We start from the raw sequence: 57671 nt of genomic DNA on the forward strand, positions 1-57671 counted from the left end.
CCGATTGCCCGAATAGTAACTTTAAAGCTTGTTTTACAGGCGGAAATTTTCGCCTGCTCTTGACATGCTCGAATCGACACTGTTATATATAAAGCAAGGGCTGAATGCTCATTTGAGAGCCTTCAGCCCAATCATTATCATAGAAGATTACATTTACAGAGTTTTATTCACACACTCTGGATGAATGGCTTCTATTGAAACCAACGGAATCAGAGCAAAGAGATATATTCGAGCTACTCCATCGTAGACGCAAGAAATCTTCAACGATTTTCTGTTCCCAGTATGAGTTCGAGGAGTGGTACGATCAACTGGGTGGTGATGCCAGTCCTCTGGCAGATGCAATCATTGACCGTATTGCTCATGACAGTTATCGCATTAACATTACAAGTATTGATGCTGAACATGACATCTCAATGCGTGAGGTTTATGGATTAGCCAAGACATTACGCGAGTAAACTCGCATAAGCGGTTCCCACCAGCCCGGACAGACGGTTTCCCGTCTGCCGGACTGGCGGTGTTACCGCACAAGAATATTCACATTTACAGAGTTTTATTCACACACTCTTGTGCCACCAGTGTTGTCACAATTTCATTATTGTATCATGAAAAATATAAATACACAAAAACAGGAAACGACTATAATCGCAATCACTCAAGTAAGAGACAAAAAACACTTTTACCATGATTGGTAAAAATATTTTTATTTTAGTGACACAATTTTAAAATTTTTATTAATTTGTGGCACTAACTTACACTAATATTTACTTTTCCCAATAGAAAATCAACAATATTTATATGAGAAATTCCATCTCTAGAATAATCGAATCTATCTAATGAAAATACATACTTAGGAGCTGCATCGCTTATAGGCTTAAATGCTCCAAACTCTCGTTCAATCGTTTCTCTGCTTCCAAGATAATATGCAACTTGAATAAAACATTTTTTACGACCATCAATAACAACAAAATCAATTTCACCCTTGTATGTTTTTCCTGTAAATACCTCATAATCCCTTGAAACCAGTTCATTATAAATGATATTCTCTAAGAAAAAAGTATCTTCAAAATTTACCAAATTTGTATTTATCATACGAAAACCTGTATCAACAGCGTACTGTTTTTCAATATATGACATTGCTTGCTTTCCCACAATATTGAATCTTTTCACTCGATCTATCAGGCACGCTTTGTCCATCTTGTCAAGATATCTGTATATTGTTTTACGGTCTAGACTTTCTCCATTTTGATTTTCAAAATAGTTTTCTATATTTTTACTTGAAAATTCTTTTCCAGCATTTGCCATAATATACCCTGCTATCTTTTCAAAATTCTGCCTATTTATTTTTGATCTATCAGTTATGATATCTTTATCAAGGATGCCAAAATATGTTTGTTCAAGATATCTCTTAATATCACTTTCTTTAGAAAATGAAAATCTCAATGGGAATCCACCCCAATTGATATAATCAATAATAAATTCATCGGGTGTCTGATTTTTTCCAATTATTTTAATATATTCATAACTTTCCGCAAAAGAAAATGGCATTATCCTAAATTCAACACACCGCCCCACCAAAAGTGTTGCCATCTTTCCTGACAACAGTTTAGAATTACTGCCTGTAATAAAAATATCACAATTAATTGTAGCCCTCAAAGAAGCCAATACCTTTTCAAAACTTCTCACATGCTGAATTTCATCAAGGAATATTAAATATTTATCTTTATCCTTGATTTGTTTTATTATATAGTTATTCAGTTTTTCAGATGTACGGATTTTTTCAAACTGTAAATCTTCAAAATTAATCCGTATAATATGTGTCTTATCAAAACCATTTGAAACAAACTCTTCTTCAATCTGCTCAAGCAGAATAGATTTACCACAACGTCTTACGCCTGTTAAAACTTTTATCAGATCAACATCGTAATACGGACGAATTTTTTGTAAATATCTTTCACGTTTAATATACATACGCATTTACTCCTAAAATAGATTGCTATTATTATGCCACAAATTTAAAATTTTTCAAGATTTGTGGCACATATTTATTTAATCATAAATTCCATCCCTTCCATACATCAGGCTGATATCCAAGTGTAGATTGCTTTCCATTTATTTCTTACTACTAGTGTTTTAATTATCTGTAGACTCTCAAGTACCTTTTCAAGCTTATCTTCATCTGTAATATACTTAATAAGAGCAAGTAAATCCTTGTCTTTCCCATCCCAGTTAATCATATTCTCTAATCCACCATTTTCCTGAGCTACTGAATTAAATTCCCCTTGCTCATGCCTTTTTCTTTCATATCAATAAACTGATACTTTATGCCACGCTCCTTGAAGAAACGTTCTGCTTTCTTTGTATCGTTGCATTTCTTTGTTCCAAATATCTGTATATTCATTTCAATTTTCCTCTCTATACTACCTGTAGAATGGTCCTTAAAACTTACTTGCCTACCATCAAAAGATTTCGCTACCTAAATCTCCACAGTCTATATTATTCCTTATCTATTTGCCCATATACCTTCCTTAAATACCACCCATTTCAGAATAATAATTCTTCAAATCTTCTTGAAGTTGTATTTTTACTTTGTCCCAATCTTCTTTTCCCATCTGACTATACAAAGCATGATTCATCGCAATCACACTTAAATCCTTCGAATAATAGAGAAATCTTTTTCGCTCAAATTTTTCAAATGGATTGGTAAGCATATTCCTGCAAATTGCTTTTCGATCCTTAAGCATTTTTTCATTATACGGGCAGGTACTTCGATCTACCTGAAGCCCCCGCCTTATTCTATCCTGATAAAATGCAATATAATCATCTAAAACATCATCTATTTTTGCATCTCCGATAGAATTAATATATTTAATAACCGCCAGCATAAACGGCATCTTATAGGACAGGGAATAATCTCTTTCCTCTAAAAAATCAAAAAAATCTTGTTTAATAGTGCTGTCATTATGCTCTTTTATATCCAACTCTTTCCGATACTTCTCTACGTCCTCCGGACTAAATAGATACAATGATTTACTTCCGAATCTATATTCTACAGTAGGCACCATCTTCTTCTTTTTGATCCAACTGGTTATAGTACCTGTACTGACAAAATATTCTCTGGCTACCTGTTCCTGACTTAAATAGCTGCCATACTTGTCCTCAAATGAATTGACATCGACCTCTGTAATACGCTCAATCTTTTCTTCTATTCCATCAATAACAATCATATCTCCGAGTGTATAATCCGTTCTTGTAATATCTCCAAAAGGAACATAATACGGATTAGCAAATATGGAATGCATATTACAAGCCTTTATCATCGCACCGTACTCATCAACGACATCAATTATAATGACATTTTTCTTTACGTCGGTTTTTCGCAGCCCCCTTCCTATCTGCTGCAAATAAAGTACCTTTGACAATGTAGGTCTGGCCATAACCAAGATTCCCAGTTCCGGATAATCCCATCCTTCTGAAATCATATTGCAAGTGCATAAAAACCTGATTTTCTTCTGTTTAAATCTCTCCATCAGTCCTATCGGATTCTTTGTCTGTCCGGTATAACTGGCAGATGTAATTCCAGCACTGTTAAGCAATTTCGCCATCTCATTGGCATGATTAACATTCACGCAAAAAATAACACCTTGTCGTAACCCCGCTTCTCCTGATGTAAAATACTCTTCAAGGACATTGACTATTAATTCATTTCTTGATGTAACTCTTATTCTCTTTTCAAGATCAGCATTCACATAATCCTTACCATTAAATCGAACTTGTGAGAGATCAATATTAGTTTCTATTCTGTATACATTTGCTTTTGCAACTATTTCCTTCTCCATTGCTTCCTTTAAAGATAAAGAAGTAGAATACGTACCAAAAACTGTCTCCAATTTTTTCTTATCAGGTCGTTGATCCGTAGCCGTAAGCCCAATGGTAAATCCTGTGTTAAAATATTGAATAACCCGCTTTAATACAGGGGCTACTGCATGATGTGCTTCATCTACTACAAGATAATCATAATAATCTGGCTGTACATCAGTATAATGCCTCATCATATATGCATATGTCTTTATCTCAATTTTATCTTTTAACTCCGGTAAGGATTTTTTTATTCTTTCTTCCCAGTCCAAAAGAATATTAACCCCCGGCACCAGAATCAAACCTTTAAAATTTTGTTTCTTTCCTGCATATTCTCGTAAGTCTTCCTCCACTATTTTTGATTTACCAGCCGCAGTAGGCAATACAATTAAAAAGGCTTTTATTCCAGCCTCTCTTCGTTTTCTGATTTCTTGCAAGCTTACAGTTTGATGTTCGTATAGCGCAACTTTTCTATCTATTTTTATTCCATCATTCACAAACTCGGAAGTGTCATTTCCAAAGTATTGCTTAATATCATCTTCAATACGGTTCTCAAAAGCACAATCTTCTGTAGAAAATCGAAACAGCTTTATTCCCCACAATGTACAAGTATTCTGCTTTTTTAACTGATTTCTATATTTTTCTTCTCCAATGATTTGTGGATGATGATAGGTAACTCCATTTTCTTCAACGGCATATTTTCCATTTCTGGTTCTTACTAAATAATCAAGAAAATAATTCTTTCCACATTCATCACAAATACTATATTCTCGTGATAAATATTTTAAAGCATTCATTCCATATGCATTTGAAAAATTTTTCTCAAAATGAAGTTCCAACGGTGAAACATCTAACTGTTCTCCCCTATCACCAACAGTAACCAGATAATCCCCTGATAGTGCAATTTCTTCTTTTGAAAGATATTGCTCAACTTCAGCATGTGTATAACCTAAAAAACGGAAAACTCTTTTAAACTGATGCATATAATTGTTCTGCTTATCCGTAATTAACATGTACGAGAAAATCGGTTTTTCCGGATCATGCATACAAATATCTTCATCAATAATAACCATATCTGTACCATTATCATAAAACCTCGACTGCCCACCATTCGGATATTTCACCTGTTCTCTCAAAGAAAAATCCGGATATTGAACTAAAAAGCTATCTTTCGTAGAATTAAATTTAGCCACTTTTCATCTTCCCTTCCCGGTCTTACATCTCCAGTAATCCAGTATTCCTCTATCGCCATTTCCTTCACATCTTTTACAAAGTCAGTGAACTCATCTATCGTAAAATCAGTGAAAAATCTTCCGTTTCTTTCTCCCTCAAAATTTCCATATTTGAATGATGTATATATAATTCCATCTGATTTTAAAGCCCTACTCATCTTATTCATTACTATTCTTAATTCATCTTTCGGTAGATGAAGAATAGACGAACAAGCCCATATTCCATCATAGTAATCTACATCATCTAAATCTTGAAACAACATCTGCTTTACCTTAATCCCTGTATATTCACTTGCATATTTACAAAGTTCTCCCGATCCATCTGTTGCTGTAACATCAAATCCAGACTTTAGGAAATACAGAGTGTCTCTTCCGGATCCGCAACCAAAATCAAGAATCTTTTTTCCAGATAACAGCTGAAGAAACTTATCCTGTACTTCTTTAAAATTTACCGTAACTGTTCCTTCAATAAATGAATCTGCATTTTGGTTGTAATAATTTAACGTCTTATTTACCATAATTACCTCCGGATATCTCTACCAGAATGTCAATAATCAATTAAAGTGTATCATAATACTCTAATTTCAGCTATACTTTCAACAACCTTGCACACACTCCACCCATCAACAATAAATATAGCTTTTCCTTTTACCTTTACCTGTACTTTATCCATAGTAATTCCTCCCGCTTTACCAATCTTCTTCATCTTCATCCATTGCATCATCTACGCCATCTGCATAATCACAATCTCTTTCATATCTGTCATAGTCATAATCACCATCCATATAGATATCATCATAGCCATCATCATAAGAACTATATGTGCTCTTCTTTGTTGTAGTCCCTTTCTTGGTATCACTGCTATAAGAAGTTTTATCGTTTGTATACGATTTGCTGTTGTAGTTACTGCTGCTTGAACCCCAGTTGCTTGTACTGCTCTGTGAAGTACTGCCTGATGATGCTTTATCGCTATATGATGAACTGCTGCTTGACGTAGATGTAACACTGCTACTTCCCGTATACGGTTTATGCAAATAACAATAACTGCTTCCATTTGCCTGTTTATTATCGCATCCTGCCTCAATGCACTTAGGTTCTCTTGACACTCCTATTGAACCAATCACATACAAAATACCTGCTACTACAAAGAATATTGCCAGTCCCTGTCCCAATGAATTCTTCTTCATATGAATCAACCTCCTTAAAAAATTAAAAAACAGTAAGAGTTTATCTCTTAGTTCCTCCTAAGCTCCTCCTCAGGTCTCACACCCCTATTATACACGCACTATATGTCCAATAAAAAGGACTTCCATAGATTTCAGGCAAAAAACAAGAAACGCCTATAATCGCAAACGTGATTGCGTTTATAGTCGTTTCTTGTTTTTATCTCTCTAAATCTCTATATTCTTTTTATGATATCTCTTACTGCTCTTTTGTCAGCAGCAGCATAATATCATTGGAACGTGCAATGAACTTCGTCATAGCTTCCGGTGAAAGCGGTGCATTCTGCAGCACTGCCAGATCGTAAAGCTGTTCACACATCAGCATGACATTCTCGCCATCCTTATGCTCCATGATATACTGTACCAGCGGATGATTTGCATTCAGTACAAGTGTTGCACCGTCTTCGGAACCAAAGCCAGGCATCATGCCACCGCCGTACATCTTCATCATATCCTGCATACGTCTTGTTTCTTCGGAAATCGTAAGCATGGAGGCAACCTTCTTGTTTTTCAGCTTATCCAGCTTAACTGTCAGGTTTTCTCTCTTGAGTGCCTTCTTCATTGCCTTTTCGATCTCTTCTGCAGCTTCATCCAGTTCCTTCTGTGCCTTCTTGGAAGTCTTAGCCTTGAAGGAATCTGTCAGGTCTGCATCGATTCTCTTGAATTTCACATTCGGATTCTTGCTTTCCAGCTGTGATACAAACGGCTGATCAATGCTGTGTGTCAAAATGACTGCATCCATCTTTGCCTGTTTGAACATATTGATGTACTGGCTCTGCTGCTGTTCATCCGTTACATAGTAGATGATCTTCTCTTTCGGTTCTTCATCCTCTGTCTTTTCAGCATCTGCGTCTGCGTCTGCATCTACGACTTCAGCTTCTACCTGATTGCCATTCTCATCCGTTGCCTTTTCTTCTTCGCTGTCAATCGGCTTTGTCTCTAAGCATTCCGGTAATGTCTCATAATTGCCGTCCAAATTCTTGAACAGGATATAATCGTTCATCTTTTCACAGAACTTGTCATCCTTTAAGCAGCCGAATTTAATGAATGGGCTGATATCGTCCCAGTATTTCTCGTACTCTTCTTTATCGGTCTTGCACATACCGGAAAGCTTGTCTGCCACCTTCTTGGCAATGTACTCTGAGATTTTCTTGACAAATCCGTCATTCTGCAGTGCGGAACGGGATACGTTCAGCGGCAGATCCGGACAGTCGATAACACCCTTCAAGAGCATCAGAAATTCCGGAATGACTTCCTTGATATTATCTGCGATAAATACCTGATTATTGTACAGTTTGATCGTTCCCTCGATTGATTCATATTCCATGTTGATCTTCGGGAAGTATAAAATACCTTTCAGGTTAAACGGATAATCCATATTCAGATGGATCCAGAATAATGGCTCCTTATAATCCTTGAATACCTTGCGGTAGAAGTCAATATATTCTTCTCTGGTGCATTCATTTGGATGCTTTGTCCAAAGTGGATGTGTATCATTCATCAGTTCCGGACGTTTTTTGATACGGAGCTTTTTCACCTTTTCTGTCTTTTCAGGCTCGCCGTCCTTTGCCGGTGTCTTTACTTCATCTTCAAACTCTTCTACAACTTCATCAGTGTCCAGTTTTTCTTCCGGTTTGATGATCTGTACTTCTGTTTCTTCTGCCTTGCTGACATAAATTTCTGTTGGCATGAAAGAACAGTATTTCTTAATGACTTCTTTTGCCTTGTATTCATTACAGAATTCCAGGCAGTCCTCATTCAGATACAGTGTGATCTTTGTACCGACCTGATCCCAGTCGCCGTCTTCCATATCGAATTCGCTGCCACCGTCACATTCCCAGTGAACCGGCTTTGCATCTTTCTTATAAGACAGTGTATCGATCGTTACCTTATCGGATACCATAAATGCGGAATAGAAACCAAGTCCGAAATGACCGATGATCTGATCCTCATTTGTCTTGTCTTTATACTTTTCTATGAAATCAGTCGCACCGGAAAAGGCAATCTGGTTGATGTATTCATCTACCTCATCTTCTGTCATACCAAGACCGTTATCAATGATCTGGATCGTTTTTGCCTTTGGATCGAGTACAACCTTGATCTGATCCTTATATCCTTCCGGAAGCTCGTACTCTCCCATCATTTCCAGCTTTTTCAGTTTTGTGATCGCATCACAACCGTTTGAAATGAGCTCACGATAAAAAATATCATGATCGGAATAAAGCCATTTCTTAATAATAGGAAAAATATTATCACTGTTGATAGACAGTGAACCATGTGTCTGTGCCATAACTATCACATTCCTTTCTTACTTCAGTTTTCCCTGTTATCCAGTGTAGTCCTCCCTCATTTAAAAGTCAAGAAAAAATTAGCACTCATTTTAAATGAGTGCTAATAATCTGCTGTAATACTGATTATATGGGCATTTGCGCATTTCTAAAACTTTTATAAACTGCCCAGTTTTTCATTATAGACATCAAAAAATGTCTTGGTTGTCACTGCCTCATCATGGATAAAGGAGATATTCTTCCAGAGCTTTTCATTCAGATTCCGGATCTGTGTCTGCAGAAATTCATCATAAATCTGCGAGAACGCTTCTTCCTTTCTCTTTTCCATGATCTTCTGCTTATTGGCATCTGTCTGCTCTCTGTCAAGTGTCGAAATACATTTCAGGATATAATATCCGTCATCTGTTTCGATCAGGGAACTGATCTCTCCGTTTCCCAGATCAAAGGCTGCATCTTCAAGTGCCTTGGGCTTTTCGCCTTTTCCAAAAGAAACCGTGATCGAACTTTCTTCATTGTAGGTCTGCGCCAGTGTATCAAAATCTTCCCCGCTCTGCAGCTTACGCAGGATGTTTTCCGCACGCTGCTTTGCGAGTGCCTTACTTGCATCTGTATAAGGCGTTCTGTTACCGTCGCCATCCTGAGAATAGGTCTTGATCATGATCTGCTCCAGTGTCACTGTTCTTGCTTCATCATCGCTGATCTCCGGATTGGTATCCTGAATGATCAGATCATAAATCTTATTGGCAAGCGCATATTCCCGGTACATATCCTGTGTTTTTTTCTCAGTCAGCCCGAGCTTTTCCACTTCTGTATCATTCAGGGAAGAAAAATATGTCTCTGCCGCGGAAAGCACCGCTGCCTCTTCTTCCTCGGAGAGCGTTACCTGCCTGCTCTCTGCCAGAAGATTCATGGTCTTGATCTGTGCCAGACGTGCCAGCACTACATTTTTGACCTTATCCTCCAGTGTCTCGCCGTCTATACTACGGCTCCAGATCTGATCGCCGTATACCGCCTCATACTGGTTCTGCATATTCGTCAGATATACCATGACCTCTGACCTGTCACAACTGCTGCTCCCGATCTTAAAAACCTCATTTTCGGAAAAGCCCGTTGTCAGTACAATTTTTGTCTTGCCGTCTCCCTGCTTCTTTCCGCAGGCAGTCAGCAGGAACAAAAGAACAAGCACCAGTAAAAGCCATGGTTTACGACATCGATTGCTTTTCTGCATATTAGTTTTCATCCATCTTGCGCAGGATACTTCTTGCTACGCTGATACCGTTTGCGGAAGCCTGCTGCAGGCCACGCGTTACACCCGCACCGTCTCCGATGGCACGCAGTCCTGCCACACTTGTTTCAAAATCTTTATTGACAACTACCTTATTGGAATAGAATTTTACTTCTACGCCGTACAGCAGTGTTTCATCTGCCGCAATACCCGGTGTGACCTTGTCAAGTGCCATGATCATTTCCTCGATATCCACCATGATACGATGTGGGAATACAAGGGAAAGATCGCCCGGAACCGCATCCTTTAAAGTCGGCATCAGATTACGTCTGCAAAGACGTTCTTCTGTTGTTCTTCTGCCGCGCTTGAAATCGCCGAAGGTCTGTACTAAGATTTTGCCGCCGCACAGCATATTGGAAAGCTGTGCAATATGCTTACCGTATTCGATCGGTGTCTTAAACGGTTTTGTAAAGTTCTTGGATACCAGAATCGCAAAGTTTGTATTGTTTGTTTTATACTCTTTTGATTTATAAGCATGACCGTTTACTACGGCAAGTCCGTTTTCATAATATTCCGTTGCAACCTCGCCGGATGGATTGGTACAGAAAGTACGTACCTTATCATCAAAAGTAGGCGTATGGTAGATCAGCTTTGCTTCATACAGGTTCTCATTTAAAAACTGCATGACTTCATCACGAACCTCAACACGGACACCGATATCGACTGTACCCGGTGTTGTCTCGATGCCAACCTCTTCACATTTATCTTTAAACCAGTCAGCACCTTCTCTGCCGACTGCAGATACGATCTCATCTGCCAGATAGGTCTCGCCCTTATCTGTTGTCACGCCGACAGCTCTGCCATCTTCCACGATGATCTTTTCTACCATCGTATTGAATAACAGTTCTACGCCGCAGTCCTCTAAATGCTTCTGCAGCTTACCGTAGATCTTGTAGCCTTCTTCCGTTCCCAGATGGCGGATCGGACATTCTACCAGCTTTAAGTTGGCATTGATCGCTTTCCGGCGGATCTCGCGGATCTCCTTTTCCTTGTCGATACCATATACATTTTTGTCCGCTCCAAACTTCAGATAAATATTATCTGATTCATGGATCAGCTTGACTGTCTCATCATAGCCTAAAATCTCAGGCAGGTTACCGCCTACATCAGGAGAAAGCGAAAGCTTACCGTCTGAGAATGCCCCTGCTCCCGCAAAGCCTGTTGTAATAGAGCATGGCTTACAGCCTACACACTGCTTTGTCACACGCTTCGGGCATGTTCTCTTTTCAATGCTGCGTCCTTTTTCTATCATCAAAACCTTTAAATCCGGTTTCTTTTCCATCAGTTCATAAGCGCAGAAAATACCACCCGGTCCTGCACCGATAATGATCACGTCATACTTTTTTGCCATATTCATCTCTCCATTCTGTTTTATTACTAACCCCTGGACTTCTATTTTACTGTATTTTCCATGGATTGACAATAGATATCGATCTATCCGCACAGTAAAACAACTACTTAAGACGAATCTTAAGTAGTTGTCCTATGTAGCAGGGGAAGAGGGAATCGAACCCCCGTTAACGGTTTTGGAGACCGCCGCACTACCGCTGTACTATTCCCCTATATGTAGTTTCTTTTCGGCGGTCTATTTCAACCGCCGAAAATGATTATACCATACTACTATTTCAAAATGCAAGCATAATTTTACAAAACTTTACACAAGTGCAAGGACTCTGTCAATTGCCAGCAGATAGCCTGCAAATCCTTTGCCGTAAATCTGATCGTCACATGCCGGTTTTGTCACGGAAACAGCCCGGAAGCCCTCTCTTTTGGTGATATCCGAAATGTGGATCTCCACCTTTGGCATCGTTGTGATCGACTGCAATGCATCATGGATCGCATAACTGTAATGGGTAAATGCGCCCGGATTGATCACGATGCCCTGTGTCCCGTCGCTGTACGCTGCCTGGATCCTGTCAATGATCGCGCCTTCATGATTGCTCTGGAATACCTCGATCTCACAATTTACTTCTTCTGCCTTTTTCTGGATCATGGCAACAAGATCCGCATAGGTTTCCGTTCCGTATACTTCCGGTTCTCTGATGCCAAGAAAGTTCAGATTCGGTCCGTTAATGACTAATAGTTTCATCTGTTTTCTCCTTAATTTCTTTTATGATCTGTTCAAAGCTCTTATTATCCACATCCACGACATAAGCCGCCGCTTCTTCATAAACCGGTGCCCGCTGCAAAAGCATCTGACTGATCTTCTCCTTTGGGTCCGCGCACTGCAGAAGCGGTCTTGTCGTATCAGTTTTCAATCTTTCATAAATCGTTTCCGGCTTTGCCCGCAGATATATAACGGTTCCGAGCTTTTTCAAAAGAGCTCTGTTCTGGCTGCGCAGCGGAAGTCCGCCGCCGACCGCGATCACATGCTCCTGCTTCTGTGCAAACAGGCTTTTGATGCATGCTGTTTCCATTTCCCGGAACGCCTCTTCTCCCTGCTCACTGAAGATCGTACTGATCGTCTTCTTTTCTTTTGTCTCGATCAGCTTGTCCGTATCCACATACGGCTTTCTGACAGCATAGGATAACTTTTTCCCGATCGTGCTCTTCCCACAGCCCATATAGCCGATCAAAATAATATTACTCATGGATTCCCAACTCTTCCTTCATCTTTTGTAAAATGTGGGCAGCGGTTTCTTCCGACACCTCACATTTGTTCCACAGCTCATAAGCAATGATCCCCTGATACAACAGCATTTTCAGACCGTTCATCGTCTTTCCGCCATGTGCTTTTACCTTCTTCATGAACATCGTTTCATACGGTCTGTAAATGAGATCCACGCCTGTATGGATCTTCTCATACAATGCATCCTCCTGCACGATCACATCATCCACGTTCGGATACAGCCCAACACTTGTACACTGGATCGCCAGATAACTTCCGGTAAGCTGCAAAAGTTCTTCTTTGGAGATCACCCGGATACAGCTTCTGCCAAATGCAGCCTCAGCTTCTTTTGCCACGCGCTCTGCTTTCTCCATAGTTCTGTTATACAAAAGGATCTCCTTTGCGCCTTCACTCATACAGAGAAATGCTACCGCTCTCGCTGCACCGCCTGCACCAAGCAGAAGAACGCTCTGCTCCTTCACTGTGATACCTTCTGACTGCATGGCACGCAGAAGCCCCGGCATATCGGTATTATAGCCCTTAAAGCCGCCCTCCTGTCTGACCAGTGTATTGACTGCACCGATCTTTTCTGCCAGCGGATCGATATCCACCAGATAAGGGATGACAGCACTTTTATGCGGTACGGTCACATTCAGTCCCGTAAGAGACAGGGCATACGCCCCTTCCACTGCCTTTTGGACATGTTCAGCTTCTACCCGCAGCGGAACATACACAAGGTCATCGCCGCGCGTCTGTGCCAGTGTATTATGGATCACCGGCGATAATGTATGGGCGACCGGATCTCCGATCAGCCCGCAGGTCTTCGTTTTTCCATCTATCTGCATCCGTTTTCTTCCTTTCGTACCTTCTTCTGATAAAAATACAGGATCGGTTTTTCCAGATATCGTTTCAATACGATCTGTATTTCTTCCTTTTTATCGATCGGCTTTACCAGGATCGAATAGATCCCCGCCTTTTTGGCGCCCCAGATATCTGTAAAGATCTGATCGCCGATGAAAACTGTATTTTTTCGGTTGCTGCCCATTCTGACCATGGCAGCTTCATAATTTTTCGGATTCGGTTTTCCTGCTTTATATATATAACTGACGTGCACCTGATCGTTAAAGCTCTTGACACGCGGCTCCTTGTTGTTAGAAAGGAGCATAATGGAAAAGCCGAGTCCTTTCAGCCTTTCGATCAATGCCATACTTCTCTCATCTGCCGGTGCACCGTGGCATACAAGCGTATTGTCAATATCATAAATGATCGCTTCATAGCCCTGCATCCGCAGTTTTTCATAATCAATGGAATAGGCGGAATCCTGATAGGAATCCGGGTAAAAACATTGCAGCATAAATTCTCCCTAAAAAAGACACCCTTGAAAGGTGTCTTTTATTTATATTTGCATTTATTTTTGGATCACGGTGCCATCTGCATCCGAAAGCAGTACATCCTTCGGTTTTACAAAATACTGATACTGCTCTAAAACCTTATCCTTCTGCATATCGGAAATTGCACTCATCATATCCAGATTTTCAAGGCTTGCATCCTTACCGATGTAGTCATATGTATCATTCTTGCGGAATGTCAGCGAAATGTTTTCCAGATCCGCGCTGCGGCTCCTTGTGTCCTCCTGCTGTCTGTATTCCTGCTGCAGTGTGGAGATGTCTTCCTGCGCAGCCTGCATCTGCTGTTTATCCTGCTGCTTGACTTCATCGACGGAAACCTGTTTGATCTCGGGTCGGTAATTCTGATAATAACTGCCGTACTGATAAGCACTGTCAATCGTCATCTGTCCACACCTGCCTTTCCTTCTCATTCATCCATGAGATTTCTTCTACCCTATATATCGGCATAAACTGCTGTATATTTAGCTTATTTAAGCACCTTTTTCAGTTCATCCATAAAGGTATTGATGTCTTTAAATTCACGGTAAACAGAAGCGAAACGCACATAGGCAACTGCCTCTAAATTTTTCAGCTTATCCATGACCAGTTCTCCGATCACAGCACTTGGCACTTCCTTTTCTTCACGGTTGAAGATCTCTGTTTCCACTTCATCCACAAGCTGTGTGATCTGCGCCGCACTGATTGGTCTTTTATGGCAGGCACGCAAAACACCTGCTTCGATCTTGGAACGATCATAGGTTTCTCTGTTATTGTCCTTTTTAATGATGATCAGCGGGATCGTTTCTACCTTCTCATACGTTGTGAAACGCTTCTCACACTCATCACAGACTCTTCTTCTGCGAATGGAATTATTTTCATCCGCCGGTCTTGAATCGATAACTCTCGTATTTTCGTGTCCGCAAAATGGGCATTTCATAAGCTGCCTCCCCCTTTTCTTTCAGTATACTGGCATAAAAATTTTATGTCAACTTATTTGTTACAGATCCACCAGAATAATATCGGATCCGATCTGTTTGATCTTGGAATACGGAACAGTCGTCTCTTCCCCGCAGCACAAAAAGCCGAGAAGCCCGCTGTGTTCTCTTACGATCAGCTTACAGATACAGCCGGAGCATGCATCAAACTCAAGATCATATACGTTGCCCAGCTTCCTGCAGTCACGCACGCTGATCACTTCTTTCTCACATAATTCACAAAACCGCACAGGCATCCCTCTTTTTCTCTTTCTTATAGCCTATGCTTTTTTGCCGTTTCTGTGCATCTGGCTGCCGGCATCAGCCGCGCGGATGCGCCTTGGCATATACCTCGCGGATCCGGTTATGGTTCATATTGGCATAGATCTGCGTTGTGGAAATATCGGAATGTCCCAGCATTTCCTGTACGCTCTTTAAATCAGCGCCGTTTTCTACCAGATGCGCCGCAAAGGAATGGCGGAGCGTGTGCGGCGTGATATCGGCCGTAATACCTGCTTTCTTGGCATAAAACTTGATCAGCTTCCAGAAGCCCTGTCTGCTCATCGGCTTTCCGGAGCAGTTGGCAAATAAGATCTCGGAAGACTTGTCCTCCACCATCTCATCCCTGACGCCGCCCAGATAACGCGCCAGTGCATCATGCGCCTGCGTCCCGAATGGGATCATGCGTTCCTTATGCGGATCGCGGCACATAATAAAATGCATCGGCAGATTCACATCGGAAACCTTCAAAGAAATCAGCTCTGTCACACGGATGCCTGTCGCATACAAAAGCTCCAGCATTGCCTTATCCCGGATTTCCTTCGGGCTGTCCCCGTCTGCCTGGTCAAGAAGTGCCGTTACCTCACCCATGGTCAGGATCTCCGGCATTTTTTTCTCTATCTTAGGTGCTTTTAAACAAAGTGCTACATCATTCCGGATTTTTCCTTCGGAGAGCATGTACAAAAAGAAAGCCTTAATAGAAGCAATATTTCTGGAAACGGTTGCAGCCGCAAGCTTCTGTTCCTCCAGCGCATGGATATATGCCTTCAGATCCTGCTCTTTTACTGCTGCGACACTGGTAATCCCTCTTTCCTGCATAAAATGACATACTTTTAAGAGATCTCTTTTATAAGACATCTCCGTGTTGTTTGAAGTATGCTTTACATTATGTAAATACGAAATATACTCCTGAACTTCCCTCTCCATAAGAAATGTAACCCTTCCTGTATACATAGTTATGTAATCTTAAGCCTGTTAAATCTCATTATAATTGCAAATTCCGAGAAAAGCAAACACTATTTTGTGCGTTATTTTGCCAAAAAGCGGCGAAAAATAAGCAAATCGCAACATGTGGATTTTAGTGTTTTACAAGCCTACCACATCTAGTAAAATTTTTTCTAAAAGATTTTTAAAACAGTTTTGACCAGTAATGGATTTACATAACATTCTGCCAGGATCCCTATTATGGTCACCCCCAACACCGTAACAATCTTTTTGACCCGGTTTCTCTTTTTCTCTCCCGTATGATACACCTGCAGTCTGTCACTCTTCTGCCCGCCGCAAGCTGCCAGCAGGCTGATCCCCATACTGCCCGCCGGCACATAAAACAGATCCTGTGGCAGACAAAAGCTCAGGCTCAGCAAAATGCCCTTCCAGCCATAGCGCAGGATCATAACCGACAGCATACCGCCGATGCTCATCCCAAAATACATCACAACGCCGGCAAGAAACAACTGTCCTGCGGCTGTCATGCCGACCAGCGCAATGCCGATCCCCAGCAAGCCCCTTCGTTTCAGCAGATACCAAAAGTAGTCCCGATAACCGATCTCCAGAAACGAGATCTGCATCAGGCTCTGGATACCCAGAAAATCCGTTTCCTGACAGCCGATCATATAAATATATAAAACGCCCAGTACAAAGCCTGCCAGAAACAGTATGACCTGTTTCTGCACCTTTCCGATATTCAATACGCAGACACCCCTCCCTTGCCATGCAGGTTATTATCCAAAAGCTTGTTCCTGCTTTCATGGATTCTATGCATTATATGCAGAGAGCAAAAAAAATAGAAACAGAAGCTTGTTCTTCTGTTTCTATTTGATGTTATGCCTGATATTTTACTTTATATGCCAGCAGGGATGAGATCGTCTTGGCATCCTGCATCTTTCCGCTGTAGATCATTTCCAGAAGCTCATCGATCGTAAAAGCCTCCACGTCAATAAATTCATCTTCATCCAGATGCTGATGGCTTGGCTTTAGATCCTTTGCCACAAATACATCGATCCGTTCATCACAAAATGCCACTGTTGTCCGAAGTGAGATCAGAAATTCCAGATTTTCCTTTTCCGTTTTATAGCCGGTCTCCTCTTCCAGTTCTCTTGCCGCGCAGTCTATATACGGCTCATCTACACCGTCTCTGCCGCCTGCAGGTATCTCCAGTGTTTCCCGGTCCAGTGCATTTCTGTACTGGTGTACCATCAGGATCTTGCCGTCCGCAGTTACGGGAACAACCGCCGCTGCACCCTTATGCCCGATAAAATCCCATTTTGCTACATTACCGTTGGGAATTGCAACCGTATCTTCATATAGATCTATGATCTTCCCTTTATGGACAAGTTTTCTATCCAGTCTTTTATAGATATCCATTTTGGCTCCTACTTTTCTTCCAGTAATTTTTCAACACTGACCAGTTTCACACAGAGCGCGAACAGCTTTGCTGCAAGCTTCATTTCATCTACTGTCGGGAAGGATGGTGCAATACGGATGTTATTGTCTTCCGGATCCTTCTTATATGGATAGGTAGCACCCGCACCTGTCAGTGTCACACCTGCATCCTTACACATAGCAGCTACTTTCTTGGCACAGCCCGGTAATGTATAGAAGGAAATGAAATAACCACCCTTCGGGTCTGTCCATTTACCGATCTCCAGTCCGCCAAGCTCTGCTTCCAGCACTTCATGTACTGCCTCAAATTTCGGACGGAGGCTGTCTGCCATTTTTACCATATGTGCTTTCATGCCTTCGATATCGCCGAAATATTTCACATGTCTGAGCTGATTGATCTTATCATAACCGATCGTCTGGATCGTCATTGTCTTTTTAAACCATTCACGGTTTTTCTCGGATGTTGCAACTGCTGCAACGCCGGAACCTGAGAATGTTACCTTAGAAGTTGAGCAGAATTCAAATACCAGATCAGGATGTCCTGCCTTTTCGCATTCCTCGATGATATCCAGAATTTCAACAGGCTGATCCGGATATAAATGATGCATGGCATATGCATTATCCCAGTAAATACGGAAGTCCTCTGCAGCCGGTTTCAGGGCAGCAAATCTTCTGACAACCTCATCGGAATAGCAGACACCTTCCGGATTGGAGTATTTCGGTACACACCAGATGCCCTTTACACTGCTGTCATTTTCTACATATTTTTCTACCAGATCCATATCCGGTCCATCCTCATGCATCGGAATATTGATCATTTCAATGCCAAACTGCTCTGTGATCGCAAAGTGTCTGTCATATCCCGGAACCGGGCAAAGGAACTTCACATGCTCCTGCTTGCACCATGGCTCACTGCCACAGACACCAAATGCATAAGAACGTGCAACTGTATCATACATAATCGGAAGACTTGCATTACCACATACGATCATATTCTCGCTCTTTGTGCCTACCATACCTGCCATAAGTCTTTTTGCTTCCGGAATACCATCCAGAACACCGTAGTTGCGGCAGTCTGTGCCATCCTCAGAAACAAGCTCAGAAGAAGAATTCAGGACATCCATAATGCCCATGGAAAATCCCAACTGCTCAGGAGACGGTTTTCCTCTTGCCATATTCAGGCTCAGTCCTTTACTCTTCGCATCTGCGTACTCTTTATTGAGAGCACCCTGTAATTCCAATAACTCATCACGACTTAATTCTTTGTACGATTTCATAGTGATAAAGCTCCTTCCTTTGAATCCATGCATAATTGTATACAATTCTGTCTACGGTTATCCATTTTACTACAGATCCATTCGTATGACAAGAATAATTTCTCAAAAAGGCAAAAAAATTACCAAAACTTGATATCAAGTTTTGGTAATTTTGTCTTTAATCTTCAATATCTTCGTTTGCTGCCACTGCGGATACTACCGAACTGACAACTGCTACGATCACTGCAATAATAATAACCAGTAAACCACCTGCTAATAGGATAAACATCGTATCACTCCATATCAATCAAATTTATTGCTTACGCTGTTTGTAGTATACCACAGCTTTGTCCAAATGAAAAGACTTAGATCTGCAGCTTATGCAAAAAAGACAGCCGATCTTACGATCGACTGCCTTCCATTTTCATTTGTTATTTCGCATAATCTGTTACACGAGACTCTCTGATCACATTTACCTTGATCTGACCCGGATACTCAAGCTCTTCTTCAATCTGCTTTGAAATATTCCTTGCCAGAAGTACCATATCTGTATCAGATACCTGTTCCGGAACTACCATTACACGAATCTCTCTACCTGCCTGAATAGCAAAAGATTTGTCTACACCTTTGAAATTGTTGGTTATTTCTTCTAATTGTTTTAATCTGGTCGTATACGTCTCCAAAGTCTCTCTACGTGCCCCAGGTCTTGCTGCGGATATCGTATCAGCTGCCTGAACGATACATGCAATCAAGGACTGCGGTTCTACATCACCATGATGAGACTCAACAGCATTTATAACAATCGGAGACTCTTTGTATTTTCTACATAATTCTGCACCCAGCTGGATATGAGAGCCTTCTCTTTCATGATCGACGGCTTTACCGATATCATGCAGAAGTCCCGCTCTCTTTGCCATGCGGATATCTAAGCCCATCTCAGCGGCAAGCAGTCCTGATAACTGTGCTACCTCGATAGAATGTTTTAAGGCGTTCTGACCATAACTGGTTCTGAACTTCATCTTTCCAAGTAATCTGACAAGTTCCGGATGAATACCATGCACACCAACTTCCAGTGTAGCGGCTTCTCCTTCTTCCTTGATCATTACTTCGACTTCTTTCTGTGCCTTTTCAACCATTTCCTCAATTCTGGCCGGATGGATTCTACCATCAACGATCAGTTTCTCAAGGGCGATCCTTGCAACTTCACGTCTGATTGGATCAAAACCGGATAATACAACAGCTTCCGGTGTGTCATCGATGATCAGATCAACGCCTGTTAATGTCTCGAGGGTTCTGATATTTCTACCCTCACGACCTATGATGCGTCCTTTCATTTCATCGCTAGGCAACTGTACAACCGATACAGTTGTCTCTGATACATGATCTGCAGCACATTTCTGGATTGCATTTACCACATACTCTTTGGCCTTCTTGTCAGCCTCTTCCTTGGCTCTGCTCTCCATTTCTTTGATCATGACAGCAGTTTCATGTTTCACTTCATCTTCAACAATCTTCAACAAATATTCTTTTGCCTGTTCAGAGGTCAATCCTGAGATTCGTTCCAGTTCCCGTACTCTTTGCTCGTTCAAGCTGGCAATTTCTTTTTTCTGCTTTGCCAGTTCCTCTTCTCTTGCGATAATGCTTGCTTCCTTCTTCTCGATCGCATCGGATTTCTTATCGATGTTCTCTTCCTTCTGCTGGATGCGGCGTTCATAACGCTGTACCTCAGCTCTGCGGTCTTTGATCTCTTTGTCCAGCTCGTTCTTTGTACGAATGGATTCTTCCTTTACTTCCAGAAGACTTTCACGCTTCTTGGCTTCCGCAGTCTTTAACGCATCATCAATGATCTGACGCGCCTTTTCATCTGCATTTCCAAGCTTGCTCTCTACGTCCTTCTGATATTTGGAAGTCGCGATCTTCGCAGTGACCGGAATAGCAATGGCAAGAGCAACAATTACTGCTATAACTGCAATTGCGATTGGCGGCATGTACAGGAGCACCTCCTTATTCATTTTTCATTGTACTTATATTATCTATAGAATGTATGTAGACGACATCCTAATATCTAATTTTACAACACTTCAATTTTAAACTGTATTAGATGTTATGTCAAGTATTAGTGGTTTTTTAACTTTCTATTTGTATAAATCTTCCAATAAATCTGCCGATAATGCATCTTTTATCAAAGACATGGCATACCCCTTCCGAAGCAGATACTGTATGACCTTTGCCGATTCCCGCGGATCCGCAGGAAACTGTCCATGATTCTTTTTTTGTGCAAGTTGCTGAATCTGGCGGATCTGCAGCTCCCGCACCGCTTCTTCATCCTGCTCTTCCAGACAGGCATTTATGATATCACCGTCAATGCCCTTCTCCATCAGCTTCTGCCGGATCCTGAGAGGACTCTCCGATGCCATATGATAGGAAATATAATCCCTTGCATAGGCTTCATCATCAATGTAGCCATATGATTTGACATAGGCAAGTGCAACATCTATGATTTCTTCCGGGTATTTCCCCTCCGCAAGCTTCTGCCTTAGCTTTTTCTCCGTATAGGGGCGTTTTGTCAGAAGGTTCATGGCACGCAGTTTTGCCCTTTTTGGCAAAATCTCCTGCACAAGCTCCTGATAAGCAGTCTGTGCAAGAGGCTTTCCAACTGCGATCTTATATTTTCGGATCTCGCCTTTGTATAATACAAAGGCGAATTCTTCATCCAGATATACCTGATATCTTTTTTTATCCAGTTCCACAAGTCCCGTAACAACCTGTTCCATACTTCTTATTCTTTCGCTTTGGCTTTTGTCTCAGGCTTTGCATCTGTATCTGCTTTAGCCGGATCTGCTTCCAGTCCGAACAGCTCACGTACCTGTGCTTCTATCTTGGCGCACACTTCCGGATTGTCACGCAAAAACTGCTTTGCATTTTCACGTCCCTGTCCGATCTTATTGCCATCGTAGGCATACCATGCACCGCTCTTGTTGACGATACCGTTCTCCGCTGCCAGATCCAGGATATCGCCCTCTTTTGAAATACCGGTACCGAACATGATATCGAACTCAGCCTCTTTAAACGGCGGTGCGATCTTATTCTTGACAACCTTGATCCTTGTACGGTTACCGATCGTCTCACCGCTCTGCTTCAACTGCTCGATTCTTCTGACATCCAGACGGACAGAAGAATAGAACTTCAGCGCGCGTCCACCTGTCGTCGTCTCCGGGTTACCGAACATAACACCGACCTTTTCACGCAGCTGGTTGATAAAAATAACGGTACAGTTAGACTTGCTGATCACGGCTGTCAGCTTACGCAGCGCCTGCGACATCAGACGTGCCTGCAGACCGACATGGGAATCGCCCATATCACCATCAATCTCTGCCTTTGGTGTCAGTGCTGCAACAGAGTCCACAACAATAATATCGATCGCGCCGGAACGCACCATTGTCTCCGTGATTTCCAGTGCCTGCTCACCGCTGTCCGGCTGTGAAATATATAAGTTATCAATATCTACCCCGATATTCTTGGCATAGACAGGATCCAGTGCATGCTCTGCATCAATGAAGCCTGCGATACCGCCACGCTTCTGTACCTCTGCGATCATATGCAGTGTTACCGTTGTCTTACCACTGGACTCAGGTCCGTAAATCTCTACGATACGTCCCTTCGGAATACCGCCAAGTCCCAGCGCGATATCCAGACTCAATGAGCCTGTAGGTACAGTTTCCACATTCATTCTTGCTGTATTGTCACCCAGCTTCATAACAGCGCCCTTTCCATACTGGCGTTCAATCTGTGACAGAGCTGCGTCAAGTGCTTTCAGTTTATCTTCTCTTTCCATTTTTCTCTCCTTATAGGAACATCTGTTCGTTCTGCTATCAGAATAAAACAAACGTTCGATTTTGTCAATAGACTATCTTCTTTTATTTTTGAGTATATCATTTCTTTTGCCTGCAGGCAATTTATGTTCTTATTATACACGGATAAAGTACGTTATAAGTCCCTCAATAAGCATTCACCCCTTCTTTTTTTATTTTTTTCTGTGAAATCTCCGGTGAATGACCGGATTGACTGGCATGAGCCATTAGAAAACAGGTCTTTCAGATAAGACCTGTTTAGACAATATCATATTCTTCCTTTTCCCGCAAGGAAAAAAATCCGCACCATACAGAAACCAAAAATCTGTTCCATACAGAGACGAGATTCCCACTGCGAATCCCGCTCTGATGAACGGTCGTCAAATGCAATGCATAAATGCATCTGCTTCATTCAGTTGTTTTAAAATACAGTCCCGTAATAAGACGAGCGCACTTTCTACCGTTGCCTGTCTGATCTCACTTCTGCTGCCGGAAAAATGACATTCCTGTACCGTCACCTTTCCCTGTACAAAACAGCCGATATAGACAAGACCTACCGGTTTTTCTTTTGTGCCGCCGTCCGGCCCCGCTATGCCTGTTACCGAAATTGCCGCATCAGCCTTTGCAGCCGCAGCCGCGCCTTTTGCCATCTGCTTTGCCGTCTGCCGGCTGACCGCACCGTGCTTTCTCAGTGTCTTATTCTTCACGCCGAGCAGCTTATGCTTTGCCTCATTCGCATAGGTGATATAGCCTTGCTTGTAAGCTGCGGAAATGCCAGCCGCATTAATCAGTCTGCCCGCAACAAGCCCTCCCGTGCAGGATTCGGCTGTTGTCACAGTCATATGATTTTGGATCAGAAGCTCTGCGATCTCCTGTTCTATCTCTTTTGCCACGTTACTTCCCCTTTTCCATGCATCATCCGTTTCCGGATTTTATCGATTCGCATCTGCTGACGTTCAGCCCTTATCTTCTTCCTTCATAACATCTTTATTTTTCACAAGATAATCGATCAGGGAAACAACTGTCAGGATCACTGCAAGCCAGAGTAAAACTGTTGTTACCGTCATAAAGCCCTGATAGGCTCCACCAAAGCCCTTATCATTGACTAAAAGAAGCAGAATTGCCAGAGTCACCATCGTAACAGAAGTTTTCCATTTGCCCCACCAACTTGCTGCGATCACTCTGCCCTGCTCTGCCGCGATCAGTCTGAAGCCGCTGATGATGAATTCACGGCTGATGATCACTACGGTCATCCATGCAGGAATAAAACCAAGCGCCGTCAGGCAGACAAGTGCTGCACTGACCAGAAGTTTATCCGCAAGTGGATCCATAAATTTACCGAAATTGGTAATCATATGATATTTTCTGGCAATATATCCATCCAAGAGATCTGTCAGGGATGCTACAACAAAAAGAGCAAATGCGACCCATTTAAAATCCGCATGAGACGGCGTCAGAAGTAAAAATGCTACAAAAAACGGTACCATGATCACTCTGAGCGTTGTCAGTTTATTCGGTAAGTTCATTCTCATCCTTTATTTCTCCAATCAAATCGTATTCATAAGAGCCTGTAATATGTACAGGCACAAAATCACCGGTCATCAGTTCTCTGTCCGTATTCACAAAAACAAGACCGTCTACATTCGGTGCATCCTTATAAGTACGCCCCACATAGGCATTTTCATCCGCCACTTTGCCTTCGATCATAACAAGCACATCCTGTCCTGTCATACCTTCGGCTTTTTCAAAGGCAATCTCCTGCTGCAGCTCCATGATATCGGCCTGTCTGTCCTTTTTGACTTCTTCCTCGATCTGATCTGGGAAGCCAGCCGCAGGTGTATCCTCTTCTGCGGAATAGGTGAACACACCAAGTCTGTCAAATTCCATCTCGTCTACAAACGCCATGGACTGCTCATGATCCTCCTGCGTTTCTCCCGGGAAACCGGTGATCAGTGTTGTACGCAGACACATATCCGGTATTTTACTGCGGATCATCGCAATCTTATCCTTCAACTGCTGCTGGTTGGTACGTCTGCCCATACGCTTTAAGATCGTATCGGATGCATGCTGAATCGGAATATCCAGATAATGGCATACCTTCGGCAGTTCTGCGATCGTATCGATCAGATCTTCCGTGATTTCTTCCGGATAACAGTATAAAATACGGATCCAGTAAAGCCCTCTGATCTCGGAAAGCTTCCGTAAGAGCTCCGGCAAAGACTTCTTTCCGTATAAATCTGTTCCATACAAGGTTGTTTCCTGTGCTACAAGGATCAGTTCTTTCACGCCCTGCTCTACAAGCGTAGCTGCTTCCTTTAACAGTGTTTCCATCGGAATACTGCGGTAGCTGCCCCTTACCTTCGGGATAATGCAGTAGCTGCAGCGTTTATCACAGCCCTCTGCGATCTTCATATATGCATAATGACCGCCGGTCGTAACGACACGCTTCTTGCCGCTGACAGGCGTCTTATCGATATCTTCCACAAATGTGGTATACTGCTTTGTCTGATATTCTTCTACCGCTTCCACAATCTTGTCGATCGCCATCGTTCCAATGATCACGTCGACCTCCGGAATCTGCTCCCGGATTTCCTTCTGATAACGCTGTGCCAGACAGCCTGCTGCGATCAACATTTTCACATTGGCAGTTTCTTTCAGCTGTCCGATCTCGATCAGTGTATTGATACTTTCTTCCTTGGCATCGCCGATAAAGCAGCAGGTATTTACGACTACAATTTCCGCTTCCCACTCATCATCCGTAAACTGATAGCCCTTTTCCGCCAGCATACCAAGCATCATTTCGGTATCTACCAGATTTTTATCACAGCCAAGTGATATAAACATAATCTTCATAATAAGTCTCTAACAGGAAAAAGAGAAAGATTATTCTTCCTCTTTTTCATCTCCCATAATCTTGATTTTGCCCTGATTGAGTTCGTCAACCGCAATGGATAATGGTTTTCTTCCTTTTGCAGGGACAAGTGGTTCTTCTCCTGCAATGATCTGTCTTGCTCTTTTGGAAGTTGCCATTACAATGGAATAACGGCTGTTGACTACAGGAACTTCTCCTGGTTCAACCTCGCTGTTTACGACCTTCATAAGCTCTGTGTAAGATGGATGTATCATTTTTCTCTTCCTTTCCTTTATCTGCTTCCAAGGAACTCTTTGAGTTCTTTTCTGATTTCACTGATAAACTCTATATTTTTGGACGGCGTATGACGCGCCGCATTTACAATCGTATTGATCTGTGCAATACAATCTTCTAACTTATCATTTACCACAATATAGTCGTATGTGTCAATACCTTCCGACTCTTCTACCGCACGCAGCATTCTCTGGCGGATCACTTCTTCCGTCTCCGTTGCCCGCCCTGTCAGTCTGTTATGCAGTTCTTTTGCACTCGGCGGCATAACAAATAACAGAACTGCATCCGGGTATTGCGCTCTTACCTTATGTGCTCCCTGGATCTCTATCTCCAGAATCACATCTTTTCCTTCTTCCAAATTTTTCTCCACGAAATCCTTCGGTGTTCCGTAATAATGCCCGCAGTATCCGGCGTATTCGATCATTCCGTCATTTGCGATCCTGTTTTCAAATTCTTCATCCGTTACAAAGAAATAATCTCTGCCGTCTACTTCACCTGCTCTCGGCTGTCTTGTTGTCATTGATATGCTGAGCGCATAATTAGGATAGTCCGTGATCAGCTTTTTCATGAGTGTTCCTTTTCCGGCTCCCGAAAAGCCGGAAACTACAACTAGTATTCCCTTCTGGTTCATTCTTCTTCTCCCGTTAATGTCTCTGCTCTTTGTGCTATCGTCTCAGGTTTTAAAGCCGATAAGATAATACGGTTATCTTCCATCAAAAGAACCGCCTTTGTCTTTCTGCCCTGCGTGGCATCCACAACGATCCCCTGCTCTTTGCCGTGCTGCACGATCCGCTTGACCGGTGCAGAATCCGGCTGCAGAACTGCGATCATCTTATCCGAATTTACCATATTGCCAAAACCGATATGTGTAAGTGTTTTCATATGAGCATTTCCTTATTCGATATTCTGAATCTGTTCTCTGACCTTTTCGATCTCTGTCTTCAGCTCTATTGCATGATTGGAAATATCCAGATTGTTTGCTTTGGAAAGCGTTGTATTGGCTTCCCGGTTCATTTCCTGTGCGATAAAATCAAGCTTACGTCCGATACTGCCACCTTCCAGCAGTGTCTGCTTTGTCGTCTCGATGTGACTGCGCAGACGAACCATTTCTTCATCGACACAGATCTTATCCGCAAACAGAGTCACTTCCATTAAAATTCTGTTATCCTCAGCCTGCGCATCTGTCAGAAGTTCTTTTACCTTTTCGTAAATCTTCTGCTTATATTCTTCAACAATTTCCGGAGAACGCTTTTCAATATAATCCACATGTACAAGCATGCCATCCAGCTTGCCGATCAGGTCATCACGCAGATTCTCACCTTCCACAACACGGGACTGTACAAACTGCTCTGCTGCACCGCGGATCGTCTCCTCTAAAAGCTTCCAGATTTCTTCTTCATCAGCAGCAATCTCTTCCATAGTAAATACTTCCGGATATCTGGAAAGTCCGGATACCTTGATGTCATTTTCCAGTCCGAAATCATCTGCCATCTGGTTCAGATACTGCATATATTCTGCTGCAATTTCTTTATTATATTTGACAGCCACCGTGCTTTCGGAATAATCCTCATAGGTAATAAAGACATCAATCTTACCTCTCTGCATATATTCCTTGAGCAGATTCCGGATGGATGCTTCAAAGAAATTCAGCTTCTTTGGCATCTTGATCGTCACATCCATATATCTGTGATTGACTGATTTGATCTCTACCGTAAACTTACGGTCGTTTCTTGCGAGCTCGCACCGGCCAAAACCGGTCATACTTTTAATCATTTCGGTTCCCCTTATCTGTTACTATTCTAGCTTATTTTATTTTCACTTTCTTCGTTTTCGTCCACTTACCACCGACAATTTTTCCATTATCTTTCACATAATAACGCATCTTATAATAATATGTCTTATGGCGCTTGATCCCATAATCGTAATAATACGATGTATCTTTTAACGTTTTGATTTTCTTAAACCCTGATCTCGGACTGGTGGATCTGTAAACTTCATATCCTGCATAGCTGCCGGTATTCTTCCATGAAAGAGAAGCATATGCGCCCGATCCATAATATCTGCGATATCCCTGTACCTTGAAAGAGGATGGCGCTTTCTTCTTGATCGTCTTTTTGGAACTTGTCAGTGCAACCTTATAGGTAGCATTTCCATCATTGCCATCAATTTTCAGATAATATGTATGATTTTTTGAAAGGTTCAACCAGATTGTTGTCTGTTCTCCACCGGATAAATAATAATTATTTACCTTAGAATTGGCAGAAGCAATATCATTTCTTGTATATAAAGTAAAATGTTCCGTAATCGTAGATGTATTTTTCAAATCCAACTGATAAGCCGTTGTCTTTTTTGCAGTCTTAAACCGATAAAAATCCACATCTCCTTCTATTTCGATTGTCCCGTTCTTATATTTACCGTCAGTAAGTTTAACTGCCCCTGCAAAATCATCGGATGCATCATCCGGAATTTTCGATACCTTTACTTTATAGCGGGTTGCATCTCCCCAATAATTACCTGACATACATATATAGTAGGTATGATTCTTTTCGAGCTTATACGCCATCGTCCTGCTGGAACCGGAAAAAATTGACATGTCCTGATGTGCATAAGAAGAGTCTGGTCCCTCATATAATTTCAGTTCGGCAGATTCGCTTCCTGTACCGTATCCCGCAATTTCATAGTAGGAATTAGAATTATCTGTTGTAAAACGGAAAAAATCAGTTTCATTTAATCCGGATACTTCGATCTGTCCTTCTACCATCTGTCCAAATGCGATTGGTGTTGCTTCAGCAAATGTATTACCATAATCATCCGCAATCTTATTGAGATATACAAAACCTGTTGTACCCGAATATGATGTCACCTCCAGATAATAGGTTGTATTTGGATCCAGATACTTGGTATATGTGTTATTTCTGTTACTCCAGACAGAACTGTTTAATATCTTTGTATAATCAGTTCCCGGTCCATTATAAAGTTTAATATCCAGATCATGCCCTCCGTTATTATGACAGGTAATAGAATAATAACATCTGCTGCTATCTGTTGTAATCTGATAAAATGCAGAGTTTCCTTCCTCCAGGACAAACGATTTCTGTGTCCCGTTTGCTGTCAACGGAATTGCATTTGTGATCTGCGCTGCTTTTACTGTTATGGCAGTCAGAACAAATGCTGCAGCCAACAGTATTGTTCCCATAAACTGTTTTAAGTGTTTCTTCATCTTTTTCCTCCCACATAATAGTACATTTCTGATTATTTATGCCTCATACATAATTCTATTTAGTATAGCATACTGCCTATCAATGCGCAACCGACCATATGTGACATTCCACATCATTCCGCCTGTCGTATCTTTGAAATATCCGGATCGATCACCATGGAATAATTGGTGTAGTACACCACAAAGCCCGGTTTTGCGCCGCCCGGCTTTTTCACATGCTTGCGCTGTACATAGTCCACTTCAATGCTGTTCCGCCCTTTGGCACTGGAATAATGGGCAGCCAGTCTGCCGGCTTCCTCAAATGTCCGGTCCGGCAGTTCTTTTCCGTTCGTTTTGACGATCACGTGAGAACCTGGCATTCCTTTTGCATGGAACCACCAGTCACCGCCCTGTGCCATCTGGAATGTGATCTCCTCATTCTGGAAATTGTTTTTGCCGACATACATATCAAAGCCGTCACTGCTGATGAAATGCAGCGGTCTGGAAACGATCTTTTCTTTCTTTTTGCTGCCTTTATGACGGATATAGCCACTCTGCACAAGCTCCTCCCGGATCTGGGAAAGATCCGCTTCGTCCTGTGCCAGATCCAGTGCATTGACAACAGACTTCAGATGCTCTACCTCTTCACCCGTTTCCTGCACATATTCTGTCAGCGCTTCATAGGTACGTTTCAGTTTACCGTAGCGGTCAAAGTATTTCTTTGCATTTTCCATCGGTGTCAGCTGATCGTCCAGCGGGATCTCGATCTCTTCTCCCGTGTAATAATTGGGAACGGTCGCCTTTTTCGCTCCCGGCTCGATCTGATAGCCGTATGTATGGAGCAGTTCTCCGTATACTTTGTATTTTTCTCTCTTTTCCGTATCTGCCAGCTGTTTTACCTGCAGATCGTATTTTTTCACATTTCGCTCTAATGCAGTTGTGACGATCTTTCTCAGATCCGTGGACTTTTGCCGGATCCTGGTCACCGCGCTCTTTTCCGAATAATAACTCCACAAAAGCTCGGAAATACTGTCATATACCTTCTTTTCTTTCTCTTCATAAAGGGTAAACGGAAGTGCCCCGAATTCCACCGGTTCTCCGTTATCATAATAGACTGCCGGTTCAAAAATACCCAGCTTTACCGCATCTATATAAGAAGCAAACGCCTGATACAGCCTCTCTTCCATGACAGGATCCAGTACACTTGTCGGCAGATCTGCATCTACACCGGCTCTGTAGCAGATCTCCTGTGCAACGATCGGCGATACACCCGTATAGCGGGAATAGATCCCTTTGTAAACTGCTACGGAATTCTCTTTCAGATCTGCCAGAAACGTCTCCTTATTGACCGTATCGGTCAGTGCATCTTTTTTATGCTCCGTCTGTGGTATAAAATAGGTTCTGCCCGGAAGCACCTCACGCACGCTGGAAACCAGTCCCGAAATATGCTTGATACTGTCCAAGATCTTGTTTTCTTCATCATAGAATATGATATTACTGTGCTTTCCCATCAATTCCATGGCAAGTGTCTTTCTGCGCAGGTCACCCATTTCATCCAGATGCTCGATCTCAAACCGCACCACACGTTCCAGACCGGGCTGGTCAATCTTTACAATCCTGCCATTCTGGATATGCTTTCTGAGCAGCATACAGAAATTCGGAGCCGTCATCGGGCTCTTTTTATTTTCCTGCGTCAGATAAATAAGCGGCAGCGATGCATCTGCGCTCATAGAGAGCCGGTACTGTGTTCCGCCTGCCTTGATCGTCAGCAGGATCTCATCTTTTTCCGGCTGTGCAATCTTATAGACTCTTCCATCCAGTAATTTTTCATTCAGTTCCTGCACAACGCAGGCCATTGTAATTCCATCAAATGCCATTTTCTTCCTCGCCTGTGCTTGTTTTTCCCAATCTGTCCCGACAAGAAACAAGACCGGAGCTACCGGTCTTGTTTCTGTATGATCCATTCATAAAATTCTTATCTTAGCCGATCAGCCAGTCATACATTTCCTGATACTTCGCTGCGGATACGCCCCAGGAGAAGTCAGCCGCCATAGCGCGATCCACCATCTTATTCCATTCACGCTTGCGCTGATAGAATACATATTTTGCGTAACGGATCGTTGCCAGCATTTCATATGCATTGTAATTTGCAAAGCTGAAGCCTGTTCCTGTGCTTTCGTATTCATTGTACGGCTCTACCGTATCCTTCAGACCACCTGTTTCCCTGACGATCGGAAGTGTTCCGTAATGCAGTGCCATAAGCTGTGAAAGACCGCACGGCTCAAATAAGGATGGCATCAGGAACGCATCCGATGCAGCATAGATCTTATGGGATAATGCATCGGAATAATAAATATTTGCCGATACTTTATTATTGTATTTCCAGTCAAAATGACGGAACATATTTTCATATTTTTCTTCGCCTGTACCAAGTACAACGATCTGGACATCTTCCTGACAAAGCTCATCCATGACATAAGCAATCAGGTCAAAGCCCTTCTGATCTGTCAGTCTGGAAACGATACCGATCATAAACTTCTTATCATCCTGCTCCAGACCAAGCTCCTGCTGCAGGGCACGTTTGTTTTTGATCTTTTCCTTTCGGAAGTTTGCTGCATTGTACGGTGCTACGATATTCTTATCCTTTTCCGGATTGAACTCTTCATAATCGATACCATTGACGATACCGCGTAGTGCGCCGGATCTTGCACGCAGCAGACCGTCCAGTCCTTCTCCGTAAAACTGTGTCTTGATCTCTTCCGCATAGGTGTCGGAAACGGTTGTTACCGCATCCGCATAAACGATACCGCCCTTTAACAGGTTTGCATCCTTGTATGCTTCCAGTTTATCGGATGTAAAGAAATAGTCAGGCAGTCCTGTGATGTCTTTGACATCCTTGACATTCCAGCGTCCCTGGAATTTCAGATTATGTATTGTCATAACTGTCTTAATGCCACGGAAGAACTCTCCGCCCGCAAAGCGTTCCTTTAAATATACCGGGATCAGACCTGTCTGCCAGTCATGGCAATGGATCAGATCCGGTCTGAAGCCTGTCAGAGGCAGAGCAGATAATGCTGCCTTACAGAAGAAACTGAACTTACGGATCTCATCGAGTACATTGTCGCTGTAGATCTTAAAACCGCTGAAGTAAGATTCGTTGTCGATAAAGTAATAGGTAATGCCGTCTACCTTTGCTTCCAGCACACCAACATATTCACTCTTCCAGTTGAAGTCCATATAAAAGTGTGTCTTATACTTCATCTTGTCCTTTAATTCCTGCTTGATACAGGTATACTTCGGAAGCATGACACGCACATCAAAGTACTTCTTGTCAATGTTCTTCGGAAGAGATCCGACAACGTCTGCAAGTCCTCCTGTCTTAATAAAAGGAACTCCCTCAGATGCAATAAACAGTATGTTCTTCATTCTTTATAATCCTCCAATATTTGTTTTCACCTGCTACCCGGACAGGTAAATACCTTGGAACAATTATACACCAATCACGTGCATTTTGAAAGAACTAATTTGCGCGATATAAAAGCCTGATCTTATCTGCGATCAGTGCGATAAATTCCGAGTTTGTGGGCTTTCCTTTCCCTGTATTGATCGTGTAGCCGAACAGCGCATCCAGTGTTTCCATCTTGCCACGGCTCCACGCCACCTCGATCGCATGCCGGATCGCACGTTCCACCCTGCTTGCCGTCGTCTGGTATTTCTTAGCGATCGTCGGGTACAGGATTTTGGTAATGGAATTAAGCATGTCAATATCTTCTACCGCCATCATGATTGCTTCCCGCAGATACTGATAGCCTTTGATGTGGGCAGGGACACCAAGCTCATGAATCATGTCCGTTACATCTTTTTCAAGATCCCGGACAGGCTTTTCTTTCTGCGGTGCTGCCTGCGGATGCGTTTCCTGTCTGTTTTTGGAAGGGACGGAAATCACAATTTGAAATTCTTTGTCCTGGTGGATCAGATCGGTCAGTATTTTAAACATTCTGTCGTTATCCTGTGTAGTTACAACATTCAACTGCTGCATGGAAAAATCCCTCCTTACTTCTTGTTCCTTGTGTAGCATATTATAACAATGTGTCATTTTGTGTTGCAAGCTACAGTCATCGCATAAAAACGACGTTTTCGGCAAAAATACCACGGCACTTTTGAAATATAACTGTTTTTGACAGCATTATTACACTTATTTAGGGAGATCATGCGATTTATTTTCCATCTTTATACAATCTCTCCTCACCCTCGACATTCTCCTCCCGTTTCGCTATAATAGAAAAAAAGAGACAGGAGGTATCATATGAAATCTACCGATGAACTGATCAATGATCTGAAAAAACAGGATCAGACCTCTTTTCTGAAAAATGAAACAGACTATGCCCAGTCCGGCGGTGCTTATTTATCCATGCTGTTAAAGGAACATCACCTGCAGCCCGGCAATCTGATCCGGGATCTGGAGCTGGAACGCTCCTATGCCTATCAGATTCTGCGCGGCAGCCGCAATCCTACCAGAATCCTTCTGCTGCGTATCGGTTTTTATCTGCAGCTGTCACTGGCGGAATTCCAGCGCATGCTGTCCATCTGCCAGCGTGCCATCCTGTATCCGCGGAACCGGTTTGATGCGGCGATCATCTATGCACTGGAGCACAATATGACAATCGAAGATCTGAATAATCTTTTAGAAGAAATAGGAGAACCACCGCTGCGATGAGCGGTGGTTCTTTTACTCTACAGAGATCACAAAGGTCGGATCTCCCAACTGCTCTATTTTTTCTTTCTGGCTGCTGTCTGCCCCAACCTCCTGCAGGCTCTGGCAGGAAAACAGCGGTGTAAACTCCTCGATCGGAACACCCTGCAGACGCACGACCTGTAATCTCGGCAGCTTTGCCAGTGGCGAAATGTCTGTTGCATTTGTACCGTCCATACAAAGCACTTCCAGTCTTTGCAGATGTTCAATTCCGGCTAGAGAGTTGACACGCCCCTCATTTACAAACAGATTCTGTAAATTTTCCAGACCACTGACGATCTGAAGATCTGTACCGAAATAACCGCCCCATAAAGATAACATGCGCAGTTCCGTCAGATTCGGAATCTCTTCATAAAAATTTTTCTGCTCCGCTCCGGTATACAGCTCTGTCAGACTCTGCATGGTGGAAAGCACTCCAAAAGACTCATCTTCCACGTAAATTCCCATTGCATACAGATTGCAGATGCTGCTGTCTTCCAGAAAATCAAGTGTTTCATAATTATTTCCGCAAAGTGCAAGTCTGGTCAACTTCGTGCAGCCTGACAGCTGCGGCACTTTCCTGACCGGATTGTCTACCAGATACAGTGTTGTCAGCTCCTGCATTTTCTCAACAGGCGAAAAATCCTCGATCTGATTCCCACACACATACAGTCCTTCTATCGAAAGTTCCTGTAAAGGACTGATATCTGTAATTTTCTGGTTGCATAAAAATACTTCTTTCAGGTTCGGCAGATTTGTCAATACCGACAGATCCGTGATTCCTCCGTTGACCATTCTGTCATTGAATCCATCCTGATATACAAGATTCTCCAGATCTTCCACCGGTGTTTCCTCCGTATAGATCTGATCTCCGATCACAGCGATCCTCGTAATGTCGGAAAGCATGCCTTTTGTCACCTCATCGCTTCCCGCAGTTTCCCGGATTGCCTGCAGCAGAAGCGGATCGCCCTCGAGTGTAACGATCTCATCGGGATCTGCCTGAGCCGACGGATCCTCTGCAGTCTCATCCTGCTGTACTGCCTGTCCTTCCGCTAAGGCGGTCACGTAGTCTTCCGCTTTCGTATTTTCCGTTTTCTGAAATCCCGTCCGGAAGAATAATGCGCCTGCCAGAACGAGCAAAAGCACAATGCTCTCGATCGCCAGAGCAGCTTTCAGCCATTTGTTCTCTCCCCGTTCGGTCTGTCTTCTTGCACTTCGGAATGCCAGTAAAAGCGCCTGCACATTCTGATAACGGTCGGCAGGATCAAATGCGGTCGCCTTTTTGATGATGCGCTGCAGTCGCTTCTCCGTCAGCGGATCATATCCCACCTGATATTCTTCATAAAGATATTCTGCGATCTTGCCGATCCCGAACACATCTGTCCGCACATCGGTCTGTGCATAACCGTATTGCTCCGGTGCAGCAGAACCTTCTGTTCCGAAAAAGACCGTATCCTTCTTTTTTGTCCCATCATATTCCCGTGCGGTTTCAAAATCGATCAGATGCACATGCCCTCCGGCATCAAGGATCAGATTCTGTGGTTTCATATCCCGGTGCAGGATCACCGGATCCATGGCATGCAGCCTTGCAACAGCCTGGCAGATCTCCTCTAAGATCTCCAGTTGTCTTTCCGGTTTCAGATACGGATCTTCCGCCACATATTCTTCCAGATTCTTTCCTTCCATATAAGCACGCAGCAGATAGACATAGCCGTCCGCCTTATGCAAAGTTGCCCGCTGATACAGATTCGGATAGCGTTCCGCCAGCCGCCCCAGCTCTTCATACTCTTTCTGCAGACTGTCTCTGTCTTCTCTTTCTTTTCTGCATTTTACGATATACTTTTCCTGTGTTTCTTTTTTCTGCAGCAAATAGCAGCTTTTCTCCTCCTGTGCATAATAACAGGAAAGCACAGAATACCCGTCCTGTAAAAAGACGGGCAGTTTCTGTGCTGCCTGCTCTGTATAATTTTGCAAAAATTCATCTGCTATTTGGCTGTTTTGAATTTGGCGTTCGCCGGTATTCCTTTCTTTTTCAGCCATTTCTTATAATCCTTTGCTTTATTCTTTGGCATCTTCACGGTTACTTTTGCTTTCACACCCTTAAATGCATTCTTTCCAACCTTGGAAGCCTTCAGTTTTGTTGTCTTAAAGGTAATACTTGACAGCTTTTTGCAACCATAAAATGCGTTTTTGCCAATCTTCTCAATATTTTTGCCGATCGTTACTTTCGTGATTTTCTTATTTCCTTTGAAAGCGTTGGCTGCGATCGATGTTACCTTATAGGTTACCCCGTCGATCGTGACTGTCGCAGGGATCGTAACGCTGCCCTTCACATTTTTCTTTGCCTTTGTATAAGCAACACAGCCTTCTTTTGCACCGGATTTTGTTACCTGATAAGTCACACCGCTCTTTGTCAGCTTTGTACCCTTCTTCTGTGGAGTCGGTGTTGGCTTCGCAGATGGTGTTGGCTGCGCAGACGGTGACGGCGTAGGTGCAGGTGTTGGCTGCGTGGATGGCGTAGGCGCCGGTGTCTCTGCTTTTTCTTCCATGACTGCGATCGCATAAGTAGAATACTTGTCAGAGCTTGCATATAATCTGCCGTTCTCATAGCTGACCGGGATCTCATCCGCCTGCTCTCCATGGTATCGGAACAGCTTTAATTTCAGTTTACCAGTACCAAGCTGTTTTTGTAAAGCTTCATCTACCGGAATAGAGAAGGAAACCGCCTGCTTTGTTTCTTCTACTTTACGTTCCTTCTGCTTGCCGATCTGCAAAAGCAGATTCAGATCCAGTGGGATCAGATCCTTTACCGTTCCGCTCTTTTCTGCCAGTTCCCTGAGCTTATTGATCTCATTTTTGATCTGTGCATTTGCTTTTGTGGCATCAATCTGATCTACGGTAAGCTTCAGATTCGCATTTTCCCCACGGATATAAGCCTTTTCTTCTTCCTCTGTCAGATCCGGCAGAAGGTCAGACACATTGCTGTCCTCTGCGATCTTCAGCTCCGGTTTTTTGCCGCCTGCCGTATAACCGCCCGCAACAGACGCTTCCGTCTTTGCCAGTACACAATTTACAGTCATAGAGACTTCCTGCGATTCATCCCAGCAGGAATGATCTTCTTCGTTGTAGTATCTTACCAGATGATAAACAGAAACATCCTTCTCTCCTATGCTGTCTGCATCAAAACTCTCTTTTTCCTGATAAAAATATCTTACAACCTTATACAGATCCCAGAAATTTTCCTCCTGCATCAGGGCTGTATCCAGTTTTACCTCTTCGCCGTCTTCCACTCTTGTTGCATAACAGTAAAGTGTCATAATAGATACTTTGTTTTCCGAATTCGGATAGAAACCGATCTGCAGATTCGGCTCCTCATCCTGCCAGTCGCCGGTAATTTTCAGATTGGTCTTTGCATCTACATAAATCTGTGGCATAGCGTAAGAAGTACGGGATGGCATTTCCATTGTATAGATCGGATCCGGTTCTGTAGGATCAAAGCCTCTGTCATTTACCAGTTTACCGGTTATGTAGTATTTATCGTCTTCTGTATCCTTTTCCACATAAGTCCAGCCGTTTTCTGTCCAGGCAATCAGGACGGATTCTGTGTTATCCTCAGTATCTTCCTGATCATCCAGATAATCCGTTTTTCGTAAACTTGCTATTTTGATATCATATGACTGCTCAGTTCCCCTTTTATAACAGATTTCCGCATCCATACCGGAGTCCATGCAAATGCCTTTGATGCTGTCCGGTGTTTTTACATACTGTGCGGTCTCTGCATTTTCCGCATAGGCATCTATGTAGCTCATGGTCATATAGATATACCCGGTATTCTTTACCTGATATTGCTTACCGGCCCATTCCACCAACTTGCCGTCTGCCGCAAGCAGTTCTTCCATAACGCCCTGCATGGTATCTGCGTGTACCCAGTATTCAAAGCCGCTCGGGAACTTCTCAGTCTCCTCTTCCATAAAATAAGGAGAACCTGCTTCATAGGAAGCCTTTGTCACAAAACAGCCTGTAAATCCGGTTCTTGCTTTTCCGTCTTCCACCACAACAGCTTCCGCCGGGCTCAGATTCAGAAAACTTTCCTGTCTCCATGCATTTTCCCCTGCATTACAGCGCACGGATGCTTCCAGTGAAAAATATGCATCACAGTCTTCCGAAATTGTCAGCTGATAACTGCCGTTTTCAAGCTTCTCACAGCTGACATAATCACATTCGCCGTTCAGGACGTTCATAACCGTCTTTTCTGTTTCCTGATTTTCATTTTCCCCCCATTCACTTGCTTCCAGCTTCAGATCGGAAACTGTCATATCTTCATCCTGTCTTTTCTGCACATGCAGATACAGCGTGCTGTTATCAGTCTCTCCGACTGCCAGGGTACCACCGTACTGAAATTCTCCTGTCAGAATACTGTCTTCTGCCGGCTCCGGTGTCGTATAGAATCCGACCATCGGATATCCTACATAGATCGTTACCGGCTCTGTATCTGTATCAACCTTTTCTTTTAAAGCAACCTGATAGGTCCCGGTTTTTGTAAAGCTTGCATCTGTGATCTCTGCGTTTTTCTCATTTTCCTGCAGCGTACCGATTCCTTCCGTTTCCAGGGAACCATCGTCCTTTACATAGGAAAGTACCAGATCGGATGCCTTTACGTTTTCCGTTCCGCTATTCTTTGCGAAATAAAAAGACATACCCGGAAGATCTGCCTGATGCTCCTTACTCCACTGTTCATCACTGTCCGGATTTTGTGACGGTACACCATCATCATTCCAGAGTAAATCAGTCTTGGCAGCAAGTCCTTCATATTCTGCCACTGCCACATCGTCCCAACTGACCGGCAATCCATTTTCTATATCTTCATAATGATCTTCTTCCAGTACCTGTCCTTTTACATAGATGGAAAAACATTTCCCCACACAGCTTTTCGGAATGGTGATCTGCCAGATCGTATTTCCGTTTCCATCTGTCTCCGGTTTACCGACTGTAAAATATGCATCATGTTCTGTCATTTTTTCATCGTCCTGATCCAGATAGAAAGCAACATCCTTCACATCCCTGTCTGTGATCATATAGAACATGCGTCGTTCATCCTGCGGATCTTCCTCTGATTTTCCATAGATGCATTCTGTCATAAAACTGTCTGCACTCCTGGTTTTATCTCTGAAAAACGCAAATGACGGATAACTTACCGTGATCGTGACATAATTATTTTCTTCTCCGCAAGTTAGCTCAGAACAACTCACACGATAAGTGCCAATCTCAGGAAATGTAATATGTACCAGTTCTTCTTCTACACCGGCAGCTTCAAAAATCGGATCATCATCCAATGCGGGGATCTGCACCCATTTCGGTTGATCACTTTCTTCATTCCATCTGTAAAGCTGCAGCTTATCAGCAGTTATTATCTCCTGCTTCTGTCCGTCTGCATCAAAGCTTTTGAACTGATAGGTACCTTGCAGATCTCCCCACCAGACTTCTTTTTCAAACGCCGCGCCGTCATTTACCGCAGGTTCTTCTCCGTCCCAGTTCATATCCCAGGCGATCCCAAGACCGCTGACCGTATCCTGCTGCGGTTCCTGCTCTTCTTCATTTTCATCTGTCGTTTCTGCATAAGCAGCTACCTGATAAAGCGGCAACGATGTCACCATCATACATACCGTCAGAAAACAGGACAGCCACTTTGCCAGTTTTTTCGTCATACGCAATTCCTCCCTTTCTTTTGCTGCATTTCTGCAGCTTTCTATTGCCATCGTACCATAACCAATATATGTTAAAAAGTGGACAAAAATGCCCACTTCCACTTATTTTACACTTGCGCCACGCAAAAAAGAGACCTTATCCAACCGGATAAGACCTCTTTTTCTTCTATATGGACTTTTATTTGTTCATCAAAAGATCGTCAAAGTAGGCGATCGTCTTTTTCAGACCTTCCTCCAGATTCACTGTCGGCTCCCAGGAAAGCTCCTTCTTTGCCAGATCGATCACAGGACGTCTCTGCATCGGATCATCCTGTGGCAGCGGTTCAAAGACGATCTTGGAACTGCTTCCCGTCAGATCGATGATCTTCTGCGCCAGCTCCAGCATCGTAAATTCGCCCGGATTACCGATATTCACAGGGCCTGTAAAACCGTCCCTGCTGTTCATCATACGGATCATGCCTTCGATCAGGTCATCGACATAACAGAAGCTTCTCGTCTGCTCGCCGCTTCCGTAAATCGTAATGTTTTCATTTTTCAGTGCCTGCACAATGAAGTTGGATACCACTCTGCCGTCATGTGTGTTCATTCTCGGCCCGTATGTATTGAAGATACGGATCACCTTGATGTCTACCTGATGCTGGCGGTGATAGTCAAAGAACAGTGTTTCCGCCATACGTTTTCCTTCATCATAACAGGACCGGATACCGATCGGATTGACACAGCCTCTGTAGCTTTCCGGCTGTGGATGGATCTCCGGATCTCCGTACACTTCACTTGTACTTGCCTGCAGAATCCTTGCATGGACACGCTTTGCCAGTCCCAGTGTATGCAGTGCGCCAAGCACACTTGTCTTGCCTGTTTTGATCGGATCATACTGGTAATGGATCGGACTTGCCGGGCACGCCAGATTGTAGATCTGGTCTACCTCTACATAGATCGGCTCTGTCACATCATGTCTGATAAATTCAAAATACGGATTTCCCATCAGATGTCTGATATTATCCTTTGAACCTGTAAATAAATTGTCAATGCAGATAACGTCGTTCCCCTGTTCGATCAGTCTGTCACACAAATGCGACCCTAAAAAACCTGCTCCCCCTGTTACAAGAATACGTTTTTTCATGTTCCTAAAATCCTTTCCCATCTCCTGCTATTCTACCGTTACGCTCTTGGCAAGATTACGCGGTTTATCTACATCAAGTCCTTTTGCTGCTGAAATATAATATCCGATCAGCTGAAGCGGAATGACCGCCAGACTGCCGATAAAATGATGATCTACCTTCGGAATATAAGTGACAAAATCCGCCGTATCTTCCATTTCGTAATGTCCGTACGTTGTAATACCCATCAGATATGCCCCTCTGGACTTACATTCTACCATATTGGAAAGTGTTTTTTCATAAAGCTCATCCTGTGTCAGAATACCGATCACCAGTGTACCGTTTTCGATCAGACTGATCGTTCCATGCTTCAGTTCCCCAGCAGCATACGCTTCGGAATGGATATAAGAGATCTCTTTCATTTTCAAAGAGCCCTCTAAGCTGATTGCGTAATCGATTCCACGTCCCACAAAGAATACATCATGTGCATTGGCGAATTTTGCCGCAAACCACTGCAGACGTTCTTTATTTTCCATGATCTGCTCGATCTTATCCGGAATTGTCTCAAGCTCATCCAGATATGCTTTGCAGTCTGCATCCGTCACTTCTCCTCTTACCACACCAAACTTGATCGCAAGCAGGTATGATACAATAAGCTGTGCTGTATATGCCTTTGTTGTGGCAACGGAAATCTCAGGACCGGCCATTGTATAGCAGACATAATCCGCTTCTCTTGCGATGGAAGAACCGACCACATTGACAATCGCCAGTGTTTTCAGCCCTTTCTTCTTGGCCTCTCTGAGTGCTGCCAGCGTATCTGCCGTTTCACCGGACTGTGAGATCAGGATGACAAGTCCGTTCGGATCCAAGATCATATTCCGGTAACGGAATTCGGATGCCAGTTCTACACGGACAGGCAGTTTTGCCAGATCTTCTATGACATATTGTGCTGCCATTCCCACATGCCATGCAGATCCGCATGCCACAATATAAATCTGGGAAAACTGGCGGATCTCTTCATCCGTCAGTCCGACTGTGGAAAGATCGATCTCATCCTCTTTTCTGAGAGAATGCAGTGTATCCTTGACAACCTTTGGCTGCTCATGGATCTCTTTCATCATAAAATGCTCATAACCGCCCTTTTCCGCAGCCTGTGCATCATAAGTGATCTCTACAACTTCCTTTTCGATCACATCGCCGTTCAGATCATAGAAGGTTGCACCTTCCGCAGTGATCCTTGCCATTTCATCGTTTCCGATATAGCAGACTTTTCTTGTATGGTTCAGGATCGCAGGAACATCGGATGCAACAAAAGTCTCACCTTCTCCGATACCGACAACCATCGGACTATCTTTTCTTGCCACATAGATCTCATCCGGGTAATCTTTGAACATCACCTCAAGTGCGTAAGAACCACGCACGCGGACGATCGTCTTTGCCAGCGCATCAATCGGACCGACCTTGTATTTTTTATAATAGTAGTCAACCAGCTTGATCATGATCTCTGTATCGGTGTCACTGTAAAATTCATAGCCGTGGCGCAGAAGTTTTTCCTTCAGCTCCTGATAATTCTCGATGATACCGTTGTGTACACCTACGACCTCTGATTCTACAGGGCCGGATGCAGATCCGGTACAATTACCGGATACATGCGGATGTGCATTTGTTTTGGATGGGATTCCATGGGTTGCCCATCTTGTATGTCCGATACCGCAGCAGCCGGAAAGTGCCTTGCCGCCGTCCGTTTTATCTGATAAGTTCACAAGCTTTCCGGTTGCTTTTACAACCTCTGCAAGTTCTTCACCGTCCCGCACCGCAAGTCCGGCTGAATCATAGCCTCTGTATTCCAGTTTAGAAAGTCCTGCAAGCAGAATCGGTGCTGCCTGCTTATCCCCTACATATCCAACTATTCCGCACATAGTCTGTTCTCCTTTTCTAGCTTGTTACCTTTATGTATTTCATAAAAGCTTCTTTAAAGTAAAAATCATATTGCAGCCCGATCCGATCCAGGCTTTCACTCGGGACAAAGCCGCCTGCCATTGTTTTATGGCCGCCGCCCGATCCATATCCAAAAAGTGCCGCCGCTACCAGTTTGCCGGCATCTACTTCCTCCACCTCACTGCGGACGGAAAATTTCAATCCATCCTTTCTAACAGAATATACGATAGATACATCCACAACGTCAAGTGCAAGGATAAAATCAGATATAATCGCAATGAGTGCATCCGGACAGTCAAACGGAATGGAAGCAAATCCGGTCCTGTCATATATCTTTATATTATCGATTGCTGCCGCATATGCCTTCAGATCCTTAAATTCCATGACGTTTTTATACATTTCCTGCAGTTTCTCCACATCTGCCGTCTCAAAGGCATACGCAAACATGTCTGCATCAAAAGCTGTTGCACCTCTTGTAAAATCCGCTGTATCCATCTTGATCCCATAAGCAAGTGCCGATGCTACGAGCGGCGGGATCTCTATCCCCATTTCCCGATAATAGGAAACAACGATCGAGCTGCAGGCACCTACCATCCGGATATCCTGATAATGATAGCCGCAGTCCCGTACCTGTGGGTGATGATCGACGCATGCCACCTCATCTCCGGGCAGATCCGTAAAATTGGTATTGTACTTCTGTCCGTCCACCGTCACGATATAATCCGTTTCCTGCATATCGGATAACAGATCTGCATGCAGGATCTCCATGGAAAAAGTTGTCAGCATCCGCTTTGTACTCAGCTTATCGATACTGCCGTCATAACAGAGGATCGCATCGATCCCGAACTGCCGCAGAAAATACTGCAGACCGTAAGCGGACGCGATCGCATCCGGATCCGGGAAATTATGCGTCTGGATATAAGTCTTATGTCCTTTTAATAATACGATCAGATCCTGTGGATTTTGTTGCCCGTCTTTCATTTTTCCGTTACCCTCTTACATCCAGAAACTGTGCCTGTCCGTGAATCCGCATGGTGACGGAATCTGCCGGTACAAAAATACAGTCTCCTTTATAAAATGTGATCTGTCCGCCCGGATAACTGATATTCCCGCAGCCGCTCACACAGAGCAGGACGCGGAATGACATCTGATCCGACAGATACGTTACGATCTGTCTTCTTTCCGTGTTGACGATCATTCTGTATACTTCAAAATACTTGCATCTGCACAGACATTCGGAAGCCATTCCCTGCTGGTATTTCAAAATACGGAGCGGCTGCCGCGGCTTTGCGCTGCTTTTCAGATTGGCAACCTCCAGTGCCTTTTCAATGTGCAGTTCCCGTTTCTTTCCGTTTTTATCTTCTCTGTCATAATCATAAAGGCGATATGTCAGATTGGAATTCTCCTGGATCTCCGCCACAAGTGCGCCTGCACCGATCGCATGGATCGTTCCCGCTTCTATAAAGAAAAGATCCCCTTTTCTGATCGGAACATATTGCAGATATCTGGTCAGCTTTCCTTTTTCGATCGCTGCCCGGATCTCTTCCTTTGTACAGTCCCTTCTGAGCCCATACACAAGCCGCGCATCTTTCGCAGCATCCAGTACATACCACATTTCCGTCTTGCCGAGCTGTCCGTGCTCATGTTCCTTTGCATAAGCATCGGTCGGATGTACCTGTACGGACAGATCTTCTCTGGCATCAATAAATTTGATCAGCAGCGGCAGATCCGTACGTCCCATATGACGCGATCCTAAATATGTTGAATTTTCCGAAAGGACCTGCCCAAGCGTCTGCCCGGCAAATTCACCCTCTGCCACAAAGCACGGTCCATCCGGATGAGAGGAACACTCCCATGTTTCTGCCAGCGGAGACATTTCTATTCCTTTTTCAAATTCCGTATTCAGTCGCTGACCGCCCCACAAATAATCTTTGCCGGAAGGTCTTAACAATAATGGCTTATTCATCAATACTCCAATTCTACTTATTCTTTGCCATCCCAGCAGTATGTGCATAACTTGCATTTATCAATGCCGACTGCATCCAGCATATCATCAAGTCTGTTAAATCGCAGGGATGTAAAATGCAGTTCCTTGCAGATTTCATCTACCATCTTTTCATATTTTTCAGAGTCCGGATCCGTATATTCCTGCAGAACCTCCTCTGTTACATTTCCGTTTTCCAGTCTTTCGATCACTCTTCTTGTGATCAGATCCATTTCCGAAGAAGAACGGGAGAAGTTCAGATACTTGCAGCCGTATAAAAGTGGTGGACATGCAGGTCTGATGTGTACTTCTTTTGCACCGCTCTGGAATAAATACTCTGTTGTTTCCCGCAGCTGCGTGCCTCGTACAATGGAATCATCGATCAGAAGCAGGCTCTTATCACGGATCAGCTCCTCTACTGCCAGAAGCTTCATCTTTGCGATCAGATTACGCTGGCTCTGGATCGTCGGCATAAAGGAACGCGGCCACGTCGGCGTATATTTGATAAACGGTCTGGAGAACGGAATGCCTGACTGATTGGCATATCCGACTGCATGGGCGATACCGGAATCCGGAACACCTGCAACGATATCCGGCTTTACATTATCACGTTCTGCCATCTTAGCACCGCAGTTATAGCGCATCTGTTCCACGCTGATCCCCTCGTAAGAACTTGCCGGATATCCGTAGTATACCCAGAGGAACGTACAGATCTTCATATCTTTTCCCGGCTGCACAAGTGTCACGCAGTTTTTATGCGTCAGGACTACGATTTCTCCCGGTCCGAGTTCTTTATAATCCTGATAGCCAAGATTTTTATAAGCAAAGCTTTCAAAGGAAGCACAGAATGCATCCTCTTTCTTGCCGATCACGATCGGCGTTCTGCCCTTCTCATCTCTTGCACAGTAAATACCGTTCTCATTCATCAGCATAAGAGACAGCGATCCATCGATCGTCTGCAGCGCATACCGGATGCCTTCGATCAGGTTGTCCTTCTGATTGATCAGTGCTGCCACGAGCTCCGTTGCATTGATATCTCCGCCGCTCATTTCCAGGAAATGGGAGCAGCCGTCACCGAACAGACTTTTTACCAGTTCTTCTGTATTATTGATCTTGCTAACGGTTGTGATCGCATAAGTTCCGTGATGGGAACGCACGATCAGCGGCTGTGGTTCATAATCCGAGATACAGCCGATCCCATACCAGCCCTTCATGTTCTGCATATCTTTATCAAACTTTGTACGGAACGGTGCGTTTTCTATATTGTGGATCGCACGGTCAAAACCTTTTTCTCCCCAGACTGCCATACCACCGCGTCTTGTGCCCAGATGAGAATGATAATCTACGCCAAAAAACAAATCAAATACACAATCTTCCTTTGCTGCTACGCCAAAAAAGCCACCCATTTTCTTTCCTCCATGCTTTTATCTTCTGTCTTATACGTTTTCTGCTTCTGCATTTCTTGTCTGTGTAAATTTAATACCTGCCACGATACCGATCATCACAACAATCGCGATCAGCAGTGTGAGCCATTTATTACCAATGAGCGGTGCTGCCAGATAAGCCAGACAGGAAACACCTGCACAAAGCACAACATACGGAAGCTGTGTGGAAACATGCTTCACATGATTACACTGCGCTCCCGCTGACGCCATGATCGTCGTATCGGAGATTGGAGAACAATGATCGCCGCATACCGCACCTGCCATGCAGGCTGAAATTGCAATGATCATCAGAGAATAATTTCTCGTCTGCAGGACATTTACAACGATCGGGATCAGAATACCGAACGTTCCCCAGGAAGTTCCTGTTGCAAAGGCAAGGAAACATGCAACAAGGAAGATGATAACCGGCAGGAACATATCAAATCTGCCCGCTACGGACTTCATTGCAGCAGCAACAAACTCCTTTGCACCAAGGCTGTCTGTCATTGCCTTTAATGTCCATGCAAATGTCAATATCATGATCGCCGGAACCATCGCCTTGAAGCCTTCCGGAATACATGCCATACAATCAGAAAAGCTGAGCACTTTTCTTACCACATATAAAAGGATTGTAAAAATAATACCAAACATACTGCCAAGTGCCAGTCCGACAGAAGCATCCGAATTGGAAAATGCCGTTACCAGATCTGTACCGCTGAAAAAGCCACCGGTATACAACATACCGATCACACAGCAAATGATCAGACAGATAATAGGGATCATCAGATCAATCACTCTTCCCTTTTTCATACCTTCTTCTGCCTCCAGCTCCTGCTTATGATCGCCCTGTCCGTCAGAGAACAGATCTCCCGCAAGTGCATTTGCCTCACTGGTCTTCATAGAGCCAAACTCTACCTTGAAAAGCACCATGCTCACCATCATCACAATTGTCAGGATTGCATAATAGTTATACGGGATTGCCTTTAAGAACAGCCCAAAACCGTCTTCTCCTTCTACAAAGCCGCTGACCGCCGCTGCCCAGGAGGATATCGGCGCAATGATACAGACCGGAGCTGCTGTCGCATCGATCAGATATGCCAGCTTTGCTCTGGAGATCTTATGCTTATCCGTTACCGGTCTCATAACGCTGCCGACCGTCAGACAGTTAAAATAATCATCAATAAAGATCAGCACACCGAGCAGGATCGTCACAAGCTGTGCACCCACTCTTGTCTTGATATGACTGCTTGCCCATTTTCCGAATGCGCTGCTTCCACCAGCTTTATTCATAAGTGCAACCATGCCACCGAGAAGTACTAAAAATACCAAAATACCTACATTGTAGGAATCGGATAATACCGATACGATACCGCCGGAAAATACATGAATGACGGTTCCTTCAAATTTGCCGCCGGAATACAGGATACCACCTACCACGATTCCGATAAACAAAGAGCTGTAAACCTCTTTGGTGATCAGTGCCAGACTGATCGCTACCAGAGGCGGTAAAAGCGCCCACGCCGTTGCGAATAACGCCGGCGTATATTCCGCTGCCTCTTCCGCTTCCTCGGCAAATGCCGGCAGACACCACATTGCTGCAAATACGACTGACAGTAATAAAACCCTCCATACAGCATTTTTCACTGCCTCTCTTCTTTTGTTCCTACTCACTTTTTTTCTCCCTTAGTTTATTTTTTAATGCCAGTAAGGCTTCTGATCCTTATGCGAATATCCCTTTAGTTTTTCCGCATACACCGCAAGCTTCCGTTCATACTCCGCTTTTGGCTTTTCCTTCAGCTTCCCCTGACTGCACATTTCATCATATGCTTCCCGAAGTTCTGCCAGATTTGCCTGCGCAGAATCCTTATAATTATTGGACAGATTCATCTGCAGGCGATTGATGATCTCATCCAGCCTTTTTTCTTCTTTTGACTGTATCCGAAACAATTTCATAAATGATTCCTCCTGCCTGCAAGCGCACTCTGACGCTTTACAGTTTAGCACAGATTCCCGTATTCTACAATCACCACATTTACCAAAAAAGAGCTGCCGCTTCTGCGACAGCTCCTGTCAGTATTTCTTATTTTCTGTTTAAAGTATACAGATATTCGTAATCCTCTACTGTTTCTTTTGTCTTTTTATTTTGCAGCGTGATACGGATCTGTGTTACCGGGAAAAGAGAATTGTATGCATACTGGCTCTCATACTCCGTTCCCTCGCTATACTTTCTTGTATATTTGCGCTGTTTGATCAGTTTGATCTTTCCGTTATTTTTAATTTTTTTGTAAGTATAGTCACCGGTTTTGGCATCAATACCGGTTGTATACTCAATAGATACGATCTTATATCCTTTTGCTGGAGTTACCTTTAGCTTACCACTTGTTTTGTTTGTAAACGGATCATAGTAATATAACTCTTTCCCTGCATATTTTACATTCTTAATGACAGGTTTGTAAAATTTATAGCCCTTTGCTATCACCGAAATGGAACAGGTCTGGACAAATTTTCCGTCTTTGTACACATCAAAGGATACAGCTGCCTTTCCGGCTTTCTTAGCAAAATAAGAAATATAATAATCCGAAATATAATCCGCATAAGATGATTTGTATCGTCTTGTTGCAGTCAGTGCTACTTTTATATTTTTATTGCTGGATCTTACATTCTGAACCGTAAAACCTTCGCGGTATATATCAATTTGTGAATATCCGCCGCCACCGCCGTAGAAGCTGTAGTTGCTGTAGTTCACATCTGCCATGCCAACCGTAAACTCGTGCTTCTTTTCATATTCGAGTGCTACACTGTCCTCTGTATACTCATATGTATATGGTGTTTTTACATAGGAATCTGTTTCTGCATCATACAGTTCATCATAATAGGTCTCTGTATAGGTTGTGTGCTCCATTAATCGCATTCTGCTGTCAGACCATTCTGACTGTTCCAGCTTATAAGTATGCGTCTGTGTTTCTTCTGCATCTGTCTGTATCTGCATACCAAGTACAAGGGCAGCAGCCAGAAAAAGTGTTGTTCCGAAAGAAATCAGTTTTTTCTTATTCATAGTGCCTCTCCTTTACTTTACATATACAAGATAAAAATTATAAGTTACCGTTGTTTTTAACAGGGTATCATATACCACCACACGCACAGGTGTTACCGGATTCATGTAATTCACATCCACGATATTCTCGGAAGTATCGCTTTCCGACCACTTATAGCTGAACTGATACTTGGTAGACATATCCAGCTTTAAGGTTTTGTTGTTTGCCTTTTTCCTGGCAACCTTCAATGTTTCATTGTCTACAAATTTACATACATCCACACTCTTCAGCTTGAAAGTCGGATTCATCTTTACAGATAACTTTCCGCTTTTCTTGCTTGTTGTATTATTCATTCCGTAACCCAGATACTGTTTTCCGTATGTTACGCTTGCAAACGGATAACTGTCATTTGTGGCATAGATCTTGATCTTTTTCGTGCATTTCTTTTTGCCGTTTTTGTTCTTGATCGTAACGGTAGCAGTATAAGTGCCCTTTGCTTTTGCAAGGAATGTGATCTCGGAACGGTTGTAATAATTCACTGAAATATTATCATTCAGTTGTGCACTGTATGTTTGCTTTGTTGTATTGACTGTCGTGACCTTTGCGATCAGATTCGGACTGCTCGTTTTAACGCCTGCCACATAATCACCGCTGGTTGCCAGGTATACATCTGTACTCTCATAACGCTGGTTGAGCGCTACACGCATTGCAGTCCTGCTGCACACATTGTTTTTCTTATCATACTGATAAGTGGTTGTTTTGGTTTTTGCCTGTGCGTTGACCGGCGCAAACAGCATACCGGCAAACAATGCAAATGCAAAGACCATGATAAGTTGTCTCTTGAAATTTTTCATGGTATCCTCCCTCTCTTCCGGCTTCTGCCGGATACTACATTTATTTTAGCATTCTCTGCTCACACATGTAAACAGAGTTTTCCTCTTTTTTACATGTATTACATTCTTTTTTCAGACGCCCTCTGTACTGTCTTTGATGAATATGATCTTTAAAGTCAGGAAGATCAGGTGGATATCCATTAAAAATGAATAATTGCTGACATAGATCAGATCCAGCTTCAGTTTATCGATAAACGAAGTATTGTACTTTCCATAAATCTGTGCATAACCGGTCAGCCCTGCCTTCACACGTGTACGGTAGGCAAACTCCGGTACCTTTTTGCAATTCTTCTTAATCAGTTCGGGTCTTTCCGGACGTGGTCCCACCACACTCATATCCCCCTTTAAGATATTAAAGAACTGCGGCAGTTCATCAATACGCATACTACGGATGATCTTCCCGACCGGTGTGATACGGCTGTCATTTTCCTTGGCAAGCTGTGCCTTCCCGTCCTGTTCGGCATTTACAACCATACTTCTGAATTTGCAAATCGCGAATTCACGATTTCCTTTTGTACAGCGGATCTGTTTATACAGAACCGGTCCTCTGTCATAAGCATAGATTGCTATCGCCGTGATCAGCATGATCGGTGACGTAATGATAATACCCGTCAATGAAATCACAATGTCCATTGCGCGCTTCATAAAACGCTGTGCCAGCGAAATATCTGTATTCTTACAAATATAAAGCGGTGTATCCACCAGATTCATCTCATCCGAAGACTTGATAATGATATCCGAGATCTTCGGTGGGAAATATACTCTCTTTCCCTTTTCAAAGCAGAACTTCAGGATCTGGTTTCTGACCTCATCCGGCAGATCATTTAACAGGATCGCATCATATTGTAAGATGTTTTCTTTGATTTCATCCATATTATTATCACAGCTGATCGTTTTATCAAATTTATATTTAGCACGATAGCCGGAAAGCCGGATATCCAGATTATTTTCATGGGAACCGACTATATTCAGCATCCGATACGCCGGAATGACCTTCCGGTAAAGATCTGTTCCAAAATTCGTCAGAATCAACAGCAGCACAAGCTGCACAGCATACAGTTTGACATACGTCAACAATATCACACCAATGTGCTTTACACGGCCAACCATTAAGATCGTGATCATGCTCTCTACAACATTCAGCCCGAAATAAGCAATCCACTGGCCGATCAGCAGATGAGATTTTCTGCCGAGTCCGACCTGAAAGCCATTAAACACATACATAAAGATCCATAAAAGCAGCAGGTAGATGATCCACATCAAAATATTACCCTTATGTAAAAAGCTTTGCCTAAGCAGCTTATTCAGACTATGATTCCACGCATAAACAAAAGGAAGCAGTGTAACAACTGACACCAGTATCTGCCAGAAAAAGCGATATATATGTTTTTTTGATTCGGTATTTATCTTTGTATTCATTGTACTCCTCAATCTGCCCTGACGGATGTATTCTGTTTTATCAGCCATTTGCCAGGCTTATTTATTATACACCATTCCTATCAGCTCGTCTATTTCTTGTTTCCGTATGTCTCTTCCATATTTCCCGTATCACATCTGCCAAAATACAGCCGATCATACAACCGATCCCATTGTGGATCATATCATCCCACTCAAAAAGACCCCTGCACAGGATAAGCTGCAGACATTCTATTGAAGCAGACACAAATCCACCTGCCAGAAACCCTTCCCACCATGTTATCTTTCTGTTTTTTATAAAGGGAAGTAATAAACCAAATGGAAACAGCAGTACCATATTCAGTAAATTTTCCTGCAATAGAAGGTTATGCGGCAGGCTTCCCAGCCGTCCGTTCTTTCCAATATGCCAGATTTCTTTCCAGGACCAAAAGAGTTCCAGCTGATATTGCCTCGTACCCGGCGTTCTGGTAAATACGGTAGATGCATAGACTACTGCCAGAAAAGCAAGAGCCAACAAGCTACAGAAAGCCTGCTCCTTTCTGATTCTTCCGGCTTTCACCAGCCTGACAGCCAGCACAAGAGCCGCTGCAAATACAACCAGAAAAAAGAGTAGTTCCCTTTTTGTCCATATTCTGTTATGTGTTATTATGATCTGATGCAAATCCATCTTTTCCCCTTTTCCCCGTATGTCAGTTCCTATCCGCCACTCAGATAATAGACTTCCGCATTTCCCCAGCAAGATCCGCAAGACTGCCATATGTATACTCTACATAAGGCATCAGTTCCTCTGTAACCGGTGTCAAGTCAGGAATCATAACAGTATGACAGCCAGCCGCATGTGCACTTTTTACCCCATTGGGGGAATCCTCAAACGCAAGACAGTCCTCCGGCATAACTTCCAGCCTCTCTGCTGCATAAAGATAGACATCCGGGAATGGTTTTCCTCTCTTTACCGCTTCCGTCGTAACGATTGTTTCAAACAGCCCATCCAGACCAACACTGCTGAGATGCATCTGTGCACGGTTCTGCGGGGAAGCTGTGACAACCGCAGCTTTTATCTCTCTTTTTCCCAGTTCTCTTATCAGGCGGTGCACACCCGGTTTTCTCTGTAGAGGTTCTTTTCTGACTTTTTCTTCCATAATCTCCTTACGCCGCGTTTTGACGCGCTCATAAGCTGTCGCATCGTCAAACCATTTGATGAATAACGCATTGGCAAGTTCTTTATCCAGACTCCGCAGCATAAGAGCCATTTTCTCATCAAATGCATAACCAAGCTCACACGCTGCCTGTATCCAACAATCACGATATACCCTTTCCGAATCGATCAACAGACCATCCATGTCAAATAACGCTGCCTTTATCTTTTGAACAGAATTTTGAAGCATACAGAATCCTCCCTGTATTTTTACTTTCAGTATGCGCAATTAGTCTAACATAAATCCGTTTTTGTAACAACCTGACCGATTGATATAACGATCGGTCTTCCGAAGGCTTGCACAATCATCCAATTCCCGATATAATATATAATAGTAGTTTTCTACTGATAAACGATACAAATATAATAATATTTCATTGGAGTGAAAAAACATGATCAAATTACCTAGAAGGCCAAAATTGGAAGGCGATGCACGTATTGAATACGGTATTATCAATCTTATGAAAAACAAAGGGTATTACAATTGCCGTGTAGTAAAAACATTAAAAAACGGAGCAAAAGTTTTTCAGATGATGGACAAAAACGACCATCCATGCTCTTGTATCTGGGCGCAGGCAGATGAAGAAAACTGGGTAAAGGTTTCTGAGATTGCCACAAAAGATGAAGCAACGATGATTGATCTTTATGAGCTCAGCCTGGAATCAGCGAATAAAGAATCCCATACACCGTAAGGTGCATGGGATTTTTACTTTCCACAAGATTTTATACTATGCTGTCTCTTCCCCTTTTATCCCACTTGGATGCTGTCCGACCGGATGGAAAGTCGTGACAATTTTTTCTACCATTTCAACGATTCCCGGATCATTCTCATAACTTGCTTTTGCAAGCTCCTCCAGATCCTGTAAAAACTGTGGCACATCAAACGGTATCGGTTTCCCGATATGAATCAGTTCATTATCGGTTTTCTTCAGTCCCTCTTCTGCCATCAGTTTTTCTTCATAAAGCTTTTCACCCGGACGAAGTCCTGTATAAACGATTTTAATATCTTCATCCGGTGTATGACCGGAAAGTTTAATGAGATTTCGTGCCAGAGTATCAATCTTGACAGGTTCTCCCATATCCAGCACAAAAATTTCACCGCCCCAGGCAAGCGTACCTGCCTGCAGAACCAGACTGACTGCCTCCGGAATTGTCATAAAGTATCGAATAATATCCGGATGCGTTACGGTTACGGGGCCACCTGCTTCAATCTGTTTCTTAAAAAGCGGAATCACAGAACCATTGCTTCCTAATACATTACCAAAACGTACAGCCACAAATTCTGTTCTGTTTCCATCCGAACGCTCACTCCGCATATGATCCAGACTAAGCGCTTCTCTTCTGTCATCATCTTCCGGATGATCCATGCTGTCAGGCATATGTTCGCCAATTTCCTTATCTACATGTGCATGCAGAAAAGGCAGGAGATCCATACGTTTTTCCTTGCTGACCATATCCATACTCTGAATCACCATCTCACAAAGTCTCTTGCTGGCACCCATAATATTGGTTGGATTGACAGCCTTATCTGTACTGATGAGCACAAATCTTTTTGCACCGTATTTCAATGCTGCATACGCGGTTTTATAAGTACCAACTACATTATTCTTGATTGCTTCATTCGGGCTGTTTTCCATCAACGGTACATGCTTATGCGCAGCTGCATGGAAGACAAGTTCCGGTCTGTAGGTTTCAAAAAGCCAATTGACACGACGGCTGTCCCTGACCGAACCAATCAGCACAACCAGATTCAGTTCCGGAAATTTCTTTTTCAGTTCCTGCTCAATATCATAAGCATTATTCTCGTAAATATCAAAAATAATAAGCTGCTTTGGTTTATGTCCCGCAATCTGTCTGGCAAGCTCGCTTCCGATACTGCCGCCACCGCCTGTGATCAGGATTACTTTATCCTGAATATATGCAAAGATTGCATCCATATCCACCTTGATCGGTTCACGCCCGAGAAGATCCTCTACCGCAACCGGTTTCATTTTACGCAGAAGCACTTCTCCGTTTGCCAACTGATAAACACCCGGCAGTCTCTTAATCTCACAGCCTGTTTCTTTACAAATTGTCATATATTCTCTTACTGTTTCCGCACTTGCTGTCGGAATCGCAAATAAGATCTGATCAATATTATATTTTTCTATATTCTGAAAGATGGTATCTCGATTGCCTGCCACCGGAATACCTTCCAGGTACATTCCGATCTTGTGTGGATCATCATCAATAAAACAACAGGCAAAACCATCTGATTCTTCTGAGTTATTTAGTTCGCGGGCTATCATATGCCCCGCAGCACCTGCACCAATGATCATGGCATTATGCCGTTTTTTCCCTTTGTTTTCTTTTCTGCTACGTTCCAGGCTGATGAAACGATAAGAAAAACGAAGTGCGGTAATCAGTATAAACTGCGCAACCGCTCCAACCATATAATAAGAAATAGGCATTCTCTTCACAAATATCGTGATGCATACGATCTGTACAATCGTTGTGGAAAGAGAAGCTAACATAATACGATTCAATTCATTAAAACTGGCATATCGCCATAAACTGTTATACAGCCTGCAACAATAAAACAGAACAATACAGACTGCCGTATAAAACGGTGCGAATTTTAAAAACGCATTCAGGTATTCCCCCGGAATGTGAGAAAACTGAAAATCAAACCGTAATAAAAGTCCAAAAAAATACGAAAAATTCACTGCAACAATATCATAAATAAGCAAATAAAATGATACCATATTCCAGTGTTTTTTTTCGTGTCCGGTTATTTCTGTATGTAATTCCTTCTGCTCATCTTTCTGCATAGATATCTCTCCTCATATATTCAGGCCGCGCCATTGCGTCCCCCCGGCCTTTTCACTGGGTTTACAGGGTTTAACTGACAAGGCCGAAGCCTTGTCAGGACCCTCAGATACATTCAATGTACGGTAAGATTATTTTACACGTTTAATCGTTCCCTTGAATCCTGCTTTCTGAAGAGCTTTCTTGTATTTATTGAAAGCACTCTTGCTCAGACCCTTTACATTGATTGTAATCTTCTTCTGCTGTTTCTTTGTCAGACCCTTAAATGCGTTTTTCTCGAATTTAACCTTGTTTCCTGAAACAGTGATTGTTTTAAGGTTTTTAGCGTTTTTAAAAGCACCCTTTTTAACAGTTGTTTTGCTCTTTGCAGCAAAAGTAATTGTTGTTGTCTTCTTGTTAATAGCGCCTGCTTTAATTGTCTTTACAGACTTAGAAAACTTAACAGCTTTCTTTGCCGGAGCTTTAGAAACAGTCTTCTTTGTAACTACAGTAACTTTTACTGGAGTTGTAGGGCTCTTTACAGCTGTTGTATCAGCAGCAAATGCTACACTTGAAAGAATTAAGCTGGATGCTAAAACACCTACTAAAACCTTTTTCAGTGACTTGAACATTGGATTTATCCTCCTTTCCTCAAAGAATATTTATGAAAACCGCAAAGCGGATTTCACCGACTATACCTGTCATCCTATCCTATTACTTCTTATCGCCATAGTAGCCATAGCCATAGCCGTAGCCTTTACCATAGCCATAGCTCTTTCCGTAATAGCCGCCATACTGCTTGTAATAATAGCCGCCGCCTGCACCTTTGACACGATTCAGGACTACACCCAAAAGCGGACAGCCGGCCCGTTCAAGCTGCAATGCTGAGTTTTTTACAATATTCTTTGGTGTTGCATTTCCTCTGACTACCAGCACTGCACCATCGCAGAGCGATCCGATCCTCTCTCCGTCAGATACGAGATTCAACGGCGGTGCATCTACAAATACATATCGATAGTTTGCAGCCAGCTGATCCAGCATTTCCTCAAACTTGTGGTTTTCAAGCAATATACTTGGGTTTACAACATTATCATTATTTGGCAGGATATCCCCGTGTTCATACTGTGTATGAAGCACTGCCTCCTCCAGTTTTATGTCATTGGCAAGATAATAAGAGCTTCCAAGGATCTTACTGCCGTCTTCTTTTTTCAGCCCATACTTATCTACCATAACGGACTTACGCATATCCGCATCTACCAGAATACTGTCAACACCGGTCTCTGCCATCTGACGCCAAAGCTGCATTGCCACAAAGCTCTTTCCCTCATCAGGCATTGTGCTGATTACCATAATCTTCTTAACATCTTCTCCCAAAAAGCTCATGTTGACACGCAGTCTGTTGACTGCTTCCTCTATCGCATAAGGAAGGGTCGGCATATTTTCGATTGTAATCTGATTTTTCCGGTTCATTTAATTGCCCTCCTTCTGCTTTTGTTTTCTCTCTTTTTTCTTTTGCTTACGGATTTCTTCCTCTGCCTTATCATCAATACCTTCCAGATTTCCTTCCGGAATAACCGTAAGTGGCATAACACCAAATGCTTTCTCCACATCCTCTGCAGATTTAAAGGTATCATCCATAATAAATCTCACTACCAGTACACCGCCGACAAGGATCAGGGCAAGCAATGCTCCTATGATCGTATTTTTCGGCAGACTCGGTGAGCTTTTATGCTTTGGTGTAATCGCAAGCTCTGCAATATTCGGTGTTGCGGTCTCCATAACCTCAGGCACGTAGGATACCGCCTTATTGGCCAGTGCATTGGCAATATCTCTTGCCTCCACCGGATCGGTCGATTCAATCGTGATTGCCAAAAGTCTTGTTTTATTGATTGCACCGATTGTTGTCATAGCAAGCAGTTCATCATATGTATAATCCAAATGCAGTTCCTCAATGATCTCTTCGAAGATCGGTCTGACCTTTAAAAGTTCTACATAATCATCTGACAAGGAAGTACCCAGATTTAAATCAGACAGATTAACAATGGAATCACTTGACGCCGATACCATGTAGACCTTTGAAGTCGCCTGATATTTGGGGGTGATCAGAAAATATGTGATCAGTCCTGCTATCACTGCACCTACAGCAAATGCTGCAAGCAGCCATACGATCTTTGCCTTTAAGTAGTAAAATAATTCCAAGAGATCAATCTCTGTCTCTTCATTCTGATTTTGCTGCACCTGCAGCTTTTCATTTTGCTGACTCATGTTTGTTGTTCCTTCCGGCTGTTTTACTGATTTCTGTATTCCGCTCTATTTTAATCATCTTCGGATTTTCCGGTATCGACAAGCGGATAAAGTTTCATGACATTCTCTTTTAAAGATGTCTCATCTGCATAAAATTCATTATGCACCTGCCCATCTCCAAGTCTGTCATTCCCCAGTTTTGTTTCTCCCTCAATCTGTAAAAATCCCAGTGACTCATACTGATCCATATTTT

Annotated in this window: 53 protein-coding genes, 1 tRNA gene and 2 pseudogenes (1 of these 56 running past the window's edge); 3 read left to right on the forward strand and 53 right to left on the reverse strand. The window is 43.1% G+C overall.

The features are described 5' to 3' along the window. Positions 1-176 precede the first annotated feature (176 nt). Positions 177-455 (forward strand): annotated as a pseudogene (locus tag KQI22_RS09175) (ATP-binding protein); the annotation flags it as partial. Between the two features lie 289 nt (positions 456-744). Here the strand turns inward: KQI22_RS09175 and KQI22_RS09180 are convergent. From KQI22_RS09180 to spo0A, 34 genes and pseudogenes are all read right to left on the reverse strand, one after another. Beyond that, positions 745-1968, reverse strand: coding sequence for an ATP-binding protein (locus tag KQI22_RS09180; RefSeq protein WP_216551784.1), 1224 nt, complete (start codon positions 1966-1968; stop codon positions 745-747). Between the two features lie 82 nt (positions 1969-2050). Beyond that, positions 2051-2398: pseudogene (locus tag KQI22_RS14135) on the reverse strand (arsenate reductase family protein). A gap of 127 nt (positions 2399-2525) precedes the next feature. Then, a complete protein-coding gene (locus KQI22_RS09190; RefSeq protein WP_216551785.1) occupies positions 2526-5048 on the reverse strand; it encodes a DEAD/DEAH box helicase in 2523 nt (840 codons plus the stop codon). Further along, entirely contained in the window at positions 5012-5605 is a 594-nt protein-coding gene (locus KQI22_RS09195) for a class I SAM-dependent methyltransferase (RefSeq protein WP_216551786.1), read from the reverse strand. Before KQI22_RS09195 ends, KQI22_RS09190 begins: the two co-directional genes overlap by 37 nt. A gap of 171 nt (positions 5606-5776) precedes the next feature. Continuing rightward, positions 5777-6274 (reverse strand): hypothetical protein, encoded by a 498-nt coding sequence (locus tag KQI22_RS09200; RefSeq protein ID WP_253293586.1) that lies wholly within the window; start codon positions 6272-6274, stop codon positions 5777-5779. Between the two features lie 235 nt (positions 6275-6509). Further along, positions 6510-8600 (reverse strand): molecular chaperone HtpG, encoded by a 2091-nt coding sequence (gene htpG / locus KQI22_RS09205; protein WP_216551787.1) that lies wholly within the window; start codon positions 8598-8600, stop codon positions 6510-6512. Positions 8601-8755: 155 nt separating this feature from the next. After that, complete coding sequence (locus tag KQI22_RS09210) at positions 8756-9826, reverse strand: peptidylprolyl isomerase (RefSeq protein WP_216551788.1); 1071 nt, start codon at positions 9824-9826, stop codon at positions 8756-8758. A gap of 1 nt (position 9827) precedes the next feature. Continuing rightward, positions 9828-11234 (reverse strand): FAD-dependent oxidoreductase, encoded by a 1407-nt coding sequence (locus tag KQI22_RS09215; protein WP_330623325.1) that lies wholly within the window; start codon positions 11232-11234, stop codon positions 9828-9830. Positions 11235-11374: 140 nt separating this feature from the next. Then, positions 11375-11445 (reverse strand) — tRNA-Trp (locus KQI22_RS09220). 92 nt (positions 11446-11537) lie between these two features. After that, positions 11538-11972 carry a type II 3-dehydroquinate dehydratase gene (gene aroQ, locus KQI22_RS09225; protein ID WP_216551790.1) on the reverse strand — a complete coding sequence of 145 codons (435 nt, stop codon included), beginning with the start codon at positions 11970-11972 and terminating at the stop codon, positions 11538-11540. Then, positions 11953-12474 carry a shikimate kinase gene (locus KQI22_RS09230; protein WP_216551791.1) on the reverse strand — a complete coding sequence of 174 codons (522 nt, stop codon included), beginning with the start codon at positions 12472-12474 and terminating at the stop codon, positions 11953-11955. The genes aroQ and KQI22_RS09230 overlap by 20 nt, the downstream gene beginning before the upstream one ends. After that, positions 12467-13336: a shikimate dehydrogenase gene (gene aroE, locus KQI22_RS09235; RefSeq protein ID WP_216551792.1), complete on the reverse strand. Its 870-nt coding sequence runs from the start codon at positions 13334-13336 to the stop codon at positions 12467-12469. Before aroE ends, KQI22_RS09230 begins: the two co-directional genes overlap by 8 nt. After that, positions 13327-13845 (reverse strand): YqeG family HAD IIIA-type phosphatase, encoded by a 519-nt coding sequence (locus tag KQI22_RS09240; RefSeq protein WP_022004712.1) that lies wholly within the window; start codon positions 13843-13845, stop codon positions 13327-13329. Before KQI22_RS09240 ends, aroE begins: the two co-directional genes overlap by 10 nt. 54 nt (positions 13846-13899) lie before the next feature. Beyond that, a complete protein-coding gene (locus tag KQI22_RS09245; RefSeq protein ID WP_216551793.1) occupies positions 13900-14283 on the reverse strand; it encodes a hypothetical protein in 384 nt (127 codons plus the stop codon). 83 nt (positions 14284-14366) lie between these two features. Further along, a complete protein-coding gene (gene nrdR / locus KQI22_RS09250; protein ID WP_022004714.1) occupies positions 14367-14816 on the reverse strand; it encodes a transcriptional regulator NrdR in 450 nt (149 codons plus the stop codon). A 60-nt stretch (positions 14817-14876) separates the two neighbouring features. Continuing rightward, on the reverse strand, positions 14877-15110 hold the full coding sequence (locus KQI22_RS09255) for a PRC-barrel domain-containing protein (RefSeq protein ID WP_253293587.1): 234 nt from the start codon (positions 15108-15110) through the stop codon (positions 14877-14879). Positions 15111-15174: 64 nt separating this feature from the next. Next, the gene (gene xerD / locus KQI22_RS09260) at positions 15175-16059 is read right to left on the reverse strand and encodes a site-specific tyrosine recombinase XerD (RefSeq protein WP_216551795.1); all 885 of its coding nucleotides are present in this window, start codon (positions 16057-16059) and stop codon (positions 15175-15177) included. A 191-nt stretch (positions 16060-16250) separates the two neighbouring features. After that, positions 16251-16820 carry a stage II sporulation protein M gene (locus tag KQI22_RS09265; protein ID WP_216551796.1) on the reverse strand — a complete coding sequence of 190 codons (570 nt, stop codon included), beginning with the start codon at positions 16818-16820 and terminating at the stop codon, positions 16251-16253. Between the two features lie 133 nt (positions 16821-16953). Next, the gene (locus tag KQI22_RS09270) at positions 16954-17496 is read right to left on the reverse strand and encodes an NUDIX hydrolase (RefSeq protein ID WP_216551797.1); all 543 of its coding nucleotides are present in this window, start codon (positions 17494-17496) and stop codon (positions 16954-16956) included. Positions 17497-17504: 8 nt separating this feature from the next. Next, a complete protein-coding gene (locus KQI22_RS09275; RefSeq protein WP_216551798.1) occupies positions 17505-18791 on the reverse strand; it encodes a PLP-dependent aminotransferase family protein in 1287 nt (428 codons plus the stop codon). 410 nt (positions 18792-19201) lie between these two features. Then, positions 19202-20758 carry a ribonuclease Y gene (gene rny, locus KQI22_RS09280; RefSeq protein WP_216551799.1) on the reverse strand — a complete coding sequence of 519 codons (1557 nt, stop codon included), beginning with the start codon at positions 20756-20758 and terminating at the stop codon, positions 19202-19204. Between the two features lie 147 nt (positions 20759-20905). Next, positions 20906-21544 carry a regulatory protein RecX gene (locus tag KQI22_RS09285; protein WP_216551800.1) on the reverse strand — a complete coding sequence of 213 codons (639 nt, stop codon included), beginning with the start codon at positions 21542-21544 and terminating at the stop codon, positions 20906-20908. A gap of 5 nt (positions 21545-21549) precedes the next feature. Further along, positions 21550-22605 carry a recombinase RecA gene (gene recA / locus KQI22_RS09290; RefSeq protein WP_216551801.1) on the reverse strand — a complete coding sequence of 352 codons (1056 nt, stop codon included), beginning with the start codon at positions 22603-22605 and terminating at the stop codon, positions 21550-21552. 396 nt (positions 22606-23001) lie between these two features. Next, positions 23002-23514, reverse strand: a complete 513-nt coding sequence (locus KQI22_RS09295) for a CinA family protein (protein WP_330623329.1) — start codon at positions 23512-23514, stop codon at positions 23002-23004. Positions 23515-23577: 63 nt separating this feature from the next. Further along, complete coding sequence (gene pgsA, locus KQI22_RS09300) at positions 23578-24147, reverse strand: CDP-diacylglycerol--glycerol-3-phosphate 3-phosphatidyltransferase (RefSeq protein ID WP_216551862.1); 570 nt, start codon at positions 24145-24147, stop codon at positions 23578-23580. Continuing rightward, positions 24131-25474: a 30S ribosomal protein S12 methylthiotransferase RimO gene (gene rimO, locus KQI22_RS09305; protein ID WP_216551802.1), complete on the reverse strand. Its 1344-nt coding sequence runs from the start codon at positions 25472-25474 to the stop codon at positions 24131-24133. The genes pgsA and rimO overlap by 17 nt, the downstream gene beginning before the upstream one ends. Positions 25475-25504: 30 nt before the next feature. Beyond that, positions 25505-25747: a DNA-directed RNA polymerase subunit omega gene (gene rpoZ / locus KQI22_RS09310; protein ID WP_022004727.1), complete on the reverse strand. Its 243-nt coding sequence runs from the start codon at positions 25745-25747 to the stop codon at positions 25505-25507. Between the two features lie 17 nt (positions 25748-25764). Beyond that, positions 25765-26397: a guanylate kinase gene (gene gmk / locus KQI22_RS09315; protein WP_216551803.1), complete on the reverse strand. Its 633-nt coding sequence runs from the start codon at positions 26395-26397 to the stop codon at positions 25765-25767. Further along, positions 26394-26648, reverse strand: coding sequence for a DUF370 domain-containing protein (locus KQI22_RS09320; protein ID WP_022004729.1), 255 nt, complete (start codon positions 26646-26648; stop codon positions 26394-26396). Before KQI22_RS09320 ends, gmk begins: the two co-directional genes overlap by 4 nt. Positions 26649-26660: 12 nt before the next feature. After that, positions 26661-27539, reverse strand: coding sequence for a YicC/YloC family endoribonuclease (locus KQI22_RS09325; RefSeq protein WP_216551804.1), 879 nt, complete (start codon positions 27537-27539; stop codon positions 26661-26663). Between the two features lie 31 nt (positions 27540-27570). Continuing rightward, positions 27571-28986: a hypothetical protein gene (locus KQI22_RS09330; RefSeq protein WP_216551805.1), complete on the reverse strand. Its 1416-nt coding sequence runs from the start codon at positions 28984-28986 to the stop codon at positions 27571-27573. A 113-nt stretch (positions 28987-29099) separates the two neighbouring features. After that, positions 29100-30842 carry an Rqc2 family fibronectin-binding protein gene (locus tag KQI22_RS09335; RefSeq protein ID WP_216551863.1) on the reverse strand — a complete coding sequence of 581 codons (1743 nt, stop codon included), beginning with the start codon at positions 30840-30842 and terminating at the stop codon, positions 29100-29102. Positions 30843-30945: 103 nt separating this feature from the next. After that, positions 30946-32391 carry a glycogen synthase GlgA gene (glgA, locus tag KQI22_RS09340; RefSeq protein WP_216551806.1) on the reverse strand — a complete coding sequence of 482 codons (1446 nt, stop codon included), beginning with the start codon at positions 32389-32391 and terminating at the stop codon, positions 30946-30948. Between the two features lie 94 nt (positions 32392-32485). Beyond that, complete coding sequence (gene spo0A / locus KQI22_RS09345) at positions 32486-33004, reverse strand: sporulation transcription factor Spo0A (protein ID WP_216551807.1); 519 nt, start codon at positions 33002-33004, stop codon at positions 32486-32488. Positions 33005-33271: 267 nt separating this feature from the next. Between spo0A and KQI22_RS09350 the strand changes: the two genes are divergently transcribed. Then, positions 33272-33682, forward strand: a complete 411-nt coding sequence (locus KQI22_RS09350; RefSeq protein WP_216551808.1) for a hypothetical protein — start codon at positions 33272-33274, stop codon at positions 33680-33682. A gap of 12 nt (positions 33683-33694) precedes the next feature. On the opposite strand, the gene KQI22_RS09355 is transcribed toward KQI22_RS09350, so the two are convergent. From KQI22_RS09355 to KQI22_RS09420, 14 genes are all read right to left on the reverse strand, one after another. Continuing rightward, positions 33695-35737 (reverse strand): protein kinase domain-containing protein, encoded by a 2043-nt coding sequence (locus KQI22_RS09355; RefSeq protein WP_216551809.1) that lies wholly within the window; start codon positions 35735-35737, stop codon positions 33695-33697. After that, complete coding sequence (locus tag KQI22_RS13985; RefSeq protein WP_305854761.1) at positions 35683-39402, reverse strand: leucine-rich repeat domain-containing protein; 3720 nt, start codon at positions 39400-39402, stop codon at positions 35683-35685. The genes KQI22_RS09355 and KQI22_RS13985 overlap by 55 nt, the downstream gene beginning before the upstream one ends. Positions 39403-39580: 178 nt before the next feature. After that, complete coding sequence (locus KQI22_RS09365) at positions 39581-40525, reverse strand: UDP-glucuronic acid decarboxylase family protein (RefSeq protein ID WP_022004808.1); 945 nt, start codon at positions 40523-40525, stop codon at positions 39581-39583. Positions 40526-40552: 27 nt separating this feature from the next. After that, the gene (gene glmS, locus KQI22_RS09370; RefSeq protein ID WP_216551810.1) at positions 40553-42421 is read right to left on the reverse strand and encodes a glutamine--fructose-6-phosphate transaminase (isomerizing); all 1869 of its coding nucleotides are present in this window, start codon (positions 42419-42421) and stop codon (positions 40553-40555) included. Between the two features lie 16 nt (positions 42422-42437). Next, positions 42438-43421, reverse strand: coding sequence for a DHH family phosphoesterase (locus KQI22_RS09375; RefSeq protein WP_216551811.1), 984 nt, complete (start codon positions 43419-43421; stop codon positions 42438-42440). 7 nt (positions 43422-43428) lie between these two features. After that, a complete protein-coding gene (gene manA / locus KQI22_RS09380; protein ID WP_216551812.1) occupies positions 43429-44406 on the reverse strand; it encodes a mannose-6-phosphate isomerase, class I in 978 nt (325 codons plus the stop codon). Positions 44407-44423: 17 nt separating this feature from the next. Next, entirely contained in the window at positions 44424-45830 is a 1407-nt protein-coding gene (locus KQI22_RS09385) for an amidophosphoribosyltransferase (RefSeq protein WP_216551813.1), read from the reverse strand. Between the two features lie 30 nt (positions 45831-45860). Then, positions 45861-47441, reverse strand: a complete 1581-nt coding sequence (locus tag KQI22_RS09390; protein ID WP_216551865.1) for a Na+/H+ antiporter NhaC family protein — start codon at positions 47439-47441, stop codon at positions 45861-45863. A 102-nt stretch (positions 47442-47543) separates the two neighbouring features. Then, entirely contained in the window at positions 47544-47801 is a 258-nt protein-coding gene (locus tag KQI22_RS09395) for a hypothetical protein (RefSeq protein WP_216551814.1), read from the reverse strand. Between the two features lie 127 nt (positions 47802-47928). Then, positions 47929-48903 carry a hypothetical protein gene (locus KQI22_RS09400; protein WP_216551815.1) on the reverse strand — a complete coding sequence of 325 codons (975 nt, stop codon included), beginning with the start codon at positions 48901-48903 and terminating at the stop codon, positions 47929-47931. A gap of 12 nt (positions 48904-48915) precedes the next feature. After that, a complete protein-coding gene (locus tag KQI22_RS09405; RefSeq protein ID WP_216551816.1) occupies positions 48916-49737 on the reverse strand; it encodes a hypothetical protein in 822 nt (273 codons plus the stop codon). 111 nt (positions 49738-49848) lie between these two features. Beyond that, positions 49849-51195 (reverse strand): exopolysaccharide biosynthesis polyprenyl glycosylphosphotransferase, encoded by a 1347-nt coding sequence (locus KQI22_RS09410; RefSeq protein WP_253293588.1) that lies wholly within the window; start codon positions 51193-51195, stop codon positions 49849-49851. A 64-nt stretch (positions 51196-51259) separates the two neighbouring features. Further along, a complete protein-coding gene (locus KQI22_RS09415) occupies positions 51260-51859 on the reverse strand; it encodes a VanZ family protein (RefSeq protein ID WP_216551817.1) in 600 nt (199 codons plus the stop codon). Positions 51860-51899: 40 nt separating this feature from the next. Next, positions 51900-52577, reverse strand: coding sequence for an HAD family hydrolase (locus KQI22_RS09420; protein WP_216551818.1), 678 nt, complete (start codon positions 52575-52577; stop codon positions 51900-51902). 202 nt (positions 52578-52779) lie between these two features. On the opposite strand from KQI22_RS09420, the gene KQI22_RS09425 reads away from it, so the two are divergent. Next, positions 52780-53079: a hypothetical protein gene (locus tag KQI22_RS09425; protein WP_216551819.1), complete on the forward strand. Its 300-nt coding sequence runs from the start codon at positions 52780-52782 to the stop codon at positions 53077-53079. A 36-nt stretch (positions 53080-53115) separates the two neighbouring features. On the opposite strand, the gene KQI22_RS09430 is transcribed toward KQI22_RS09425, so the two are convergent. From KQI22_RS09430 to KQI22_RS09450, 5 genes are all read right to left on the reverse strand, one after another. Next, positions 53116-55197, reverse strand: coding sequence for a polysaccharide biosynthesis protein (locus KQI22_RS09430; protein WP_216551820.1), 2082 nt, complete (start codon positions 55195-55197; stop codon positions 53116-53118). A gap of 129 nt (positions 55198-55326) precedes the next feature. Next, entirely contained in the window at positions 55327-55806 is a 480-nt protein-coding gene (locus tag KQI22_RS09435; RefSeq protein ID WP_216551821.1) for a leucine-rich repeat protein, read from the reverse strand. A gap of 82 nt (positions 55807-55888) precedes the next feature. After that, positions 55889-56644 carry a CpsD/CapB family tyrosine-protein kinase gene (locus tag KQI22_RS09440; RefSeq protein WP_253293589.1) on the reverse strand — a complete coding sequence of 252 codons (756 nt, stop codon included), beginning with the start codon at positions 56642-56644 and terminating at the stop codon, positions 55889-55891. Beyond that, on the reverse strand, positions 56645-57439 hold the full coding sequence (locus KQI22_RS09445; RefSeq protein ID WP_216551822.1) for a YveK family protein: 795 nt from the start codon (positions 57437-57439) through the stop codon (positions 56645-56647). 50 nt (positions 57440-57489) lie between these two features. After that, positions 57490-57671 carry the final stretch of an LCP family protein gene (locus tag KQI22_RS09450; protein ID WP_216551823.1) on the reverse strand. The gene runs 847 nt beyond the window's last position, so 182 of the gene's 1029 nt are visible here — the last part of the coding sequence; its start codon lies beyond the right edge, outside the window; the stop codon is at positions 57490-57492.

This window comes from Kineothrix sp. MSJ-39 (assembly GCF_018917935.1).
Classification (GTDB): Bacteria; Bacillota; Clostridia; order Lachnospirales; family Lachnospiraceae; genus CAG-194.

What these genes read in the sequence shown, in the direction of transcription:
- KQI22_RS09180 (WP_216551784.1), bottom strand. Translation starts at nt 1,968, where the DNA reads ATGTATATTAAACGTGAAAGATATTTACAAAAAATTCGTCCGTATTAC.
- KQI22_RS09195 (WP_216551786.1), bottom strand. Translation starts at nt 5,605, where the DNA reads ATGGTAAATAAGACGTTAAATTATTACAACCAAAATGCAGATTCATTT.
- KQI22_RS09200 (WP_253293586.1), bottom strand. Translation starts at nt 6,274, where the DNA reads ATGAAGAAGAATTCATTGGGACAGGGACTGGCAATATTCTTTGTAGTA.
- htpG (WP_216551787.1), bottom strand. Translation starts at nt 8,600, where the DNA reads ATGGCACAGACACATGGTTCACTGTCTATCAACAGTGATAATATTTTT.
- KQI22_RS09210 (WP_216551788.1), bottom strand. Translation starts at nt 9,826, where the DNA reads ATGCAGAAAAGCAATCGATGTCGTAAACCATGGCTTTTACTGGTGCTT.
- KQI22_RS09215 (WP_330623325.1), bottom strand. Translation starts at nt 11,234, where the DNA reads ATGGCAAAAAAGTATGACGTGATCATTATCGGTGCAGGACCGGGTGGT.
- aroQ (WP_216551790.1), bottom strand. Translation starts at nt 11,972, where the DNA reads ATGAAACTATTAGTCATTAACGGACCGAATCTGAACTTTCTTGGCATC.
- KQI22_RS09230 (WP_216551791.1), bottom strand. Translation starts at nt 12,474, where the DNA reads ATGAGTAATATTATTTTGATCGGCTATATGGGCTGTGGGAAGAGCACG.
- aroE (WP_216551792.1), bottom strand. Translation starts at nt 13,336, where the DNA reads ATGCAGATAGATGGAAAAACGAAGACCTGCGGGCTGATCGGAGATCCG.
- KQI22_RS09240 (WP_022004712.1), bottom strand. Translation starts at nt 13,845, where the DNA reads ATGCTGCAATGTTTTTACCCGGATTCCTATCAGGATTCCGCCTATTCC.
- KQI22_RS09245 (WP_216551793.1), bottom strand. Translation starts at nt 14,283, where the DNA reads ATGACGATTGACAGTGCTTATCAGTACGGCAGTTATTATCAGAATTAC.
- nrdR (WP_022004714.1), bottom strand. Translation starts at nt 14,816, where the DNA reads ATGAAATGCCCATTTTGCGGACACGAAAATACGAGAGTTATCGATTCA.
- KQI22_RS09255 (WP_253293587.1), bottom strand. Translation starts at nt 15,110, where the DNA reads ATGCCTGTGCGGTTTTGTGAATTATGTGAGAAAGAAGTGATCAGCGTG.
- xerD (WP_216551795.1), bottom strand. Translation starts at nt 16,059, where the DNA reads ATGGAGAGGGAAGTTCAGGAGTATATTTCGTATTTACATAATGTAAAG.
- KQI22_RS09270 (WP_216551797.1), bottom strand. Translation starts at nt 17,496, where the DNA reads ATGGATATCTATAAAAGACTGGATAGAAAACTTGTCCATAAAGGGAAG.
- KQI22_RS09275 (WP_216551798.1), bottom strand. Translation starts at nt 18,791, where the DNA reads ATGAAATCGTACAAAGAATTAAGTCGTGATGAGTTATTGGAATTACAG.
- rny (WP_216551799.1), bottom strand. Translation starts at nt 20,758, where the DNA reads ATGCCGCCAATCGCAATTGCAGTTATAGCAGTAATTGTTGCTCTTGCC.
- KQI22_RS09285 (WP_216551800.1), bottom strand. Translation starts at nt 21,544, where the DNA reads ATGGAACAGGTTGTTACGGGACTTGTGGAACTGGATAAAAAAAGATAT.
- recA (WP_216551801.1), bottom strand. Translation starts at nt 22,605, where the DNA reads ATGGAAAGAGAAGATAAACTGAAAGCACTTGACGCAGCTCTGTCACAG.
- pgsA (WP_216551862.1), bottom strand. Translation starts at nt 24,147, where the DNA reads ATGAACTTACCGAATAAACTGACAACGCTCAGAGTGATCATGGTACCG.
- rimO (WP_216551802.1), bottom strand. Translation starts at nt 25,474, where the DNA reads ATGAAGATTATGTTTATATCACTTGGCTGTGATAAAAATCTGGTAGAT.
- rpoZ (WP_022004727.1), bottom strand. Translation starts at nt 25,747, where the DNA reads ATGATACATCCATCTTACACAGAGCTTATGAAGGTCGTAAACAGCGAG.
- gmk (WP_216551803.1), bottom strand. Translation starts at nt 26,397, where the DNA reads ATGAACCAGAAGGGAATACTAGTTGTAGTTTCCGGCTTTTCGGGAGCC.
- KQI22_RS09320 (WP_022004729.1), bottom strand. Translation starts at nt 26,648, where the DNA reads ATGAAAACACTTACACATATCGGTTTTGGCAATATGGTAAATTCGGAT.
- KQI22_RS09325 (WP_216551804.1), bottom strand. Translation starts at nt 27,539, where the DNA reads ATGATTAAAAGTATGACCGGTTTTGGCCGGTGCGAGCTCGCAAGAAAC.
- KQI22_RS09330 (WP_216551805.1), bottom strand. Translation starts at nt 28,986, where the DNA reads ATGAAGAAACACTTAAAACAGTTTATGGGAACAATACTGTTGGCTGCA.
- KQI22_RS09335 (WP_216551863.1), bottom strand. Translation starts at nt 30,842, where the DNA reads ATGGCATTTGATGGAATTACAATGGCCTGCGTTGTGCAGGAACTGAAT.
- glgA (WP_216551806.1), bottom strand. Translation starts at nt 32,391, where the DNA reads ATGAAGAACATACTGTTTATTGCATCTGAGGGAGTTCCTTTTATTAAG.
- spo0A (WP_216551807.1), bottom strand. Translation starts at nt 33,004, where the DNA reads ATGCAGCAGTTGAATGTTGTAACTACACAGGATAACGACAGAATGTTT.
- KQI22_RS09350 (WP_216551808.1), top strand. Translation starts at nt 33,272, where the DNA reads ATGAAATCTACCGATGAACTGATCAATGATCTGAAAAAACAGGATCAG.
- KQI22_RS09355 (WP_216551809.1), bottom strand. Translation starts at nt 35,737, where the DNA reads ATGGCTGAAAAAGAAAGGAATACCGGCGAACGCCAAATTCAAAACAGC.
- KQI22_RS13985 (WP_305854761.1), bottom strand. Translation starts at nt 39,402, where the DNA reads ATGACGAAAAAACTGGCAAAGTGGCTGTCCTGTTTTCTGACGGTATGT.
- KQI22_RS09365 (WP_022004808.1), bottom strand. Translation starts at nt 40,525, where the DNA reads ATGAAAAAACGTATTCTTGTAACAGGGGGAGCAGGTTTTTTAGGGTCG.
- glmS (WP_216551810.1), bottom strand. Translation starts at nt 42,421, where the DNA reads ATGTGCGGAATAGTTGGATATGTAGGGGATAAGCAGGCAGCACCGATT.
- KQI22_RS09375 (WP_216551811.1), bottom strand. Translation starts at nt 43,421, where the DNA reads ATGAAAGACGGGCAACAAAATCCACAGGATCTGATCGTATTATTAAAA.
- manA (WP_216551812.1), bottom strand. Translation starts at nt 44,406, where the DNA reads ATGAATAAGCCATTATTGTTAAGACCTTCCGGCAAAGATTATTTGTGG.
- KQI22_RS09385 (WP_216551813.1), bottom strand. Translation starts at nt 45,830, where the DNA reads ATGGGTGGCTTTTTTGGCGTAGCAGCAAAGGAAGATTGTGTATTTGAT.
- KQI22_RS09390 (WP_216551865.1), bottom strand. Translation starts at nt 47,441, where the DNA reads ATGTGGTGTCTGCCGGCATTTGCCGAGGAAGCGGAAGAGGCAGCGGAA.
- KQI22_RS09395 (WP_216551814.1), bottom strand. Translation starts at nt 47,801, where the DNA reads ATGAAATTGTTTCGGATACAGTCAAAAGAAGAAAAAAGGCTGGATGAG.
- KQI22_RS09400 (WP_216551815.1), bottom strand. Translation starts at nt 48,903, where the DNA reads ATGAATAAGAAAAAACTGATTTCTTTCGGAACAACACTTTTTCTGGCT.
- KQI22_RS09405 (WP_216551816.1), bottom strand. Translation starts at nt 49,737, where the DNA reads ATGAAAAATTTCAAGAGACAACTTATCATGGTCTTTGCATTTGCATTG.
- KQI22_RS09410 (WP_253293588.1), bottom strand. Translation starts at nt 51,195, where the DNA reads ATGAATACAAAGATAAATACCGAATCAAAAAAACATATATATCGCTTT.
- KQI22_RS09415 (WP_216551817.1), bottom strand. Translation starts at nt 51,859, where the DNA reads ATGGATTTGCATCAGATCATAATAACACATAACAGAATATGGACAAAA.
- KQI22_RS09420 (WP_216551818.1), bottom strand. Translation starts at nt 52,577, where the DNA reads ATGCTTCAAAATTCTGTTCAAAAGATAAAGGCAGCGTTATTTGACATG.
- KQI22_RS09425 (WP_216551819.1), top strand. Translation starts at nt 52,780, where the DNA reads ATGATCAAATTACCTAGAAGGCCAAAATTGGAAGGCGATGCACGTATT.
- KQI22_RS09430 (WP_216551820.1), bottom strand. Translation starts at nt 55,197, where the DNA reads ATGCAGAAAGATGAGCAGAAGGAATTACATACAGAAATAACCGGACAC.
- KQI22_RS09435 (WP_216551821.1), bottom strand. Translation starts at nt 55,806, where the DNA reads ATGTTCAAGTCACTGAAAAAGGTTTTAGTAGGTGTTTTAGCATCCAGC.
- KQI22_RS09440 (WP_253293589.1), bottom strand. Translation starts at nt 56,644, where the DNA reads ATGAACCGGAAAAATCAGATTACAATCGAAAATATGCCGACCCTTCCT.
- KQI22_RS09445 (WP_216551822.1), bottom strand. Translation starts at nt 57,439, where the DNA reads ATGAGTCAGCAAAATGAAAAGCTGCAGGTGCAGCAAAATCAGAATGAA.